Raw genomic sequence first — 54399 nt, 5'->3', positions numbered from 1 at the left:
GGTCGACCTCTCGCGCGGGCGGGCGGCGATCACCCCGCACCGCTTCGACCCCGCCCTCCCCGAGAACGCGGCGAAGCTCGACGCGGTCGAGGAACTGGCCCTGCTCGCCGAGGACATCGGCTGCTCGCTGCCCGAGCTGGCGGTCGCCTTCGCCGCCGCGCACCCGGCCGTGACCTCGGTGATCCTCGGGCCGCGGACGGGGGAGCAGCTGGACGGGCTGCTGAAGGGCGCCTCGCTCGTCCTGGACGACGAGGCGCTGGACCGGATCGACGCGATCGTGCCGCCCGGGACCGACCTCTACCGGGCCGACGGCGTCTGGCGGCCGGCCTCCCTCACCGAACCGGCGCTGCGGCGGCGGCCGTTGGGCGAGCGGGCCGCCGCCGGCTCCTGAGCCCCGGACCCGTTCCGGATCTTGGGACCGCAACCCTTCGCGTCCCCGGCCCCCGGGGTCGCTCCCTAGTGACGGTCCAGGCCGGGGACGCCGAGTTCCGAGAGGCCGTCGAGGAAGAGGTCCACCCCGACCGCGGCGAGCAGCAGGCCGAGGAGCCGGCCGAAGAGCTCGATGGTGCCGTGGTGGGTGCGGCGCAGCAGCCGGGCGAGGAGGAGGACGCAGACGAGGTCGAGGGCGATGACCGTCACGTACGCGCCGACGGCGGTGGCCCGCCAGCCCACCCCCTCGCGGGCGGCGGCCTCGATGAGCACCGCGGTCATGGCGAGCGGGCTGACCACGTACGGCATGAGGAGTTCGCGCAGGCCGCTGACGGTGTCGGGGGTGTCCTGGTGGGTGCCGTCGGAGCCGAGGTGCACGCCGAGGACGAGGCCGACGGCGTAGATGAAGAAGATGACGCCGCCGGCGAGCTGGAGCGCGGGGGTGCTGATGTGGAAGAGGTCGAGCAGCCACGGGGCCGTGATGCCCGCGACGAGTCCGACGAGGACCGCCGCCCCGGAGGAGAGGAGGGCGATCGTGCGGAGCTGGCGGATCGGGTGCACCTGGGCGAGGCCGGCGAAGGAGAGGAGGACCTTCGGCGGTCCGACGACCGAGAAGAACGTGATGAAGGCGGCGGAGAAGGTGAAGGGGTTCACAGCCGACATCATGGGGCGGTCGGGTGATTCGGGACGGATTTGGTGATTCCGTCCGCGCGGTGTCGAGATCCGCGCGCCGGTTCCGACTCTCCTTCGGAAGGGCCACGAAGAGGGCCCGGGAAGAGACGGGAGGACGTCATGAAGTACCTGGTGATGGTGGAGGGCTCGCACGCCGACTACGAGGCGATGTCCGGGCGCGGCTCGGCGCAGAGCCCGGCCTGGGACAAGGAGTCCCTGACCGCGATGTTCGACTTCATGAACACGCTCAACAAGGAGCTGCTCGCGAGCGGCGAGATGCTCGACGGGCAGGGTCTGGCCGACCCGGGCGAGACCCGGCTGGTGTCGGTGGACGGGGAGGGCCGCCCGGTGGTGACGGACGGCCCGTACGCGGAGACCAAGGAGGTGCTGGCCGGCTACTGGGTGCTGGAGTGCGCGAGCCTGGAGCGCGTGACGGAGATCGCCGCCCGGGTGGCGCGCTGTCCGCAGCCGGCGGGGGCGCCGGAGTATCCGGTGGTGATCCGCCGGATCGACGAGACGGGGCCGGTGCAGGACTGAGCGCGGCGGGCCGTACGGGCACTACCCCCTGGGCCCGCCGAGGCGGGCCAGGGTGGTGTCGAGGTCCGGGGTGTGCGCCCGCGCGCGGTTGTACGGGAGCCGGCCGAGCATCAGGGCCATGCCGCAGGTGTTGGTGAGCGCGGAGTAGACCAGGCCGCCGGCGATGCCCGCGGAGAGCAGCTGGAAGGCCGGGTGGACGAGCAGGCCGAGGGCGAGGCCGAGCAGGACGAGGGTGCCGGCGACCAGCCTGACCTGGCGGTCCATGGCCCAGACGGCCGTGGCGGGGGCGCCGGCCGGGCGGTCCAGGGCGTGTCCGGCGGCGGCCCAGCCGCTGGTGCCGCCGGCGAGGTCGAGGGCGGTGACGCCCTGGGCGGCGAGGCGGTCGCGGGCGGCGGCGGAGCGGTTGCCGGACTGGCAGACGACGAGGAGGTCGCCGCGGGTGGCGGCGTCCTTCAGGGCGGGCAGGGCGCGGCCGAGCGCGTCGAGGGGGATGTTGAGGGCGCCGGGCAGGTGGCCGGAGGCGTACTCGGCGGGGGTGCGGACGTCGACGACGGTGAGGTCGGCGAGGCGGTCGCGGGCCTCGGCGGGATCGAGGATCTGGGGCACGGTCATGGCAGGTGTCATCCTTGGTTGTCGAAGGCCCCCCGTCCCTGGGGAGTAAATTACCCCGTGGGGTATCTGCTGGAGGAGTGGTTGTGGAACTCGATCTCGCGGGCGCGGAGCTCAAGGCCGTGCTGAACCGGCTGCGCCGGGCGCAGGGCCAGATCTCCGGCGTGATCCGGATGATCGAGGAGGGGCGCGACTGCGAGGAGGTCGTGACCCAGCTGGCCGCGGCCTCGCGGGCGCTGGACCGGGCCGGGTTCGCGATCATCGCGACCGGGCTCCAGCAGTGCCTGACGGAGATGGAGAACGGGAAGCGGGACGGCGAGGACCCGGACAAGATGCGGGCCCGGCTGGAGAAGCTGTTCCTGTCCCTGGCCTGAGCGGGCCCCCGCACGCACGCGGGACCTGACTGACCCGCACACGCACACGGGACCCGAGTGGCCCGCACACGCACCCGGGGCCCGAGCGGCCCGCACCCACACGGGGCCCGAGCGGCCCGCACCCACACGGGGCCTGAGCGGCCCCCGCACGCACGCGCGCACCCCCGGCGGAGACACCTTCCGCCGGGGGTGCGCGCGTCCGCGGGGCCGGGTCAGTCGACCGCGAGGCCCTTCAGGCGCTTGGCGATCGTGGTGAGGCGGGCGCCCTGGTAGCGGGCGGCGGCCAGCACGTTCTCGGCGGGGGCGCCGTTGGCGGCGGGGTGGGCGGTGCCGTACGGGTTGCCGCCGGCCGCGTAGACGGCGGGGTCGGTGAAGCCGGGCGAGACGATGATCGAGCCCCAGTGGTGGAAGGTGTTGTAGAGGGCGAGCAGCGTGGACTCGTTGCCGCCGTGGAGGTTGTGGGCGCTGGTGAAGGCGGTGGCGGGCTTGTCCGCCATGACGCCGCGCTGCCACAGGCCGCCGGTGGTGTCGACGAACTGCTTGAGCTGGGCCGCCACGTTGCCGAAGCGGGTCGGCGAGCCGAACGCGTAGGCGTCCGCCCACTCCAGGTCGTCGAGGGTGGCGAGCTCGACGTCGGCGGTGGCGTCGACATGGGCGCGCCAGGCCGGGTTGGCGTCGATGGCGGCGTCGGGGGCGAGCTCGGGCACGCGGCGCAGGCGCACCTCGGCGCCGGCCTTCTCGGCGCCCTCGGCGACGGCCTGGGCGAGCTGGTGCACGGCACCGGTGGACGAGTAGTGGACGACGGCGACCTTCACGGACATGACGGGCTCCTCGCAGCGGGCGACACTCAAACGGATTGTTTTCCGGTTAGCTGTTCCGAGACTAAGCGGATAGCAATCCGGATCGCAAGCGGGCCAGGTATGCTCGGAGGACGGGGACACCGACGACGGGGGCGCGACGAAGGGCAGGAACGGGCCGATGAGCACGAGAACACCGGGGACCGACGACGGCTCCGCGCCGCTGCTCACCGTGCTCCCGACCGCGCCCGGCACCGGCCCCGGCCCGGCCCCCGAGCGCGCCGACGCCGCCCGCAACCGGCGCCGGATCCTCGACGCCGCCGCCCGGATCGTCGCCGAGAAGGGCCCCGACGCGGTCACCATGAACCAGGTCGCCCACGCCAGCGGCATCGGCGTCGGCACCGTCTACCGCCGCTTCGGCGACGTCTCGCAGCTGCTCTGGGCGCTCCTCGACGACCGCGAGCGCGTCTTCCAGGAGGCGTACATGAGCGGCCCGCCGCCGCTCGGCCCCGGCGCCCCCGCCGACGAGCGGCTGGACGCCTTCCTGGACGCCCTCGTCGACCGCGTCGCCGAGCAGCGCGCCATCCTGCTCGCCGCGCACTCCGCCGCACCCCGCGCCCGCTACCACAGCGGCGCCTACCAGGTCATGCACACCCATGTGGCGATGCTGCTCTCCCGGCTCCGTCCCGGCGCCGACGCCGCGCTCCTCGCCCACCTCCTGCTCGCGCCGTTCTCCCCGGACCTGATGCACCACCTCTCGGTGGAGCAGGCGCTCCCCGCCGAGCGGGTCAAGGCGGGCGTACGGGAACTGCTCGCGCTCCGGGCGTGAGACCGCCCGTCCGCTCCTCGGAACGCGGTGGACCCCGGGCCGGTCCGCGCCCCACGATCGGGCCATGACCGCACCGAAGACCTTCCTCGTCCTCCACGGCTTCGAGAACCACCGGCCCGCCGGCCACTGGCAGCACTGGCTCGCCGGCGAGCTGCGCGCCCGCGGCCACGAGGTCCGCTACCCGCAGCTGCCCGAGCCGGACGCGCCCGTCCTCGACGACTGGCTGGCGGCGCTGGAGGAGCACGGGAAGCGGCCGGCCGAGGGCGAGTTCGTCGTCCTCGCGCACAGCCTCTCCGTCCTGCTCTGGCTGCGGGCGGGCGCGCGCCGGCCGGAGGCCGACCGGGTGCTGCTCGTCGCCCCGCCCTCCCCCGGCGTCACCGCCGCCATCCCGGCGATCGCCGCCTTCGCCGACGGCCTCGACCTCGCCGAGGAAGGCGTGCGGGCCCGCCTCGTGTACGGCGACGGGGACCCGTACTGCCCCGAGGGCGCCGGCCGGCACTACGGCGCCCCGCTCGGCCTCGACACCGACCTCGTCCCGGGCGGCGCCCACCTCAACCCCGACAGCGGGCTCGGGCCGTGGCCGGCCGTGCTGCGCTGGTGCGAAAACCCGGAGACCCGGATCACCGGCACCGAGTAGCGTCGGCCGGATGCGATCCGAGACCCCTCCCCCGGCCCCGCACGCGACCGGCCTGCTCGACGTCGGGGACGGCAACCGCGTCCACTACGAGGTCCACGGGAACCCGGAGGGCAAGCCCGCGCTCGTCGTGCACGGCGGGCCCGGCTCCGGGTCCTCCCCGACCGCGCCCCGGCTCTTCGACCCGGAGAGGTACCGGATCGTCCAGTTCGACCAGCGGGGCTGCGGGCGCTCCCTCCCGCACGCGAGCGACCCCGCCGCGGACCTCTCCGTGAACACCACCGCCCACCTCGTGGCCGACATGGAACGGCTCCGCGTCCACCTGGGGATCGACCGCTGGCTGCTGTACGGCGGCTCCTGGGGCTCCACGCTGATCCTGGCGTACGCGGAGGCGCACCCGGAGCGGGTGAGCGAGATCGTCATCGCCGCCGTCACCACCACCCGGCGCTCCGAGACGGCCTGGCTGTACGAGGGCGCCGGCCGCTTCTTCCCCGAGGCGCACGAGCGGTTCCGGGCGGGCGCGGACCACGCGGAGGACCTGGTGGGGGCCTACGCGGCCCGGATGAACGACCCCGACCGGGCCGTCCGGGAGCGGGCGGCGGCCGACTGGTGCGCCTGGGAGGACGCCGTCCTGTCGATGGAGGGCATGGGCACCCCGTACACCGACCGGGTCGACGACACCCGGCTCGGCTTCGTCCGGATCTGCTCCCACTACTTCGCGCACGGCGCCTTCCTGGAGGAGGGCGCCCTGATCAGGGACGCGCACCGGCTCGCCGGCATCCCCGGGGTGCTGGTCCACGGGCGGCTCGACATGGGCGGGCCGCTCACCACCGCCTGGGAGCTGACCCGGGCCTGGCCGGACGCCGAGCTCCACGTGGTCGAGAAGGCCGGCCACCTGGGCGGCGACGAGACCCGGCGGCTGATCGTCGCGGCCCTGGAGCGCTTCGCGGACGCCTGAGCCCGGGGCCGGGGCGCGGGGCCGGGGCGCGGACGCGGGGCCGGGGCGCGGACGCGGACGCCTGAGCACACGGGACGGGCCGTCTCGCCGCACCGGGCGCACGCGCGCCCGCGCCCTCACGGGAACGGCGGGCTCCGCCGGGCGGCCCGGCCCGCCCGGCGGGATCATCGGAACATGAGTCCCGAGATCCACCTCGCCCAGCAGCCCGACGCCGACGCGCTCCTCGGGCGGTCCCCGCTCGCCGCGCTCGTCGGCATGCTGCTCGACCAGCAGGTCCCGATGGAGTGGGCCTTCTCGGGCCCGCACACCATCGCCGTCCGCATGGGGCGGGACGACCTGGACGCGCACGAGATCGCCGAGCGGGACCCCGAGGCGTTCGCCGCGCTCCTCTCGGAGAAACCGGCCGTGCACCGCTACCCGGGGTCGATGGCCCAGCGGATCCAGCAGCTGTGCCAGTACCTGGTCGAGGAGTACGACGGCGACGCCGAGGCGGTCTGGCGGACCGCCGCCACCGGCAAGGAGCTGCTCGCCCGCCTCCAGGCCCTGCCCGGTTTCGGGAAGCAGAAGGCACAGATCTTCCTCGCCCTCCTGGGCAAGCAGTACGGCGTCCGGCCCGAGGGCTGGCGGGAGGCGGCCGGCCCGTACGGCGAGCAGGGCGCCCACCGCTCGGCCGCCGACATCACCGGGCCGGAATCGCTCGCCAGGGTCCGCGCCCACAAGCAGGAGATGAAAGCGGCGGCAAAAGCGGCGAAAGCCGCCAAGGACAGCAAACCCTCAGGGAATTGAGAATTCCAGATGTCAATCCTGTTCAAGGTGACATGAATTGCGCCGAACGTGTTCACAGAATGCCCTCGCGATGGCTAACTTCCCCTCAACCTCGTCCCCATCGGGAAGGACTTCTGTGAACGCATCGCAGCGTCGCGCCGCGGCCATCCTCGCCGCGGCAGCCCTCGCCACCCCCCTGGTCCTCGCGTCTCCGGCCACCGCCGTCAAGGACCCCGCCGCCGCGCCCGCCCGGGACGCCGCGAAGCTGGCGAAGAAGCTGGTCCGGGAGACCACCGGCCAGGACGCCTTCAAGCACCTGCAGAAGTTCCAGGCGATAGCCGAGTCGGCCGGCGGCCACCGCGCGGCCGGCTCGCTCGGCCACGACGCCTCCGCCGCGTACGTGTACACGCAGCTCAAGAAGGCCGGCTACAACGTCTCGTACGAGAAGTTCGACTTCGTCTACACCGAGACCCTCGCCGAGAAGGCGTCCGTCCTCGGCTCCGCGCCCCGCGCGCTGGACATCCGGGCGATGACCTACACCAAGTCCACCCCGGTCGGCGGCATCACGGCCGCCCTGACCGCCGCCCCGGTCGACGCCGACGGCACCAGCGGCTGCGAGCCGGCCGACTTCGCCTCCGGCACCTTCACCGGCAAGATCGCCCTGATCAAGCGCGGCGGCTGCGCCTTCGCGGTCAAGCAGGAGAACGCCGCCGCGGCCGGTGCCGTGGGCGCGATCGTCTACAACAACACCGCGGGTCTGCTCTCCGGCACCCTGGGCGCCGCCGACGCCGGCAAGATCCCGACCGCCGGCCTCTCCCAGGCCGAGGGCGAGCAGCTCGCCGCCGACCTCGCCAAGGGCGCGGTGAACCTCTCCTTCGAGGTCCGCCAGCTCAACGAGAAGCGCTCCACCAACAACGTCATCGCCGAGACCAAGGGCGGCAACGCGGCCAACACCGTGATGCTCGGCTCGCACCTCGACTCCGTCACCGCCGGCCCCGGCATCAACGACAACGGCTCCGGCTCCGCCGGCCTCCTCCAGGCCGCCCTGGAGCTCGCGCAGTCGAAGGACAAGGTCCGCAACAAGGTCCGCTTCGCCTGGTGGTCCGCGGAGGAGAACGGCCTCCTCGGCTCCGAGCACTACGTCGCCAACCTGACGGAGCTCGACAAGAAGGAGATCAAGCTCTACCTGAACTTCGACATGATCGCCTCGCCGAACTACGGCCTGTTCGTGTACGACGGCGACAACTCGGACGGCGTCGGCGCGGGCGCGGGCCCCGAGGGCTCCGCCCAGCTGGAGCGCGACATCACCGACTTCATGGACAAGCAGGGCCTCCCGCACGAGGGCACCGACTTCACCGGCCGCTCCGACTACGGCCCGTTCATCGAGGTCGGCATCCCCTCCGGCGGCACCTTCACCGGCGCCGAGGGCATCAAGACCCCCGAGCAGGCCGCCAAGTTCGGCGGTGAGGCGGGCGTCGCCTACGACGTGAACTACCACGCCAAGGGCGACGACATCACCAACGTCAACCGCGAGGCGTTCGACGCCAACATCGACGTCATCGCCAACGCCGTCGGCACCTACGCCCACGACATCTCCTCGCTGCGCAAGCCGGTCGTCACCGTGCCCACCACGGGCGACGCGGGCAGCGGCGGCGGCCTGCACGACGACCACCACGAGGTCACCGAGTAGCCAGCGGGCGGTCAGCGCCTGCGGCGGGCCGTCCCGAAGACCGAGCGGCTGATCTCCCGGCCCAGCTGGGTGCCGATCGACCGGGCGAGGGACCTGAACACCCCGCTGCCGACGACCTGCTCGACGAGCGAGGGCTCCTCCTTGGGGGCCCTCGCTCCCGTCTTCGCCTCCGCCTTCGCGGCCTTCTCCGCCGCCTTCTCCGCCGCCTTCTCCGCCTCCGCGCGGGCCGCCCCCGCCGCGCGGGCCTCCTCGTCCGCCGACAGGCGCTCGTACGCCGACGGGCGGTCCACCGCCTCGGCGTACCGCCCGTACAGCGGCGAGCCCGTCACCGCCGCCTCCAGCGCGGCCGCGCCGATCGGCCCCATCAGCGACTCCGGGGCCCGCAGCCGGGTCGCCGCCACCGGCGTCGGCGCGCCCCGCTCGCTCAGTACGGTGACCGCCGCCTCGCCCGTGCCGAGCGAGGTCAGCACCTCCTCCAGGTCGTACGCCGACTCCGGGAAGGTCCGCACCGTGGCCTTCAGGGCCTTGGCGTCGTCCGGGGTGAAGGCGCGCAGCGCGTGCTGCACCCGGTTGCCGAGCTGGGCGAGGACGTCCGCAGGCACGTCCTTCGGGGTCTGGGTGACGAAGAAGACGCCCACCCCCTTGGAGCGGATCAGCCGGACCGTCTGCGTGATCGACTCCAGGAACGGCTTCGACGCCCCCGTGAAGAGGAGGTGGGCCTCGTCGAAGAAGAAGACCAGCTTCGGCTTCTCCAGGTCGCCGACCTCCGGCAGGTCGTGGAAGAGGTCCGCGAGCAGCCACATCAGAAAGGTCGAGAAGAGCTGAGGCCGCTCCCGCACGGCCGGCAGCTCCAGGACCGAGACGGTCCCCCGCCCGTCCCCGGCGGTCCGCAGGAACTCCGAGGTGTCGAACTCCGGCTCGCCGAAGAAGCTCCCCGCGCCCTGCTGCTCGAAGGCGGTCAGGGCCCGCAGGATCACCCCGGCGGTCACCGTCGACAGACCGCCGATCCCCTTCAGCTCGGGCCTGCCGACGTCCGAGACGAGGAAGGCGACCACCGCCCGCAGGTCCTTCAGGTCCACCAGCTCCAGGCCCTTGGCGTCGGCGTAGTGGAAGATCAGGCCGAGGGACTGCTCCTGGGTCCGGTTCAGCTGGAGCACCTTGGAGAGCAGCACCGGGCCGAAGCTGGTGACCGTGGCGCGGACGGGGATGCCGGGGCCGGTGCCGCCGAGGCCGTAGAACGCGCAGGGGAAGCCGGTGGGCGTCCACTCCTGGCCGACCTGCGCGGCCCGTTCCCGCACCTTCTCCCCGTCCTCGCCGGGGGCACCGACGCCGGAGACGTCGCCCTTGACGTCGGCGAGGAAGACCGGGACGCCCTGGGCGGAGAGCTGTTCGGCGATCAGCTGGAGGGTCTTGGTCTTGCCGGTGCCGGTGGCGCCGGCGACCAGACCGTGCCGGTTGAGGACGGGGAGCGGGATCCGGACCGGCGCGCCCGGGTGGCAGACGCCGTCCCAGAGGACGGCTCCCAGGTCGAGCGCGGGGCCCTCGAAGGCGTACCCGGCGGCGATCTCCGCGACCGGGGCGGGGAGTCCGGCGGACGGTGCCGGCGCGGGCGCGCCGGCGGTGCCGGCCGGCCCCGGGGTCGTCGGCGGCTGCTCCGTCTCGCTCATGGCGGCACCCCAATGTCGGCTATGTCATGGTCTGCACCAGCATCCCATCGGTTCCGCGTGGCTGCGCCGGGAGCCGCTCGCCCGGTAGGCTTTCCGTGTGATCTTCAAGCGCATCGGAAACGGCCGGCCGTATCCCGACCACGGCCGGGAAAGCACCCGGCAGTGGGCGGACGTCGCCCCGCGCCCGGTCCGCCTCGACCAGCTCGTCACCACCAAGGGCCAGCTGGACCTGGAGACCCTGCTCGCCGAGGACTCCACCTTCTACGGCGACCTCTTCGCGCACGTCGTGAAGTGGCAGGGCGACCTCTACCTCGAGGACGGACTCCACCGCGCCGTCCGCGCGGCCCTCCAGCAGCGTCAGGTGCTCCACGCCCGCGTGCTGGAACTGGACTGACCCACCGGACGGCGCCGTGCGCTGATCCTTTCGGGGGCAGTTCACGCCCATCCGGCCGCGATCACATGATCATCAAGTAGGCATCGCGCACGGGCGGCATTACGCTGCGCCCATGAGCATGCTCACTCCCCCCGGCATGGGCGGAAAGTACCGCATCACGGGGGATGTCTACCCGCGCATGCGGCGACCCCATCGCCGGCGCAGGATCGTCCTCGCCTCCGCCGCCGCCGCGGTCGTGCTCGGCGCGGCCGGCTGGGGCACGCTCCAGCTCGTCGACGTCTTCTCCGGCGACGACGGCACGAAGACCGCCGCCGGCAAGCAGACCGACTGCAAGCCCGCGCCCACCCCCACCGCCGCGGCCGCCGCCAAGCTGCCCAAGCCCGGCCAGGTCACGGTGAACGTCTACAACGCGACCCCGCGCAGCGGACTCGCCAAGACGACCGCCGACGAGCTGAAGAAGCGCGGCTTCGCCATCGGCAAGATCGGGAACGCGCCCGCCGCCTACGACAAGAAGGTCAAGGGTTCCGGGCTGCTGCTCGGCGCCCCGGCCGCCTCCAAGGGCGCCTTCGCGGTCCTCGGCACCCAGCTCGCGGGCACCACGACGAAGGTCGACGCCCGCAGCACGGCGGACATCGACCTGATCATCGGTACGGCCTTCAAGGCCCTGTCGCCCAAGGCGACGGCGGACGCGGCGCTGGTGGCCCTCAACAAGCCCAAGCCCGCGCCGACCCGCTGCTGAGCGCCGCTACTCGGCGGCGCCGTACATCCGGTCACCGGCGTCGCCCAGGCCCGGGACGATGTAGCCGGCCTCGTTGAGCCGCTCGTCGACCGAGGCCGTCACGACGGTGACCGGCGTGCCCGCGAGCTCGCGCTCCATGACCTCGACGCCCTCCGGGGCGGCCAGCAGCACCACGGCCGTCACGTCGTCCGCGCCGCGCCGGATCAGCTCCTGGATCGCCGCGACCAGCGTGCCGCCGGTCGCCAGCATCGGGTCGAGGACGTACACCTGGCGGCCCGAGAGGTCCTCCGGCATCCGCGTGGCGTAGGTCGACGCCTCCAGCGTCTCCTCGTTGCGGATCATGCCCAGGAAGCCGACCTCGGCCGTCGGGAGCAACCGCACCATGCCGTCCAGCATGCCGAGTCCGGCGCGCAGGATCGGGACGACCAGCGGACGCGGGTACGACAGCTTCACGCCGGCCGTCGGCGTGACGGGGGTCTCGATGTCGACCAGCTCGGTCCGCACGTCCCGGGTCGCCTCGTAGGCGAGCAGGGTGACCAGCTCGTCGGCGAGCCGGCGGAAGGTCGGGGAGTCCGTGCGCTTGTCGCGCAGGGTGGTGAGCTTGTGGGCGACCAGCGGGTGATCGACGACGTGGAGACGCATGACTCAACAGTAGCCCGCCGCGCACTGGCACCGACCCACGCCGCTGCGGCAAGGTGGGAGCACAGGGACCCAGCGATGGGGTGGTGTGGCCGATGCCCGACCCGAAGAACACATCCGGCCAGGTCCGGGGCGACACGGAGCCCCGGGGGCCGGACACACAGCCGGAGACCGACGCGGAGCGCCGCAGGCGCCGCGCCCAGTTCCTCCGTGAGCTCGGCGAGGCCAAGGCGCTGCGCGACCGCGTGCAGCCGCGGCGCGCCCGGGCGGCCCGGATGAGACAGGCCATGCGCATGCGCACCTTCCGCTGGTGACGTCCGGGGACGCGCCCCCTTTGTGCGCCGGGGTCGTACGCCCACCCGAACGCGGTGTGGTTCAGACTGATGCACGACGCAAGAGCCGAAGACCTCTCCTGAGGCCGTCGTTTCTGTCACGATGCCGATTGGGCGGGGCTCAGGAGCGCGCCGCCGGATCATCACACCTCTGATCAGTGGGAGAGTCAGGTGTACTTCGCCGCACTGCTCGCGCGCACCGAAGACGGGTGGGAAGCGAGCGATACGGAGCTCGACGACGTGGAGACGCTGGCGGACCTGGCCGATCTGGCCCGTGAGGCGGCGGCCGACGAGGGGGAGACCGTCCTCGTCTTCATCGAGCAGGAGGACGCGTGGTTCGGCATCGTCCGCGTGGACGGGGAGGACGACCCCCGGGTCTACGTCTCCAACGCGGCGGCCGCGGCCCGCTCCTCGTACGGGGAGATCCTCACCTCGGAACTGCTCGGCGACGACGACCCGGACAGCGAGCTCGACGAGCTCGAAAGGCTCACCGCCCTGGACGGCACCGAGGACGGTGAGCCGGAGCACGCGTCCGGCGAGGACGAGGACGACGCCTCCGCGGGCAGTGCCGGCATCGCGCCGGCCGGTCCGCTCGGCGAGGGCCGGATCCTCGCCGACCTCGGCCTGTCCGAGCGGGAGCTGCTCGCCGTGACCGAGGACGCCCTCGGGGAGATCGCCGACGCCATCGGCGCCTCCGACATCCTGGAGGCCGTCCGCTAGTGCCGCCCGCAGTGCCCGGCCCCGTGCCGGAACCCTGGCGGGACGCCATGCGCCTCGCCCTCGCCGAGGCCGCAGCGGCCGTGCCGGCCGGTGACGTACCGGTCGGCGCGGTCGTGCTCTCCCCCGCCGGAGAGGTCCTCTCCCTCGGCCGCAACGAGCGGGAGGCGACCGGCGATCCGACCGCCCACGCGGAGGTCCTGGCGCTGCGCAGGGCCGCCGCCACCACCGGCGAGTGGCGGCTGACCGGCTGCACCCTCGTGGTGACCCTGGAGCCCTGTGTGATGTGCGCGGGCGCGCTGGTCCAGTCCCGGGTCGAGCGGGTCGTCTACGGCGCCGACGACGAGAAGGCCGGGGCCGCCGGCTCCCTCTGGGACCTGGTCCGCGACCGTCGGCTCAACCACCGTCCGGAGGTCGTCCGGGGCGTCCTCGGCGAGGAGTGCGCCGAGCAGCTGACCGCCTTCTTCCGGGCCCGCTGACCCCCGCCGTGACCTGCGCGGGGGCACGGATTTCTTCGCTGGGCCGGTTTGGGCTAAGCTCTCTCTCGGTAGCGTGTCCGAGCGGCCGAAGGAGCTCGCCTCGAAAGCGAGTGTGGGGAAACTCACCGAGGGTTCAAATCCCTCCGCTACCGCTGATGACGCCCCTCCGACCAGGCAACTGGCCGGAGGGGCGTTCTGCGTTCCGGCACGCCGTCAGGGGGTGTCGAGCAGGCCCAGTTCGGCGATGCGCAGGGCCGCCTGGAAGCGGGTCTGGACGCTCAGCCGGTCGAGCAGACCGGAGATGAGCCGGCTCAGGGTCCGGGAGGACATGCCCAGGTGACGGGCGATCGTCTCGTCCTTCACGCCGTCGGCCAGCAGCCGGACGACGATCAGCTCCTGGCTGTCCAGGACCGGCGGGGACGCCGGACGCTTCTGCGAGGCGTGCGGCAGGGCCGCGTGGTGCCAGTGGTGGTCGTAGAAGGCGTGCAGCGAGCGCATCAGGGCGTCGCCGTGGACGGCGAGGGCTCCGGCGCTGCTGTCGGCCGGATTGATGGGCAGGACCGCGAGGTTGTCGTCGAAGAGGATCATGCGGACGGGCAGCGACTCGGCCGTACGGGCCTCCCGGCCGGGGCGGGCGGCGTCGCGCAGATAGGCGGCGACGTACGGGATCTCCGCCGTGCGCCGCTGGTAGAGGACCTCGACCTCGATGCCCCGGTCCTCCATCTCCTTGTCCCGCAGCAGCATCTCGTCGATGACCTCCTCCGGCGGCGGGCCGCCGGGGTGCATCGAGCGCATGCGGGCGCGCACCATGCTGCCCGCGCCGTCGAGGAAGGAGTTCACCTGGGCCGGGGTGGTGAGGACCTCGATCTCGACCGGCTCGCGCCGCTCGTCGCGCAGGTGCGAGAAGTTCATGGTGAGCGAGGCGATGGCGGACCGGATGCCGGCCAGCCGCTCGACGTGGGCGGTCGCCTGGCGCTCCTCGGAGGAGAAGAGGCGGGCGAGCGCGGCCTCCGGCTCCACGGTGCCGAAGCCGCGTGCCGTGCCCGGCGCGGGGCTCAGCAGGCCCAGGCCGAACAGCCGGTCGAAGGCGTCCTCCGCCTCGGCGGGCGCGCAGCCCGCGGCGGCGGCGACCTCCTCGAGGCTCCATCCGGGATTGCGGTAGATCAGTCCGTATACCTTGCGGTCCAGCTGATTTCGGTCGTTGTCGGCGTGCACGTGGATCCCCCTGTCCCGGCCCTTCGAGGGTCGCCCAGGGGCCAGAGCCCGTATCCTACGCAGCCGGATTTCCCCTGCGCAGTGACGTTTCCGCGCGTGCGGGGAGCCGCGGGCGGCGGCGGAGTCGGGGAGCCGTGACCGGGGGCGGGGGCAGGGGGTGCCGGTCGCGGCCGGGGCCGCCGTGGCAGGCGGCGGCACCCGGCCTCGCCGGGGGTCAGTAGTACTGGCGCATGATCTCGGTGGCCCAGTCGGGCTGGGTGGTCGTGCCGCGCGGACCGAACTCGGTCATGTAGGGCTTGATGTCGAGCACGGGGGTGCCGTCGACCGCGTCCAGGCCCTGCACATATACGTCACGTCCGTCGACGCGCAGCAGCCGGCAGCGGGAGACGCCGAGCCGGTTGGGGCGGTTCTTGCCGCGCTGGGCGAAGATGCCGACGAGGGGCCAGTCGGTGTTGCCGCGCGGATGCCGGGCACCGCTCTCCACCTTCTCCACGGGCACCCGGTCGAAGTGGTAGACGATCTCGACGTGCGAGAAGGAGTCCAGGCCGGCGAGGGCCTCGGGCTCGAAGCGGTCGTCCAGTCGGATCACCGCCGACACGTCGCCCCACTCGTCGTCCCGGACCTCGGCCCGGCCGCCGACGACCCGGCCGACCGGATCCGAGACGATCTCCACGGGGGTGCTGCTCTCTGACATGCGCTGCGCCTTTCGCGAGACGGGAAGGATCACGGAACACCGTACGACGGGAGGGACGTGACGGTGCGTCACATCGATGCGGGGGCGGAGACGGAGGACGTGTGCCAGAACGCGTCCAGCCGCGCGCGGACCTCGCGCAGGACGTCCCACAGCTCCGCGTGGTCCGCCGCCGACCCGTAGACGACCCCGACGGCGCCGGCCGTGCCCGCGCGCCAGCCGGCGGTCCGCTCGCCGGCCGCCCCGGCGGCCGGCGAGACGTCGACCAGGTCCACCCCCGGCAGCTCCGCCAGCAGCGCGGCGAGCGGGCCGAGGTCCGGCCGCTCCCGGTCCTGAGGGGCGACCAGCTTGCAGTGGAACGCCACCCCGTCCCGCACCGGCACCCCGGCCTCCGCCGGGTCGGGGGCGGGCAGGCCCAGGGCCAGCCGCAGGGCCGCCGCGACCAGGTCGTACCCCAGGGAACGCTGGACGATCTCGGCGATGTGGCCGCCGAGCCGTCCGTTGACCTCGATGACCCTCGGCCCGTCCGGGGTCAGCTTGATCTCGGTGTGCGTCACACCGTGCCGGACGCCGAGCGCGCGCAGCGCCCGCCGCTCCAGCCGTACTGCCTCGGTCACGAGACCGGGAGCCAGCGGAGCGGGCAGGAGGTGCCCGGTCTCCCGGAAGGGCGGGGCGAGCGGCAGCTTCCCGGTCACCGCGACGGTGCGCGGCTCGCCGCCGGCGACCACGGACTCCACCGAGACGTAGTCGCCCGCCCCGGGGCCCGCCCCCGCGGGGTCACCGGGCAGATACTCCTCCAGGACGAAGTCCCCGGCGCCGTCGGCCGTGAACTCCGCCAGCCGGGACAGGAGTTCGTCCGGCGACCGGACCAGGCAGGTGTCCACACCGCCCGCCCCCGACCTCGGCTTGAGCACGGCCGGCAGGCCCGTCGCGGCGAGCGCCGCGTCCGCGTCCGCGGGGCCGCGCACCAGGGCGCACCGGGTGTCCTGGACCCCGCCGGCGGCGAGGGCCCGGCGCTGCCGGTACTTGTCGGTGAGGACGGCCGCGGTCTCCGGGGAGTGGAAGGGGAGCCCGCACGCCTCGGCCACCCGGGCGGTGAGCCGCAGCCGCCGCTCGCTGAAGGTGACCACGCCCGCCGGCGCGAGGCCGGCGGCCAGCCGGCACACGGCGTCCTCGCCGAGGCCGGTGATGTCCACGACCTCGGCGTGCCGCCCGGCGGCGCGCAGCTCCTCCCCCGTCCGCGGGTCGCCCGGCTCGCAGAGCAGGACGACCCGGCACAGCCCCCGGGCCGCCGCCAGGACGCGCAGGACGGTGGCGGAACCCCGGTCGTGGACGACCAGCAGCAGGGGCGGCGACGGCGCCGCGGACCGGGCGGACACGCCTACGCCCTGCGGGCGGTGATGTTGAGCCGTACGTAGTCCACCACCGGCTCCGGGAGGCGGGCGGCGACGGCGCGGACGAAGTCCTCGTGGTCGGACTCGGGCAGCCGGTCCAGGTGCGAGCCGAGGACGACCGTGGCGAGGTAGCTGCACAGCTGGTCGCCGGCGTCGAGCCGGGCCGGGTCGGGCAGCAGCGACACCTCGACGTCGGTGAAGCCGGCCGCGCGCAGCCGTGCGGCGGTCTCCTCGACGCCGGCGAAGTACCAGACCTTCTCCCCCTCGTCGGGTGCCGAGCCCAGCACCTCCTCGACGGCCGCGTTGATCCGCGCGACGTTGCCCGCGCCGCCGCACTCGGCGACGAACTGGCCGCCCGTGCGGAGTGAGGCGGCGAGGTTGGCGAAGAGCGCGGCGTGGTCGGTGATCCAGTGGAAGGTGGCGACGCTGCTGATCGCGTCGACCGGTCCGCCCAGCTCCAGCGGCTTCGTGAGGTCGGCCTCGATCACGTCGAGCCGGTCGAGCCGGTCGGCCAGCTTCGTCCGCAGCTGCTCCAGCATCCTGCGGGAACCGTCCACGCCGATCACCCGGCCGCCGGGCACCAGGTCGAGGAGCGCGGCCGTGTCGCGTCCCGTGCCGCAGCCCGCGTCGAGGACGGTCTCGGTGCCCGTCAGGCTCAGGCGGCCGAGGGTCCGCTTGCCCCACTGCTGGTGCGGCAGGGGGAGCGAGTCGTAGGTCTTGGCGTCCCATTCACGGGGCATGGTGGTGCTCCTCGGTGTCGTTCTCTCCGGCGGGCGCGGTGCCACCGGGGTCGGCGGGTGCCGCAGGTTCGGGGGCGAGCGGGGTCCCGTTCAGGACCACGTCGACCCGGATCGGGTGGGCGTCCCTGAGCAGCCGCAGGGAGTCCCCCTCGGCGAGCCAGGCGCGCATCGCCCCGGCCGGGCCCTCGTCGCCGGCGGTCGGGTCGGCGGGCAGCAGCTGGACGAGGACGTTGCGCAGGCCGGCCGGGGCGTCCTGGGCGGAGTACGGCCCGCGCAGGTCGATCCGGGCGGAGGCGTGGACGGTGTCCCGGGCCGCGGAGGCGGGGGGGCCGTCCGGGGCGGCGGAGGCGGGGGGGCCGTCCGGGGCGGCGAACCGCAGCGCCTCGGCCGCCAGCGCGGCGAGGAAGTACTCCTGGGCGCTGGGCGCCAGGTCGGCGCCGAACAGCTGCTTCGGCTGGTCGGAGTCGGCGCGCACCCCGTCGACCTCGGCGATCACATGGGCGCCCACCTCCCAGGACACCCGGGCCTCGCGCCGCTCGGCCGGGGCGAAGGGCCCCTGGCCGGCCGGCTCCGGCCGGGCGGTGAGGTGGACGTCGCGCTCGGTCTGCACCACGACCCGCAGCTCGTTCGGCTCCGCCAGGGTGCGGTGCCCGCTGCTCCGCTCCCGGGCCGCGCGGACCGCGCCGCGGGCCTGATCGGCGGTGACGTCCCCCTCGACGCGGACCGTGTACGACAGCCCGGCGGCCCCTCCGCCGCCCGCGCGGGCGAACTCGGCGACGGGCAGCACCTCCAGGAGGGTGAGGTGGCACCCCTCGCCGGTCAGCCGGGTGACGACGCTGTCGGCGACGGACGCGCCGAGCGCGACCAGCACCGACCCGACCGGGTCGAGGCAGTCGCCGGCGCCGGCCGCGGTACCGGGGCCGGAGCCGCTCTGCCGGAGGCTGAAGGAGCGGGCGACCCGGATGGACCCCATGCGCATCGGCTCGGTGTCCACCCGGCACCGTCCGCCGGGCTCGGGGTGCGCCTGCACGCCCATGCTCAGCTGGGCCTCCCAGGAGTCCTCCCGGATCTGCTCGGCGAGGGCCTGGCGGGCCCGCAGGTCGACGCCGTTCAGCATGGCTCTCCTTCGGTCCGGGGGCGCGGCGCGACGGCCGCGTCCAGGGCCCGGCGCAGGGCGTGGATCAGGGGGCCGGGGTCCCGTGTGCCCACGGAGGCGCGGACGAGCCGGCGCGAGACGCCGGCCTCGCGGCGGAGCCGTTCGCTCAGCCGGGCGTGGGTGGTGAGGGCGGGCAGGCTCAGGGTGCCGCCCGTCGCGGTGAGCGCGTCGGCGCACGCGTCGAGGACCGGGCGGAGGTCGCCGGCCTCGGGGACGGTCTCGAAGGAGAGCAGTCCGCCGAAGCCCTGGTGGGTCTCCAGGGCCCACGGCGCCTCGTCGAACGACGGCCGGTGCACGGTGCGGACGGCGGGGTGCCGGCGCAGCGCGTCGGCGACCCGCTCGGCGTTCCGGGCCCGGGCCTCCAGCCGCAGCTCCACGGTGGACAGGGACCGTTCGAGCAGGTGGGCCGCCCAGGGGTCGGCCTGGCCGCCGAAGCGCGCGGCCTGCTCCCGTACGGGCGCCAGGTGGCGGTCGGCGCCGGCCACCAGGGCCGCGCCGATGTCCCCCCACTCGTCCAGGCAGGGCGAGGCGTCCTCGACGACGACCGCGGCTCCCGTCTCCAGGGGCCGCAGCTGGGCCGGCGACAGGGCGGTGTTGTCCACGACCAGCAGGAGGTCGTTCATCTGGGCGTAGGTGGCGAGGTCGTTGAGGGGCGCGAGCCGCATCAGCGGGTCGCTGAGGGCCGGGGTGTGCACCACCTGGGTCTCGGGGCGCACCGCCGCGACGACCTCGTCCACGTCCGTGCAGTCGACGAAGGCGACCGTGCGCCGGGCTCCGGTGAGTTCCGCAAGGAGGACCGCGCGCAGCGGGTCGGGGGTCTGGTCGGAGGCGACGACGTGCCCGCCCGGGTTGGTGAGGGCGAGCAGGACGGCGGTGGTGGCGGCCACCGCGCTGGGCAGGAGGAGGGCGGTGTCGGCGCCGTGCAGGGCGGCGAACGCCTCCTCGGCCCGGCGCGCGGCCGCGCCGGAGGGCGCGGCCGGGCCGGTCAGGGTCGTGTCGCGCACGCTCACCGCCGGCAGACGGGGGCGTCGGACAGGCCGATGCGCTGGTGGAAGTAGTGGAAGATGATCTCCTCGTGGAGGGCCTCGCCGTCGAGGGTCGGCTTGAGCGCCCTGCCCTCGTCGACGCTCTCGACGAGGCCGCGCTCCAGGAGTTCCGCGAAGGCGGAGGCGAAGGGCTCCATCTCCAGCAGGTCGGCGCCGAAGCGCTCGCGGTAGCGGTCGAGGACGATCGGCTGGTTGGCCTTGAAGTTGAAGCCGAGGGCGGTGCCGATGGCCTTGTGGCCGGAGAGCCGGCGGCCGAAGTTGAGCGGCAGGCCGTCGTTCTTCTGCATGAAGGAGACGTACTTGCTGATGTCGGTGATGTTGTGCGTCTGGAGGAACTCCTCCTGGTCGCCGGTGAGCCAGCCGTAGGCTCCGGGACCGTACGCGATCATCGTGTTGTAGTGCTCCCACTTGTTCTTCGAGGTCTGCGGGATGTTGCCGCCCTCGTAGGTGCCGGGCCGGCTCCACCAGCCGCAGGGGCTCGGGTAGTAGCCCTTCTCCAGCAGGACCTCGACGGCCTCCTGCCGCATCGCGTAGGTCGACTCCAGGTCGGGGAAGCGGCCCTCGCTGATGAGGCGTTCGCGGACGGCCGGGTTGTTCCAGACCGCGCGGTTGCCGATGCCCATCTCCTCGCGGTCCGCGTTGCGGAGCCGGTAGATGGTGATGGTGGGGACGCCGAGGTCGGTGAGGATCGTCATGTCGCGGCGGACCGACTCGGGGGTCTGGTACGGCAGGCCGAACATCATGTCCACGTTGAACGGGTGGCCGGTGGCCAGCAGGTTCTGGATGGCCTCGATGGACTGGGCCGAGGAGTGGCGGCGCTTGGTGAAGTCGTTCACCTCGTCCTGGAGCGACTGGACGCCGAGGCTGAACCGGTTGAAGCCGAGCTCCTGGGCGGTCTCCAGGTGGTGGCGCTGGAAGTTCTCGGGGTTGCCCTCGATGTTGAACTCGATGTTCTCCGCCAGGTCGTAGTTCTCCCGGGCGTGGCGGACCAGCGGCTCGATGTACTCGGGGCTGTTGAGCAGCAGCGCCGCGGTGCCGCCGCCGATGTAGAAGGACTCGATGCGGGCCTGGGGTATCCAGTCGAAGCGGTCCAGGTAGCGGCGCGACTCCTCGATGAGGAGGTCGGACCAGAGCCGCAGCGAGGGGTCTTCCTTGCCGCGCGGGACGAGCCGCTTCACGTAGTTGCAGAAGTGGCAGATGTAGTTGCAGAGCGGCAGGTGGAAGTAGAGGTGCGCCGGGTGGCCGGCGCCGGGGAAGGAGCCGTACTCGCGGGCCAGTTCCTCGCTGTCGAGCCGGTCGCCCTCGTTGGAGGTGACGTTGATGTTGTACTCGTCGCGCGGGATCTGGAGCTGGGGGTTGCGGTCGAGCAGGCGGCCGAGGTTCAGCTCGAGGTCGAGCGTGCCGTTGCCGCCGGTGGTGTGGCCGGACAAGGGGATCTCCTTGCTGTGGACGTCCGCGGGACCGGCTCGTGGCCGGGCGGGCGGAGGCGGTCAGAAGTAGCGGAGACGGTCAGAAGTAATAGGCGGACATCGCCGCCCGCAGCCAGGTCGGCTCGCGCACTGCTTCTGGTGGGGGCTGGAAGATCTGCTGGTAGGGCTTCACGTCGAGGACCGGGGTGCCGTCCAGGGCGTCGAGTCCCCGCACGTACAGCGTGAGTCCGTCGACGCCGACCAGCTCGCAGCGGGACACCCCGAGCCGGTTGGGGCGCTCCTTGAGCCGCTGGGCGAGGATGCCCAGGCGCGGGAGGTCCTCCCGGCCGCGCGGGTGGACGGAGCCGGTGACGGTGTCGGACTCGGGGACGAGATGGAAGTGGAAGATCACTTCGAGGTGGGAGAACAGGTCGAGGCCGGCCACCGCGTCGGGCTGGAGCCGGTCCGCGTCCAGTTCGAGGACGGCGCTGACCGATCCCCAGTGGTCGTGGACGGGTACGGTGCGGGGCGAGCGGACGACTCCGATCGGGTGGACCCGGTACGAGTCCGTCGTCGCGCCGCCGCTCAGGTCCTGGGTCATGCCGCGGGCGTTCCCTTCTGCGCGGCGGCGAGGTCGAGCCGCTCCCTGAGGCGCCGCCCCAGGATCTCGACCTGGCCGGGCTCGACCATCGTGAAGTGGTCGCCGGGCACGTCGCACACCACGGCCCGGGCGGCGACCGCGCCCCAGCCGAGGTCCTCGGGGAGCGTGCCGCTCTCCTTGGAGCGGTCCATCACCCGGAAGACGGTGACCGTGCCGTCGTACGGCCGGACCTCGTAGGCGGCGAGGGCGTCCAGGTTGAACTGGTACATGTCGATCATGCGGCGCAGCCGGTCCGCGTCGAAGTCGGCCGGCATCGTGCCGGCGGCGACGGCCCGCTCCACCAGCTCCCGCGCCCGCTCCTCCGGGGCGAGGCCGCGCAGCCAGTCGACGTCCAGCTTCAGCTTGAGGCCGCGCCAGAGCAGGGCCCGCAGCGCGAAGTCGGGGTCGCCGCTGCGCTCGACGGTGATGCGGGTGTCGAGCAGTCCGACGAGGCCGACGGGCTCCCCGCGCTCCTTGAGCCGGCGGGCGGTCTCGTAGGCGAGGAGGCCGCCCATCGAGTAGCCGATCAGGTTCCACTCGGCGCCGCGCGGGTGGACGGCCCACATCTGCTCGATGAACGCCTCCGCGATCTCCTCGATGGAGGCGAGCGGGGTCTCCCCGGGCAGCAGGCCGACCGACTGCACGGCCCAGAACGGCTGGTCGGAGCCCATGGCGCGGGCGATCGGCGGGTACAGCAGCACCGTGCCGGAGACCGGCGGCAGGGCGTAGATGGGGCTGTCGCCGGACCCGGCCTGGATCCGGACCAGCTGGCCCTGGTGGCCCGCCGTCCCGCGGCGGACGATCTCGGCGAGCTCCGCGACGGTGGCCGCGGAGAGCAGGTCCGCGGCGGTGAGGTCGACCTGGAAGAGCCGGCGCACCTCCACGGTCAGCCGGATCGCGAGCAGCGAGTGGCCGCCCAGCGAGAAGAAGTCGTCGTGGATCCCGACGTCGGGACGGCCGAGCAGCTTGCGCCAGACGTCGGCCAGCTGGAGCTCCACGCCGTCCCGGCCGGTGCCCTCGGGCACGGCCGCCGTGGCGGTGGCCCGCGGGCCGGCCGTGCTGTGCACGGTTTCCATGTTTCCCCCATCCTCCGCGCCGGCCCGACGGCCGCGCGGATGTCGTGGTCAGGGCCGCTCGGCCGCTCAGGCGGTGGTGAGCGGTGTGGTGCCGGCCGCGGCGGCGTCCGGGCGGCGGCTCTCCGCCCACCGGACGGCCGGGCCCATGAGCAGTCCGCCGGCCAGGAACACGGCGCCGAGCACCAGCCAGCCGGGGGTGCCCCAGTCGACGACGAGCAGCGTCAGCGAGACCGGGCCGAACATCTGGACCGCGGCGACCCCGGTGTTGAACAGGCCCTGGTACTGGCCCTGCTTGTCCGCGGGGGCCAGCTCGTAGCCGATCAGCCAGGAGCCCGCCGACTGCACCATCTCGCCGTACACGTGCAGTCCCGCGGCGACGACCAGGGCGACGGTCGCCGTCACCGCGCCCCGCCCGGCGGACAGGGCGAAGGCCGCGCAGGAGGCGAGGAGGACGACGCCGGCCACCCGGAAGGCGCGGACGGCGGGCTCCAGCGCGTCGATCTCCTTGGTGACGCGGACCTGGAAGGCCACGACGGCGAGGGTGTTGACGAGGAGGAGCACGGCGGTGAGCCAGGGGGGCGCGCCGGTGTGCAGGGCGATCCAGAGCGGGATGACCACCCGCAGGATCGGCACGTGCAGCAGCATCACCATGTTGATGAGGGCGAGCACCGCGTACGGCCGGTCGCGCAGCACCGCGAGGCGCGGCTCGCCGGGCGCCCGGTCCGGGGCGGCGGGCACGGCGGGCAGCCGGAGGAACAGCAGGCCGCACGCCACGAAGGTCAGCGCGTCGAGGAGGAAGGTGAGGTGGTACGCGGTCGGCGTGTCCCACAGCAGGGCGAGGCCGCCGAGTCCGGCGCCGGCCGAGGTGCCGATGTTGGTGACCACGCGGATCTTGGCGCGGACCCGCACCAGGCTCTCGCCGCCCAGGACCGCCGGGATCAGCGCCTGCCGGGCGGCGTGCGCGCCACGCTCGAACACCGCGTAGAAGAAGGCGATCAGGACGAAGAGCGGGAAGGAGTCGGTCGTCAGGTAGGCGGCCGTGCAGACGCCCGCGAGGAGCAGCAGCACGGTGGTGGTGCCGCGGGCGCCCCTGCGGTCCGCGAGATGGCCGAGCGGAACTCCCGCGAAGAGCCCGGCGATTCCCGCGATGCTCAGTCCGAGCCCCAGCTGGGCCGGGGAGAATCCCGCGATCCGGGTGAAATAGAGCGCGGAAACGGTGAGCATCACACCGCTGCCGACGGAATTGACGAGCGCCCCCATCAGCAGGGTGCGGCCCGGCCCCTTCTCGATGATTCCGGCATTCATGCGGCGTTTTCCTCTTCGCCGGTTCCGTCGAAATGCCGCCGGTAGAACGCGCGCATCGCCGAGGTGATGGCGTCGGTATTGCGGTGGCAGTCGGCGTGCGTGCCCTCGATGAACTCCAGCGACAGGTGCGCGCCGTCGCGGGCGGCAAGCCGCGCCCGCTCCTCCGCCGAGATGTTGGGGCTCTTCTCGGCGGCCAGGACCAGGACGGGGACGCCGAGCCGTTCGAGCAGGTCCGGCAGGTGGCCGAAGTCGTAGTGCCAGCGCAGCAGGCTTCCCTCGGCCCACTCGTCCGCCACGTGCTTCTCCGGCCGGGCCTCGAAGGACTGGTCGACGACGACCAGACTGCGCACCCGGGGCGCGCCCCAGGTGACGGCGGAGACCGCCGCCACGAGACCGCCGTAGGAGTAGCCCACCAGGTGGAGGTCGTCGGGGAGCGCGTCGGCGAGGCGGTGCAGGTCGGCGGAGAAGTCGAGGACCGAGTAGCCCCAGGCCGGCGCCGGGCTGTCGCCGTGGGCGCGCAGCGACGGGTAGACGGCCAGGGAGCCCGCGGGGCAGAGGGCGTCGCCGACCGGCCGCAGCTGGCCCTTGTCGCCGCCGAAGCCGTGCAGCAGGAGCAGGTCCCCGGGGGCCCCGCCGGCGCCCGGGCCGCCGGGCACCACGTCGTGGTCGAGCAGCTCGACGCCCGCGGCCTGCCCTGCGAGGGCCGGAGTGCGGAGAAGGCGCGCGTTCGGATCGCGAGCGCTCATCGGAAAGGCCCCCTCGGGAGGAATCGGTCGCGGGCGGGCGGCGGAATGCCGGCCGGTGGCGGTTCCCCGCGGACATTCCTCGCGGGGCCCCTCAACATTTCCCGCCGGGCGGGTTCACCGTCAACGCGCCCCGGTGTCCCCAGAACCGGGGACGCGGCGACGGGTGCGCCGTACCCGGCGGTCTGCCTAGGGTTTGTAGTCCGCCAGATCCGGAGGGATTCCGTGGGAATCGATCTCATTCACCGGGCCGTCGCCCGCCAGGCCCGCCTGACGCCCGGCGCGCTCGCGGTGGTGGACGGTGACACCCGTCTCGGCTACGGCGCCCTCGACGCCACCGCCGACGCCTGGGCCGCGCGGCTGGCCCGCTCCGGGGTCGGCCCGGGCACCCTCGTCCCCGTCCTGCTGCCGCGTTCCGCCCGGCTGTACGTGGCGCTGCTCGCGGTCCTCAAGTGCGGTGCCGCGTACGCCGCCCTGGACCCGAGGTGGCCGGCCGAGCGGATCGAGGGCGTGCTCCGGCAGCTGGACGCCCCCGTGCTCGTGACCGACGCCGCGGAACCGTACGGCCCGGTGCCGGTCTGGCGCCCGCCGGCCGCGGACGCGGGGGATTCGGCTCCGCGCGAGAGGGACGTCGCGGAACACGGCGGGGATTCGGCTCCGCGCGAGAGGGACTTCGCGGAGTTCGCGGAACACGACGGGGAGTTCGTGGCGTACGAGACGGACGTCGCCGGACACGGCGGGGAGTTCGTGCCGTACGACGGGCCCGTCGACACGCCCGCCGCCGTCTTCTTCACCTCCGGGACCAGCGGCGCCCCGAAGGGGGTCGTCTCCCCGCACGCGGCCACCACCCGGCTCTTCACGGCGGACGGCCCGCTGGCCTTCGGTCCGGGGACCGTGATGACACAGGCGGCACCCGCGCCCTGGGACGCGTTCTCCATGGAGCTGTGGGGGATGCTGACCACCGGCGGCACGTGCGTGACCGCCGCCGAGGACTACCTCCTCCCCGACACCCTCGCCCGGCTCGTCGCCGACCGCGGGGCGAACACCTCCTGGCTGACGGCCTCCCTCTTCAACCTGTTCACCGAGATCGACGTGGACTGCTTCGAGGGCCTGGAGCGGCTGTACATCGGCGGAGAGCGGCTGTCGCCCGCCCACGTCTCCCGCTTCCTCGCCCGGCACCCCGGCATCCGTCTCCTCAACGGCTACGGCCCAGTGGAGAGTTGCGTCTTCGCCACCGTCCACCCGATCGTCCCGGACGACTGCGCGCGGGAGCACGGCATCCCCATCGGACGCGAGGTCCCCGGCACCGTGATCCACGTACGGGACGACGAGGGCGGGCTCTGCGGCCCGGGCGCCGTCGGCGAACTCTGCGTCAGCGGAGCCGGGCTGGCGCGCGAGTACCTCGGCGACCCGGCGCTGACCGCCCGCCGCTTCCCGGACGACCTCGTCGACGGCGCGCCGCTGCGCGCGTACCGCACCGGCGACCGGGGGTACCGGGACGCCGGCGGAGTCCTCCACTTCACCGGACGCACCGACCGCCAGGTCAAGATCCGCGGTCACCGCATCGAACCCGAGGAGATCGAGTTCCACGCGGCCGGACTGCCCGGCGTCGGCGCCTGCGTGGCCGTCCCCGTCCCCGGCGAGCTGGGGAACCACGACCGGCTCGCGCTCTTCTACACGGCGGACGGCGACGGCACGGGGCCCGCCGAGCCGCTGCGCCGGTCGCTCGGGCGCCGGCTGCCTCCGCACGCGGTGCCCGACGTCGTCCGGCAGGTGGACCGGCTGCCGGTCACCGCCAACGGCAAGATCGACCGCTCGCGCCTCCTCGCCGGCCTCGACGGCTGACCGCTCCGCCCCGGCGCGCCCGCGCCCCCGTCCACCGGAGGTCCCCACCCCATGCCCGTCATCACGCTCATGGCGCCCGACCCCAGCCCGGGCCGCGAGGCCCTCGCCGGGATCGCCAAGGCGGTCACCGGTCTGCTCGGCATCCCGGCGGAACACTGCTGGGTGCTCTGGCAGGAGCTCGACCCGGACGCGGCGCACCGGCCGGAGTGGTACGCCGGCTCCCCCGGGCGCCACGCCCCCGTCGGCTTCGTCACCTGCAAGGAGTCGTACCCCCGGGAGAGCGTGGAGCGGCTGCTGCGGCTGCTGCGCGACGAGCTGAGCACGCTGCTCGCCGTCCCGGCCGCCGAGGTCTACCTCGTCGTGCGGCGGGCCGTCCCGGGGGAGCTGCTGGTCCGCGGCGACGTGTGGCAGGGAGACCCGCCGGCCGCCGGCCGGACGGCTCCCTGAGCGAGGGCGCTCCGCCACGCGAGGGCGCTCCGCCACGCGGGGACGCGCCCGGACCGCACGTCCAGGCGCTTCGCCGCACGGGAGCGCGCCCGGACCGCACGTCCACCGATCCACCCATCCTCAGAGGAGCACCGTGTCCCGACGCCTGTTCACTTCGGAGTCCGTCACCGAAGGCCACCCCGACAAGATCGCCGACCAGATCAGCGACACCGTCCTCGACGCGCTGCTCAAGGAGGACCCGACGTCCCGGGTCGCCGTGGAGACCCTGATCACCACGGGCCTGGTGCACGTCGTCGGCGAGGTGACCACCTCCGCGTTCGCCCCCATCCCCTCGCTGGTGCGGGACCGGATCCTGGAGATCGGGTACGACGCCTCCGCGAAGGGCTTCGACGGCGCCTCGTGCGGCGTGTCCGTCTCCATCGGCGCCCAGTCGCCCGACATCGCGCAGGGCGTCGACACCGCCTACGAGTCGCGGGTCCAGGGCGGCGGCGACGAGCTCGACCGGCAGGGCGCGGGCGACCAGGGGATCATGTTCGGCTACGCCTGCGACGAGACGCCGGAGCTGATGCCGCTGCCGATCATGCTGGCGCACCGGCTGGCCCGGCGGCTGACGGCGGTGCGCAAGGACGGGACGCTGCCCTATCTGCGGCCCGACGGGAAGACGCAGGTCACCGTCGAGTACGACGGCGACCGGCCGGTCCGCCTGGACACGGTCGTGGTCTCCGCGCAGCACGCGTCGGACCTGGACCTGGACTCGCTGCTCCACCCGGACATCCGCGAGCACGTGGTGGAGGCCGAACTGGCCTCGCTCGACCTGGACGTGAGCGGCTACCGCCTTCTGGTGAACCCGACCGGGCGTTTCGAGGTCGGCGGTCCGATGGGCGACGCGGGCCTGACCGGCCGGAAGATCATCATCGACACCTACGGCGGGATGGCCCGGCACGGGGGCGGCGCGTTCTCCGGCAAGGACCCGTCGAAGGTGGACCGCAGCGCGGCGTACGCGATGCGCTGGGTCGCCAAGAACATCGTCGCCGCGGGGCTGGCGCGCCGGTGCGAGGTGCAGGTCGCGTACGCGATCGGCAAGGCGGAGCCGGTCGGCCTCTTCGTCGAGACCTTCGGCACCGAGACCGTCCCCGTCGAGCGGATCCAGACCGCCGTCGCGGAGGTCTTCGACCTGCGGCCGGCGGCGATCATCCGCGACCTCGACCTGCTCCGCCCGATCTACGCGCAGACCGCCGCGTACGGCCACTTCGGCCGCGAGCTGCCCGACTTCACCTGGGAGCGCACCGACCGCGCGGACCGCCTCCGGCGGGCGGCCGGCACGGGCTGAACGGCGCCCGCCGCGGGCTGAGGCGACCGGCACGGTGAGCAACGCCCGCACGGGCTGAGCGGCCGGCACGGGCTGAGCGGCGCCCGTGCCGGGGCACCGGTCAGGCGCCCCGGCGCGGGTCCCGGCCGTACGCCATCGCCGCGCGGACGAGTTCCGCCTTGTTGCCGAGGCCGAGCTTGCCCCGCACCCGTTTGACGTAGGTGTCCACGGTGTGGCGGCTGATGCCGAGCCGGCGCGCGGTCTGGTCGTGGGTGAGGCCCTGCGCCAGCATGTGGAGGACCTGCTCCTCCCGGGCCGACAGGGGCGGGCCGTCGGCCAGCGGCTCCCTGGGCTGCGGCACCCCGCGCGAGCGGCTGGCCGCGGCGCGGACCGCGGCGGCCAGCGCCACCGGGTCGGACCGCTCCGGGAGCCGGTCGGCGGAGGAGGGGCCCGCGCCCCCGGGGTCCGACGGGTCCATGAGGAGCACGCAGGACGCCCGGGTCGCCGCCGCCTCGGTCAGCGGCGACCGGCCCGGCGGCCCGTCCATGACGAGGACGTCGAGCCGGTCCGGCAGGCCGCCCTGCGCGGAGGGCGCGGCGCGGTCCGCGCGCAGCAGGTGGACCCGCATGTCCGGGGCCTCGGCGAGGGCCTGGCTCACGGCCCATTCGATGAGCGGATGGTCGTGGATCAGTCCGATCTCGAACAACGGAACCTCACTGGGGTGTCGTGGGGGGTGCCGGGCGGAGCGGATACGGGGCTCAGGCGTGGAGCGCCTGGAGGATCCGGGTCACGGGGCGCGCGCTCGCCAGGTGGCTGCGGCAGGGCTGCCGTCCGGCCCGCATGGCCTCGGCCATGTCCTGGTAGACGAGCCGCCGCAGCGCGGCGCCCCACAGGGTGGGCCAGACGCGCTCGGCGTCGCCGATGAGCGAGCTGACCCGTCCGTTGTCGACGGAGAGGGCGCGGTCGGGGCCGAAGACCCGGAGCCGCTCGGAGGAGGCCGCCGCCTCGGTGGTCGCGGTGAAGGAGAGGGTGGCGCCGCTGTCGAACTCGACGACGCCGGTGGCGCGCGCGCCGGCGCCCCGGGACCGCTCCCCGCGGGGGGCGACGCAGAGTCCGGAGGGGTTGCCGAGCAGCTGGCAGGCGAGATCCAGGTAGTGGACCGCCAGGTGCGCGGCCGTGCCGCCCTGGGCCGCCGTTGGCTCCGACCGCCATCCCGTACGGCGGAAGGGGGCGGGCGGCTGGAAGCGGGACACCTCGAGCGTGCCCGCGAGCGCGGGGTCGGACCAGTCGGCGGAGGCGACGGCGTCCGCGAGCCGGTGCCGGTGCTGGAGCATGACGCCGATGGGGGTGCCGACCGCCTCGGCCGTCGCCACCATCAGGTCCACCTCCCGCTCGCAGAGGGCGGGGGGTGTCTCCAGGAGGACGGCCTTGCCCGCCCGCAGCGCCTCCAGGGCCATGTCCGACCGGCCGCCGGGCGGGAGGCAGAGCCCCACCAGGTCGACCGCCGGGTCGGCGAGCAGCCGCTCCCAGGAGGGCAGGCGCCGCAGCGAACCGGTGGTCAGGGACGGGTCCGCCTCGACCACGGCGGTCACCCGGAAGCCGGTCGCCCCGGCCAGGGCGGCGGCGTGCTGGCGTCCCGCCACTCCGAAGCCGACGAGGCCGACGTTCACGTCCACGGCCGGTCCCCCGCTCCGGCGCGGGTCCCGGACCAGGACCCGCGGCGTCCGGGCCGGCCGGCTACCACCATCCGTTGTCGTCGCCCGGCGAGGCCAGGACCGTGTCGGCGGGCCGGTCGGCCGTGGCCTGGTGGGAGGCCGCCACCGGCAGCAGTCCGGCGACCGCGACGGCGACGGCGACGAAGAGGCGTGTACAGAGCGCTTTACCCATGGGGTCCCTCCCGAGGCGATGATCACGTGCGTCCATCGTCTCCGCGTGAGGTGTACCGATCAACGCTTCGCGCTGGCGGTCAGGGGTCATGACGCGTCGCTGCCACCCCCTCGCCCCGTCTCACATATTGAGATTTCCCCTTGGCTTTGCGTGGATTCCAGTCGATGTGTACCGGTACGCATACCCTCCTGGCCCACCCCGCTCGTCCGCACAGCGCGCGGCCGCCGGAGGCCCGCCGGAGGTCCGCCGAGGGCCGCACGGGGGGGGCGCCGAGGGCCGCACGGAGGGCCGCGTGACGCGGAGGGCCCGCGAGCGGAAGGGGGGGGAAGGGGGGAGGGCGGGAGAAGGAAGAGGAGGACGGGGGGAGCGGCATCGGGGGGACAAGCCGCTCCCCCCGACGAGAACCGGTCCGGCAAGTCCTGCGCCGCAGTCAGGGGGAAGCTCGCGGCGCGGACCCCGCAGTGCGGGCCGGTTCCATGGGCCCCGCGGATTCCTGCCAGATCCGCCGGGCTCGACATCCATCCTGCTCTCCCCGCACCCTTCCGGGGGACGGCGAAAGACCCCGAAGCCCGGGCCCTTGGTCCATAAAGGCTCGGTTAGAGTGGGCCACCGCCGAGGCGGGGTCCCGGCACCGGGAGGGGGAGGACGGATGTCCCAGGCGAGGAAAGTCGCGGTCTACGCGTTCGGGGTCTTCGTGCTGTACGCGATCATCACGTCCCCGGACCGTTCCGCCGACCTGGTCCAGATAGGCTTCGAGGGCCTTTCCAGCGCCGCCAAGGGTGTCGGAGAGTTCATGACCGAACTCATCAACTAGGAGCCCTCCGTGATCCGCCATCTGGTCCTCTTCAAGCTCGCCGAGGGCGTCGAGCGCGACGACCCGCGCGTCGTCGCCGGCGTCGAGGCGTTCCGCGCGCTGGGCGGCCAGATCCCCGAGCTGCGGTTCTGGGAGTGCGACTGGAACGTGTCGGACCGGCCGATCGCCTACGACTTCGCGATCAACTCCGCCGTCGAGGACCTGGACGCGCTCCAGCGGTACCTCGACCACCCGGCGCACCAGGCCGGTGTCGCGCTCTGGCGCGAGTTCTCCACCTGGGTGATCGCGGACTACCCCTTCTAGGTCCTCCCTTCCGGATCTCGCCTCCGAGACCCCCCGCCGTCCGGGCGGGGGGTCTCGCGCGTTGCCGCCCGACACGCCTCTGGCCTCCGGTTTTTCGTCCACCATGCCTTCAACACGTGGTTATGCGGTGCTTGCACACAGTGGACATGTCTTGTGATGCTATGACCGCTTTTGACGGATGAGTTGACCGTAGTTGACCCAGTCGACCAGCTACACCAGCCAAAGGGGTGGCGTGAACGTGCCGGCCAGTACAGCGCCTCAGGTCCCGCCCCAGCACGAGGCGGCCGGGGCCGCGGACACCCCGCGCCCGCGGCCCCAGAGCAGCCGCGGCGCCGACACCCGGGCGCTCACCCAGGTGCTCTTCGGGCAGCTCAAGAACCTGGAGCCGGGCACCCCCGAGCACGACCGGGTGCGCGGGGCGCTCATCGAGGCCAACCTGCCGCTCGTGCGGTACGCGGCGGCCCGCTTCCGCTCGCGCAACGAGCCGATGGAGGACGTCGTCCAGGTCGGCACGATCGGGCTGATCAACGCGATCGACCGCTTCGACCCCGACCGGGGCGTGCAGTTCCCCACCTTCGCGATGCCCACCGTGGTCGGCGAGATCAAGCGGTACTTCCGCGACAACGTCCGCACCGTGCACGTGCCGCGCCGGCTCCACGAACTGTGGGTGCAGGTGAACGGCGCCACCGAGGACCTGACGACCGCCCACGGGCGCTCCCCCACGACCGCCGAGATCGCCGAGCGGCTGCGGATCGGCGAGGACGAGGTGCTCGCCTGCATCGAGGCCGGACGGTCGTACCACGCCACCTCCCTGGAGGCGGCGCAGGAGGGCGACGGACTGCCCGGACTGCTCGACCGGCTCGGCTACGAGGACCCGGCGCTGGCCGGCGTCGAGCACCGCGACCTGGTCCGGCACCTGCTCGTCCAGCTGCCCGAGCGGGAGCAGCGGATCCTGATGCTGCGCTACTACAGCAACTTGACGCAATCTCAGATCAGCCAGGAGCTCGGGGTCTCGCAGATGCACGTGTCAAGGCTCCTCGCCCGCAGCTTCGCCCGCCTGAGATCCGCAAACAGAATCGAGGCATGACCGGAACGGGTAGACCGGTTCGGAGCGGTTCCGCGGCGCCCCAATTGCCGTACACCCCTTGTTTCCTGCGGATATGCGGCCTCTCCTTGTCGACAAGTCACTACAGCGTGTTGCCGACATGTGACATTCTGCTGGGGACGCGTTTGCCGCAGCCCCACGGCCGGTATTCAGGTGGAAGCTGCGTTCCTCCGATGGTCGCGGCCCACCGCGACCGTCCGCGACCTCTAGGGGGTGGCATGTCCGCAGATCAGGGCAGCTCGAAGGTGCTCACGCTCACGCCCGTTCCGGTCCTCGTGCCCGAGCCCGTACCCACGCAGACGACGGCTCCGACCGCGGCCGAGAGCGGGGCCCTCCCGGCCCCGGCCCCGGCCGTCGCCCCGGAAGCCCTCGACACCCGCACCCTCTCCCGCTCCCTGTTCCTGCGGCTGCGCGCCCTCGACGCGGCGGGCACCGCGGCGGACAGCCCGGAGCGGACCTACGTCCGCGACACCCTCATCGAGCTGAACCTCCCGCTCGTGCGGTACGCGGCGGCCCGCTTCCGCTCGCGCAACGAGCCGATGGAGGACATCGTCCAGGTCGGCACCATCGGCCTGATCAAGGCGATCGACCGCTTCGACTGCGAACGGGGCGTGGAGTTCCCGACGTTCGCGATGCCGACGGTCGTCGGCGAGATCAAGCGCTTCTTCCGCGACACCTCGTGGTCGGTGCGGGTGCCGCGCCGGCTCCAGGAGCTGCGGCTCGCCCTCACCAAGGCCAGCGACGAGCTCGCGCAGAAGCTCGACCGCTCGCCGACCGTGCCCGAACTCGCCGCGGTTCTCGGGGTGTCGGAGGAGGACGTCGTCGACGGCCTCGCGGTGGGCAACGCGTACACGGCCTCCTCGCTCGACTCGCCCTCCCCGGAGGACGACGGCGGCGAGGGCTCCCTCGCGGACCGCCTCGGCTACGAGGACACGGCCCTGGAGGGCGTCGAGTACCGCGAGTCGCTGAAGCCGCTGCTCGCCAAACTCCCGCCCCGGGAGCGGCAGATCATCATGCTCCGCTTCTTCGCGAACATGACCCAGTCGCAGATCGGCGAGGAGGTCGGCATCTCGCAGATGCACGTCTCGCGCCTGCTCACCCGCACGCTCGCCCAGCTCCGCGAGGGCCTGATCTCGGACTGACTTCCGCAAAGCGGCCTCTTGTTGACGCCTCGTCAGCCACACTGGAACGTATGAGGCGCAGGAAGCAGCCGGTACTCGTGGCGGTGGCGCTCTGCCTCGGCGGAGCGCTCACCGCGTGCGGCAGCGGAGGAGACGGCGAGGGATTCGCGGCGGTCGGCGCCGGCCCCTCGCCCGGCGGCGCGGTCGGCCCCTCGGGCGCGGTCACGCTGGTCCCGCTGGACAGCCCCACGGCGAGCGGCACCACCTCCAGCACCTCCTCCCCGCCCCCGGCCCCGGAGTCCCCGCCGGGCGCGTCGCCCTCGCCCGCCCCCGGCACGGGCACGGGCCCCAGCAGCGACGGCGGCCCGGTCCCGGGATCCGACGACGGCACGGGCTCCGGTTCCGGCACAGGCTCCGGCACAGGCACAGGCTCCGGTACGGGTCGACCCGGCGGTTCCGGGGGGCGTACGGAGTCGGCGGCGCCGCCCGGCGGCTCCTCCGGCGGCGCGTCCCCCGGTGCGACGACCTCCCCTCCCCGCACCCCCCGCCCGACACCGACGCCGGCGCCGACCACGTCCGCCCCGCGGCCGACCACCGAGGCGCCGCCGCCCGGACCCGCCGTGCTCACCGTCTCCGCGCCGGTCACCGCCGACGCCGACCAGCGCTGGTGCGAGCGGGTCACGGTGACCTTCAGGAACACCGGCGGTTCCCCCGCCGCCTCCGGCACCGCCACCTTCGCCACCCACGTCATCGGCGCGCTCGGCATCGACTGGGGCACGGTCACCACCACCCAGCCGCTGCCGGCCCCGATCGCCGCCGGGGCGGCGCGGACGCGGACCTACACGGTCTGCGTGGAGTCCTGGCGGGTGCCGCTCGGCATGCGCGTCGACACCCGCGCGGTGACCGCTACCTGGAAGTGAACCCGTACCGGACCCCGGTCAGCTCCTCGGAGAGGTCCCAGAGGCGGCGGCCCGTCTCCGGGTCGGCCGCCGTGGCCGAGGGCTTCACGCGGGACGGGAAGCCGCGGAGTTCGCCGGGGCCGTCCGGTCCGATGAAGTCGCCGCCGGCCGCGTCCGGCGCGGTCGCCGCGTACAGCTGGGGCAGGACTCCGCGCTCCGGGCGCTGGGCGAGGAGCGGGTTGCCGATCCGGCCGTAGAAGAAGCGGGCGAGGCCGGTGGCGTCCCGGGTCTGCAGGCTGGTGGCGGTGTAGCCGGGATGGGCCAGCACGCTGCGGACCAGGCTGCCGGCGGCCGTGAGACGGCGGTGCAGCTCCTGCCCGAAGAGCGCGTTGGCGAGCTTCGAGCGGTTGTAGAAGGCCATCGGGGCGTAGCCGCGCTCGCCCGCGAGGGCGGCGGGGTCGTCGAGGGGCAGGCGGCCCTGCCGGTGCACCAGCGAGCTGACCGTGACCACCCGGCCGCCGGCCGGCAGGCGGTCGAGGAGCAGGCCGGTGAGGGCGAAGTGGCCGAGGTGGTTGGCGGCGAACTGGAGCTCGTGGCCCTGGGCGCTGAGCGTGCGGGGCGGGCCCATCACGCCCGCGTTGTTGACGAGCACGTCCAGCCGCGGGTGGTCGGCGCGCAGGCCCTCGGCGAAGGCGCGCACCGAGTCGAGGTCGGCGAGGTCGATCCGGCGGACGGTCAGGAGGTCCGGGGCGATCCCTTCGGCGGCGAGGCCGGCCGCGGTCCGGTGGCCCTTCTCCTCGTCCCGTACGGCGAGGACCACCCGGCCGCCCCGGAGGGCGAGGGCGCGGGTGGTCGCGAGGCCGAGGCCGCTGGTGGCCCCGGTGACGACGTGGACCCGGCCGGTGAGGTCGGGGACGGCGTCGGCGGTCCAGTGCTGCGTACGCGTACGACTCATGCGGCACACACTGCCGCTTGTGTCACTCGGTGTCAAACATGACGGGTGATGTCATCGACGGCACGATGTCCGCACCGCCGCGTTAGCATCGGCGGGTGAGCACCGCACCCGGCCCCCGCGCCACGACCCTCGCCCAGCGCAAGCGGCAGCTCGTCGCGACCGAGCTGACCGAGACCGCGCTCCAGCTCTTCGCGCACAAGGGCTTCGAGGCCGTCACCGTCGACGAGATCGCGACCGCCGCCGGCGTCTCCAAGCGGACCTTCTTCCGCTACTTCGCCTCCAAGGAGGACGTGGTCGTCCAGTTCCTGGCGGGGATGGGCGCCGACATGCGGGCGGAGCTCGCCGCCCGGCCGGCCGCCGAACCGCCCTCGGCCGCGCTGCTGCACGCCGTCTCCGTACCGCTCGCCGCCTGCGGCGACCACGCCGAGCGCACCCTGCCCGTGGTCCGGCTGATCCTGCGGACGCCCGCGCTGCTGGCCCGCTTCCTGGAGCACCAGGCCGGCTGGCGCGAGGAGCTGGCCGGGGAGCTGGCGGCCCGGCGCGGCCCCGCGGCCGACCCGGCGGGGCTGTATCCGCCGCTCGCCGCGGGCATGGCGCTCACCGCCTTCGACACGGTGCTCCGCCGGTGGAGCGAGGACGCCGGGGCACCCGATCCGCTCGCCCTCATCGCGCGGGCCTTCGCCCTGCTGGCCCCGGCGCTGGACGCCGCCGGGGAGTAGGGGAGGGAACGACGAGGAGGGGCCGGTTCCGTACGGACGCGGAACCGGCCCCTCCTCGTTCGGTGCGGGTCAGGAGAGGGCGAGCCAGACGACCCCCGCCACGATCACGATCGCGGCGATCACGCCGGCGATCACGCCGACGCGCGGGCCGCCCGAGGCGGCCGCGGCCTGCTGCGGCTGGTGCTGCGGGGTGCCCTCGTCGACGAAGGCGCGGAACATCTGGGTGTTGCCGGCGGGGTCGTAGCCCTCAGGGCCCTGGGCGCCCTGGCCGTACGGTGCTTGCGGGTTGTGTGCCATGGGCCAGGACCCTAGCGAAAGCGGGGTGAGGGGCCCAAGCCCTGGTCCCCGGCCTCCCCCGGGCCTCCCCCACGCCTCCCCTTTGCCGATTCTTTAGCGCCGTTTGACCGATTTAGTTTGCCTGGAGCAACCATCCATCTCTATGGTTGCCCTAAGCAACAAGTTGGACGGGGGCGACCCCCACGATCGACACCGGCAGGGGGCGCGCCATGGAGACGCGGAACCGCTACGAGGACCTCGCCCGCGCCATCAGCGCGTTCGGGGCCGTGAAGCGCGGCCTCGCCCGCGTCCTGCCCGGGGACTGCCAGGGCGGCGCCGCCGCCGTGCTCGCCCTGCTCAAGCACCACGGATCCATGCGGATGAGCCGGCTGGCCGAGCTCATGGCCGTGGACATGTCGGTGTGCAGCCGTCACGTGGCGCACACCGCGTCCCGCGGCTGGGTCGAGCGCCTGCCCGACCCCGACGACGGCCGCTCCCGCATCCTGCGGCTGACCCCCGAGGGCTTCGCGATGCTCACCGAGCTCGACCGCCGCGTGACCGAAGCCTTCGCCCGCCACCTCGCGGAGTGGTCCGACGACGACGTCGTACTGCTCACCACCCTGCTCGCCCGCCTCCGCGACTCCTTCGGGGACTGCCGGGCCACCCACGCCTGACCACGCCGACCGCGCGTGAACACGCTTGAAACCAGAGGAACTTCATGGCTACGACCACACCCGAAACCGGTGTGCGGGGCGCCCCGGCCGAAACCGGAGACACCGCCGCTCCGATGACGCACCGTCAGATCATGGAGGCGCTCTCCGGGCTGCTGCTCGGCATGTTCGTCGCCATCCTGTCCTCGACGATCGTCTCCAACGCCCTCCCCCAGATCATCACCGACCTGGAAGGCGGCCAGTCCGCCTACACCTGGGTCGTCACCGCGACCCTGCTCGCGATGACCGCCACCACCCCGCTCTGGGGCAAGCTGGCCGACCTCTTCTCCAAGAAGCTGCTCATCCAGATAGCCCTGACCATCTACGTGGCCGGCTCGATCGTCGCCGGCCTCTCCCAGTCCACCGGCATGCTCATCGCCTGCCGCGTGGTCCAGGGCATCGGCGTCGGCGGTCTCACCGCCCTCTCCCAGATCATCCTCGCCGCGATGATCGCCCCCCGCGAGCGCGGCCGCTACAGCGGCTACCTCGGCGCGGTCTTCGCCGTCGCCACCGTCGGCGGCCCGCTGCTCGGCGGCGTCATCACCGACACCGAGTGGCTCGGCTGGCGCTGGTGCTTCTACGTCGGCGTTCCGTTCGCGATCATCGCCCTGATCGTCCTCCAGAAGACCCTCAAGCTCCCGGTCGTGAAGCGCCAGGTCAAGGTCGACTGGGCCGGCGCCTTCTTCATCAGCGCCGCCGTCTCCCTGCTCCTCATCTGGGTCACCTTCGCCGGCGACAAGTACGACTGGATCTCCTGGCAGACCGCCGCCATGGTGGGCGGTTCGGTGCTGCTCGGCGCGATCTTCGTGCTCGTCGAGTCCAGGGCGTCCGAGCCGATCATCCCGCTGCGCCTCTTCCGCAACCGGACCATCACCCTGGCCTCGCTCGCCTCGCTCTTCGTCGGCGTCGCGATGTTCGCCGGCACCGTCTTCTTCAGCCAGTACTTCCAGCTGGCCCGCAACGAGTCGCCGACCATGTCCGGCGTCCTCACCATCCCGATGATCGCCGGCCTCTTCGTCTCCTCGACGGCCTCCGGCATGATCATCACCAAGACCGGCCGCTGGAAGGCGTGGCTGGTCAGCGGCGGCGCGCTCGCCACCGCGGGCCTCGGCCTCCTCGGCACCCTCCGGTACGACACCGCGTACTGGCACATCGCGATCTTCATGGCGGTCCTCGGCCTCGGCCTCGGCATGATGATGCAGAACCTGGTGCTCTGCACCCAGAACCAGGTGGCCCCCGCCGACCTCGGCGCCGCCTCCTCGGTCGTCACCTTCTTCCGCTCGCTCGGCGGCGCGATGGGCGTCTCGGCGCTCGGCGCGGTCATGGCCCACCGGGTCACCGACTACGTCAAGGAGGGCATGACCGAGCTCGGCCCGAAGGCCGCGCAGGCGATGCAGAACGCCACCGGCGGCGGCATCCCCGACATGGACAAGCTGCCCGCCCCGATCCGCACGGTGATGGAGGGCGCGTACGGGCACGCCGTCGGCGACGTCTTCCTCTACTCGGCGCCGTTCGCGCTGCTCGCCTTCCTGGTGACGCTCTTCATCAAGGAGGTCGCGCTGAAGAGCAGCACGACCACGGCGGACGAGAAGTAGGGACGCGCGGAAAAAGCTCCCGGCCGCGCTTCGAGCGGAGGCGCGGCCGGGGAAACAGGGAGCGGCGGGCAGGGGACGGCCCGCCGCTCCGTCATGTCCCGGGGGCCTCCCGGGCCACCATCGCCTCGATGCCGGCGACCAGGATGTCCAGGGCGTAGGCGAAGTCCCGCTCCCAGATGGCGCTGACGCTGCCGTGCGAGGCCCGCTCGTCGAGGATGTCCGTCATCGGCTCCAGCGCCTCGCGGAACTGCGGGTCGTCGCGGAAGGCGGCGACGGAGCCGGTGTAGAAGTCGTCCTGCGACATGCCCGCCTCGGCGGCCCGCCGCTCGAACTGCGACTCGATCGTCCCGTAGCCGTACACGAACTGGAAGACCGCCGACATCGCGCCCGGCTGACCGCCCAGCGGCAGCCCGGTGTCCCGGATCGCCTCCTGGATCCTGGATCCGACGGCGATCGCGTGCGGGCCGATGTTCAGGTACTGGCCCGCGCACGGCGACATCCACGGGTGGCGGACCAGCATCCTGCGGTAGTGCAGGGCGAGCGTCCGGATCCGCTCCCGCCAGTCCGCCCCGGCGGCCACCGCGTCCAGGTCGATCTCCGCGTACACGGTGTCGATCGCGTACTCGATGATGTCGTCCTTGGTGTCCACGTACCAGTACAGGGACATCGCGGTGACCCCGAGCTCGGCCGCGAGCCGCCGCATCGACAGCTTGCCCAGCCCGTCCCGGTCGAGCATCCGGACGGAGGCGGCCACGATGCGGTCCCGGTCGAGCCCGGCGGGGCCGCCTCCGCTGCGGGGGGCCCGCTGCTCCAGCCAGACGCTGGAGCCGGTCGGGTTCTTTGCCCGGTCCGCAGCCTTGACCATGCGGTTTCTCCGTCCGTCAGCGCTCGTGGTCATGCGTGGTGACCATGCGTCGGGACCATGCTAGGCAGCGGCGACCGGCTCGGCCGCCACGGGCTGCTCCACCCGCTCCGCGCGCTTCAGCAGGAAGGCGGCGAGCAGACCGCCGACGAGGACCGCGACCGCGCCCACCAGCTGGCTGGTCTGGAGCCCGGAGGCGAAGGCGTCGGAGATCCGGGCCCGCTCGGCGTCGTCGCCGGCCGCCGCCAGGGCGGCGGGGAGCGAGGCCGCGGTGACGGTGACGAGCGCGGCGAAGCGGGCGTTGAGGACGGCGCCCAGGACCGCGACGCCCAGGCCGTTGCCGAACTCGGCGAGGGTGCCGTTGACGCCCGCGCCGACGCCCGCCTTCTCCGGCGGGATCGCGCTCATGATCGCGTTGGCCATCGCCGGGTTGGAGACCGCGAGACCGGTGCCCATGAGGACCAGGCCGAGCAGCATGCCCCAGTAGGTGCCGTCCGAGCCGCCGCCGACCAGGGCGATCGAGGCGAGACCGGCCGCGACCAGCGTCATGCCGACGGTCACGGTGAGCGGGGTTCCGAGCTTCATCACGATCCGCGGGCCGATACCGCTGAGGTTGAGGACGACCACGGTCAGCGCCAGCGGCGCCATCCGCAGGCCGGCCTCCAGCGGCTCGTACCCGAGCACGAACTGGAGGTGCTGGGTGAGCAGGAACATCGAGCCGCCCATCCCGAACATCACCAGGATCGCGCCGGCGACCGCGCCCACGAACTTCTGGTTGCGGAAGAAGTGCATGTCGAGCATCGGGTACGGGGTCCGCAGCTCCCACAGCGCGAACGCGGCCAGCACCACGACGCCGATCGCGGCCGGGACCAGCACCTCGGCGGAGGTCCAGCCGTGCTCCGGGCCGGTGATGATCGCGTACACGGCGGCGGTCATGCCGATGGTGGAGAGCAGCGCGCCCATCAGGTCGGGGCGCTCGCCCTGCGGGTTCTTCGACTCGGGGACGAGCTTGAGGACGGCGACCAGGCCGATCACGGCCACCGGGATGTTGATGAGGAAGATCATCCCCCACCAGAAGTGGTCGAGGATCACGCCGCCGATCAGCGGTCCGGCGGCGAAGCCGAGCGAGCTGACGGTGGCCCACAGCGCGATGGCCTTGACGCGCTCGGAGTCGTCGAAGATCTGCATGACGACGGCGAGCGTGGTCGTCATCAGGAGCGCCCCGCCGACGCCCATGCCCGCGCGGGCGGCGATCAGCTGGGCGGTGGAACCGGCCAGACCGGCGGCGAGCGAGCCGAGGCCGAAGAGCGCGAGGCCGACGGCGAGCAGCTTCTTGCGGCCGTAGCGGTCGGCCGCGTTGCCGGCCGTGAGCAGCAGGCCGGACTGGACGAGCGAGTAGGCGTTGATCATCCACTGGATGTCGCTGGTGGAGGCGTGCAGCTCCGTGGTCAGCGAGGGGATGGCGACGCTGAGGACGGTGTTGTCGAGCAGCACGGTCAGCTGGGCGAGGCAGATGACGCCGAGGATCAGCCAGCGCTGAGGGTGTCCGCCGGTGGCCGTGGGCGTGGCCGGGGGCGTGGCCGAGGCCGTCATGGAAACTCCTTATACGGTGTACGAGGCGAAGGCTCGTACACCGTACAAGAGGTCTCGTACGCTGTATAGCGGTTATTGCTCCGGGGCCGTCAGGTCGTAGAAGGTGGCGCTTCCGACGGTCGTGGCGGTGAAGTTCTCCTGCACCCAGGTGCTGATCTCGGAGCTGCCTCCGCCGCCGGGACCGCCCATGCCGCCACCGCCGCCGCTTCCGCTTCCGCTTCCGCTTCCGCTTCCGCTTCCGATGAAGTAGTGGATCCTTCCTTCGGCGACGTACCGCTTGAACTGGGCGAGGGTCGGGGCCGGGTCGCTGCCGTTGAAGCCGCCGATCGCCATCACCGGCTTCTCGGTGGCGAGCTGGTAGCCGGCCGCGTTCTGCGCGCCGACGGTCGCGGCGGCCCAGGTGTACGCGTCGGCGTCCTGGAGCAGCTTCGCCTTGGCCTCGGCGCCGACGACGGCACCGTTGAGAAGGCCGCCCATGCCACCGCCGCCGCCCCCCATGCCACCGCGCTCACCGAAGGCGGGCGTCCGGCCGGTGGAGGGCTGACCGGTGGAGGGCTGGCCGTTCGGGGCCTGGCCGTTCGGGGCCTGACCGCCGGGAGCCTGGCCGTCGGGGAAGCCGTTCGGGGGCTGCATACCGCCGGGGGGCTGCATGCCGCCGTCGCGGCCGCCGTCCGTCCCGCCGTCCGTCCCGTCCGTACGCTGCCCGCCGCCGTCCGCCCGGCCCCCGCCGGGGAACGCGCCGCCGCCCGGGAAGCCGCCGCCGCCCGGTCCCCGGCCGCCGAAGCCGGCGCCCGACGGGCCCGCGGTGACGATGGAGCCCTGGTGCCCGGTGGAGAGCGTCTCCAGGGTGTACGCGAACGGTCCCGCGAGTCCCGCCGCCAGGCCGAGGCCCGCCGCGGCGAGGCCCAGGCGCCGGTCGACCCGGCCCGCGGCGAGCAGCCCGAGCGCGGCCACCGCGCCCGCGCCGAGCACGGTCCAGCGCAGCCACGGCAGGTAGTCCGGCGTACGGCCCAGCAGCACCCAGCCCCACCAGGCCGTCACGCCCACCGCGACCGCCAGCCCCGCCGAGGCGGGGAGCCGGGTCCGCTCCTCCCACAGCACCGCCGCGCCCATGCCGATCAGGGCGGCGAGGTACGGGGCCAGGGCCACCGTGTAGTACTCGTGGAAGATGCCGGCCATGAAGCTGAAGACGCCCAGCGTCATCAGCAGCGCCCCGCCCCACACCAGGAACGCGGCCCGGGCCGTGTCCGTGCGCGGCGCCTTCCAGGTGACGACGAGTCCGGCGGCCAGCAGCACCAGCGCGGCCGGCAGCAGCCAGGAGATCTGGCCGCCGACGGAGTCGTTGAACATGCGCAGCAGGCCGGTCTCGCCCCAGCCGCCGCCCTGACCGCCGCCGCGTCCGCCGCCGCCGACGCTGCCGACCTCGTTGCCGTTGATCCGGCCGAGGCCGTTGTAGCCGAAGGTCAGCTCCAGGAAGCTGTCGTTCTGCGAGCCGCCGATGTACGGGCGCGAGGCCGCCGGCCAGAGCTCGACGAGCGCCACCCACCAGCCGCCGGAGACGATCAGCGCGAGCCCGGCGAGGCCCAGCTGGCCGCACCGCTTCAGCGGCCGGGCCGGGGCGCACACCGCGTACACGAGCGCGAGCGGCGGCAGGATCAGGAACGCCTGGAGCGTCTTCGTCAGGAACGCGAAGCCGAACGCGACCCCCGCCGCGACCAGCCACTTCGTGGAGCCCTCGGCCCGCTCCAGCGCCCGCAGCACGCCGTACACGGCCACCGTCATGAGCAGCGCGAGCAGCGCGTCCGGGTTGTTGAAGCGGAACATCAGCGCGGCGACCGGGGTCAGCGCGAGCACCGCGCCCGCGATCAGCCCGGCGCCCGCGCCGAAGCGGCGGCGGACGGCCGCGTACAGCACGGCGACCGTGCCGGCGCCCATCAGCACCTCGGGCAGCAGGATCTGCCAGGAGCCGAGCCCGAAGAGGCGGACGGAGAGCGCCATCGGCCAGAGCGCGGCCGGCGGCTTGTCGACGGTGATGGCGTTGGCCGCGTCGAGCGAGCCGAAGAAGAACGCCTTCCAGCTCTCGCTGCCCGCCTGGACGGCCGCCGAGTAGAAGGAGTTGGCGTACCCGGAGGCGCTCAGGTTCCACAGGTAGAGCGCCGTGGTGACGGCGAGGAGCCCGAGGAAGGCGGGGCGCGCCCAGGGGGCGTCCTCGGGCCGGCCCCGCCACAGCCGGCCGAGCCGGCCGGGGGCCGCGGCCGGGACGGCCGGGGTCGCGTGGGGAGTCGTCGCGGTCATCGGTCGGCCCCCGTGGGGTGTCGGCGGTCCGGGAAGACCCAGAGCCGGAGGAGCAGGAAGCGGAGCACGGTCGCGGCGAGGTTGGCGACGACGAGCACGGCGAGTTCGGTGGAGTGCGCCGGGTCGCCGGTGGCCGCGCCGAGCGCGGCGAGCGAGCCGCTGGTCAGGGCGAGGCCGATGGCGAAGACCACGAGCCCCTGCGCCTGGTGGCGGACGGCCCGGTCGCGGCCGCGGACGCCGAAGGTGAGCCGCCGGTTGGCGGCCGTGTTGGCGACGGCGGAGACGAGGAGCGCGGCGGCGTTGGCGGTCTGGGCGCCGGCGCCGAGCCGGAAGAGGGAGTAGAGCGCGAGGTAGAAGAGCGTGGAGAGCACGCCGACCACGCAGAAGCCGACGAGCTGGCGGGCGAGCCCGCCGGGGACCCCGGACAGGTCGCGGTCGCGCGGGTCGTCCCCGAAGGGCCGGGCGAGCCGGTCCAGCGGCAGCGAGCCGGTCGCGAGCGCCCGCCCGACCCGCCACACGCCCTTCAGGTCGTCGGTGGCGGTCCGCACGATGTGCACGGTCGAGTCGGGGTCGTCGACCCAGTCGACCGGCACCTCGTGGATCCGCAGCCCGGCCCGTTCGGCGAGCACCAGCATCTCGGTGTCGAAGAACCAGCCGGTGTCCTCGACCATCGGCAGCAGCCGCTCGGCGACATCGCGCCGGATCGCCTTGAAGCCGCACTGGGCGTCGGAGAAGCGGGCGGCGAGCGAGCCGCGCAGGATCAGGTTGTAGGCCCGGGAGACGAACTCCCGCTTGGGCCCGCGCACCACCCGCGAGGAGCGGGCCAGCCGTGAGCCTATGGCCAGGTCGGAGTGGCCGGAGATGAGCGGCGCGACGAGCGGGAGGAGCGCGTTGAGGTCGGTGGACAGGTCCACGTCCATGTAGGCGAGGACGGGAGCGTCGGAGGCCGACCACACGGTCCGCAGCGCCCGGCCCCGCCCCTTCTGTTCGAGCCGTACGGACCGCACCTCGGGCAGCTCGGCGGCGAGGGCGGCGGCGAGGGCGGGGGTGGCGTCGGTGGAGGCGTTGTCGGCGACGGTGACGCGGAAGCCGTACGGGAAGGTGCGCTTCAGGTGCGCGTGGAGCCGGCGGACGCACGGCTCCAGGTCCTTCTCCTCGTTGTAGACGGGGATCACCACGTCCAGAACGGGCCGTCCCGCTTCGCTCACCGGCAGGTGCTCCCGCGCGGGGAGGGTGCCGGGGGCCTGCGTCGCGGGCCCCGCGAGGGTGTGGGTTCGCATGTCCACGACCCTCGCCGGGCCCGCTGTCACGCCTGTGTGACGAGCCTGTGGTGCGCCTGTGAGTCCGTCGCGGGGGTGGCCGGCGCGGCCGGTCCGGCGACTGGGAAGCGCACCCGGAAGACGGTCCTGCCGGGCGCGGAGTCGACGGTCACCTCGCCGCCGTGGGCGGCGACGACGGCCCGCACGATGGCGAGGCCCAGCCCGGTGGAACCGGCCTGCCGGGAGCGGGAGGCGTCACCGCGCGCGAACCGCTCGAAGACCGCCGGCAGCAGCTCGGGCGGGATGCCGGGCCCGTCGTCCTCGACCTCGACGGCGACCGCCGCGCCCTCGCCCCGTACGCGGGCGGTGACGGTGGTGCCGGGCGGGGTGTGGGTCCGGGCGTTGGCGAGCAGGTTGAGCAGCACCTGCTGGAGCCGGGCGGGGTCGGCGCGCACGGCCGGCGGCCCGTCCTCGCCGGGCAGTTCGAGGCGCCAGTGGTGGCCGGGCCCGGCGGCGCGGGCGTCCCCGACGGCGTCCACGACCAGCGGGACGAGGTCGGTGGTCTCGTACGAGAGGGGGCGTCCGGCGTCGAGCCGGGCGAGCAGCAGCAGGTCCTCGACCAGCCCCGTCATCCGGGTGGCCTCGGACTCGATGCGGCCGAGGGCGTGCCGGGTGTCGGGCCCGCACTCCTCCCGTCCGCGCCGGGTGAGTTCGGCGTAGCCGCGGATGGAGGCGAGCGGGGTGCGGAGCTCGTGGCTGGCGTCGGCGACGAACTGCCGGACCCGGGTCTCGCTCCGCTGGCGGGCGTCGAGGGCCTCGTGGACGTGGTCGAGCATCCGGTTGAGGGCGGCGCCGACCTGGCCGACCTCGGTCCGGGGATCGGCCTCGGCCTCCGGGACCCGCTGGTGGAGCGCCACCTCGCCGCTGTGCAGCGGCAGCCGGGCGACCTGTCCGGCGGTGGTGGCCACCCGGCGCAGCGGCCGCAGCGCGATCCGGACCAGTACCGTCCCGGCGAGCGAGGCGGCGGCGAGGGAGGCGCCGGTGAGGCTGAGCTCGACGAGGACGAGGGTGGAGAGGGCGTTCTCGACCTCGGCGAGCGGGATGCCGGTGAGGAGGGCGCCGTCGATGCCCTCGGCGTAGGCGACCCGGTACGAGCCGAGACCTCCGGGCAGGTCGACGGTGTGCGCCCGGCCGTCGCGGGGCACGGCGGCGAGCGCCGCCTCCTGGGCCGCGTCCAGCTCCTCGAACGCGAAGCGGGGCCGCTCGGTCGTGGCGGTGCCGGGCACCTCCGTCGAGTACTTCGCCCGGGTGACCTCCCCGTCCTCGACGACGGCGGCGAGGGTCCCTATCGGGGAGCCCTGCATGCCGAGGAAGCCGAACGGGTCGCGCTTCCGGAGCGGATCGCCGGGTCCGGGCATCGCGACCGGAGGCCCGGCGGCCCGCTGGGCGAGCCCGGTCAGCTGCTCGTCGGCCCGGTCGTACAGGTAGGAGCGGTACGCGATGGTGGTGACCGCGCCGATGACGGTGGCGACGACCGCGATCAGCGCCACGGCGGAGACCACGAGCCGCGTCCGCAGCGACCACGGCCGCCGGGCGCGGCCCCGGAGGCGGGGGCGCACGGTGGCTACTCCCCCGGCTTGATGAGGTAACCGGCCCCCCGCCGGGTGTGGATCATCGGCGGGCGTCCGGCGTCGATCTTCCGCCGCAGGTAGGAGATGTAGAGCTCGACCACGTTGGCCTGGCCGCCGAAGTCGTACGACCACACGCGGTCGAGGATCTGTGCCTTGCTGAGCACCCGGCGCGGGTTGCGCATGAGGTACCGCAGCAGCTCGAACTCGGTCGCGGTGAGGTGGATCGAGTCGCCGCCCCGGGTGACCTCGTGGCTGTCCTCGTCGAGGGTGAGGTCGCCGACCGCGAGCATCGACTCGCTGCGGGCCTGCGCGGCCCCGGAGCGCCGGATGAGGCCGCGCAGCCGGGCGACGACCTCCTCCAGGCTGAACGGCTTGGTGACGTAGTCGTCGCCGCCGGCCGTGAGCCCGGCGATCCGGTCCTCGACCGCGTCCTTCGCGGTCAGGAAGAGGACCGGCACCTCGGGCAGTTCGCGCCGGATCGAACCGAGCAGGCTGAGCCCGTCGACGTCCGGGAGCATGATGTCCAGGATGACGACGTCGGGCCGGAACTCGCGCACCGCCCGCAGGGCACCGGCCCCGTCGCCCGCGCTGCGGACCTGCCAGCCCTCGTAGCGCAGGGCCATGGAGAGCAGTTCGGAGAGGGACGCCTCGTCGTCCACGACGAGGACGCGGACGGCGGTGCCGTCGGCACGGAGCAGATCGGCGCGGGTGCCGCGGCGGGCTGAAGTGCTGCGAGTGGTGACGGTCATGGCCCCACGCTCGCCGCCGCCGCTGAGATCCCTCTTGCGCTTTCCTGTGAATTCCCTGAGAAAGCCACGGCCTCCCGGTCAGGGTTTCACGTGAAACAACGCCGCGCCGTTGTCGTGGAGGACCGCCCGCAGCCAGTCGTCGCCGAGCCCGAGCCGTTCGAGGGCCTGGAGCTGGTGGAGGTAGGCGTACGGGATGTTCGGGAAGTCGGAGCCGAGCAGGACCCGGTCCCGGAGGCCGGCCAGCCGCCCCAGCGCCCCGCGCGGGAAGGGCGCGAGGCGCTCGCTGAAGTCCGTGAACGCCATGGTGGTGTCCAGGTGCACGCCCTCGTACCGCTCCGCGAGCCCGAGGAAGTCCTCGTACTCCGGCATCCCCATGTGCGCCACGACCAGCCGCAGCCTCGGATGGCGGGCGAGTAGCCCCCCGACCGGCCCCGGCCCGGTGAAGGCGCCGGGGGCGGGCCCGGAGCCGCAGTGGATGACGATCGGCGTCCCGCTCTCGGCGAGCAGCGCCCACACCTCGTCGAGCAGCGGATCGTTCGGGTCGAAGCCGCCGACCTGGAGGTGCACCTTGAAGACCCGGGCGCCGTCGTCGAGGGCCTGCCGCACGTACCCGGCGGCCCCGGGCTCGGGGAAGAAGGTCGCGGTGTGCAGACAGTCCGGGGTCCGTGCCGCGAAGTCCGCCGCCCAGGCGTTGAGCCAGGCCGCCATCCCCGCCTTGTGCGGATAGAGCATCGAGGTGAAGGCGAGCACGCCGAAGCCGCGCAGCAGCTCGACCCGCCGGCTCTCCTCCTCGCGGTAGGTGATGGGCCAGGGCTGCCCGGTCAGCGGCCCGACGGCGTCGAAGTACGCCCAGACCTTGTCGAGGACGTTCTGCGGCATGAAGTGGGTGTGCACGTCGACGAGTCCGGGCAGTCCGAGCCGCGCGGTCAGCTCCCGGACGGCCGCGGCCTCCTGGGCGCCGGCGTCACTCCCGCTCAAAGCCGTAGCTCCGCTCGACCTTCCCGATGTGGACGCTGTACGCCTCGTACCAGTGCTCCCGCCCGTGCTTCTTCGCCGCCGCGTGCACGGAGTCGAGGCGCCAGGCGTCGAGGGCCTCCAGGTCGCGGAAGTAGGCCACGGTGATGCCGATGCCGCCGGGCGTGCGGGCGGCCTCGTAGCCGAGGAAGCCGGGGACGGAGGCGACCCGGTCGCGCAGTTCGGCGGCGGTGTCGGCGTACCCCTCGGGGGCGTCGGGACGGAGGGAGGTGAACACGGCGGTGTAGTAGGGCGGTTCGAGCCCGGAGATCAGCTTCTGGGTCATGTGATCACCCTCGCCGGGCCGGGCGGCCGGTGTCCACGGGCACCGGCCAAAGGGATCCAAGACTTTACGAACGGCGGTCCGGCCGGTCAGAACAGCCCTTCCTGCCGCTCGCCCCCGCTCTCCGGCGCCGCGCCGACCGGCACGCTCCAGGCGTCGTCCTCCCCGCCCCGCTCCAGCCCCCAGCCGCCGAGCAGCCTCCCGTCGAGCACCAGGTGGCGCCCGTCCGGGGCGAGCAGGTGCAGGTCGGGCCCGGCGGCGGCGCGCACCCGCCCGGTGACGACGCCGCCGTCGACGAGTTCGGTGACGCTCCCGTCGAGCGGCGGCAGCGCGCCGAGTCCGAAGAGCCCGCCGTGGTCGTGCGCGGTGAACGGCAGCACGCCGAGCGTCTCCCCCCATCCGCCGACCCTCAGGGCCCGCCCGTACAGCTCCTCGATCTCGGCGGCCCGCTCCCCCGCGCCGGGCAGCCCGACCCGCAGCGCCCGCTTCCGCTCGTACGACACCCGGTCGGGCACGCCGAGCGCCTGCCGCAGCACTTCCTCGGTCCGCCGGGCGGCCATCAGCGGCCCGCGTCCGAGCCAGCAGAAGGCGACGGCCCCCTGCTCCCGCAGCCGCGTGTCCCCCCGGTGCTCCCCGGTGATGCCGACCTTGACGACGCCGGTGCCGAACCAGGCGAGGTAGACCCGGTAGGGCCGGGGGTCGTCGGCGAAGGTGTCGGCGGCGACGGAGTGGGCCCGGTCGAGCCGCGCGCACGCGGGGCACAGCCCGCCGGTCGACCGCCCGGGCACGGCGGCGCCCGCCGGGCAGGCGTTCCCCCGCGCCCCGGCGCAGACCCGGCCTCCCACGGCCCGGAAGGCGAGCGCCTGTCCGTACACCACCGGGCTCACCCGCCCGCCCCACCAGCGCAGCCCGGCCGAGCCTCCGCTCCACCCGAGCCCGCCACTTCGCCACACGGCCCCGGCCACCTCCCTGTCCCGCGCTCTCCTCCCAGTCTCCGCCACCGCGCCTCCGCTCACGGCAGCACGTAGATCCGGGTGCCGTCCGGGCAGGGGTCCCCGACCTCGCGCATGCAGCCGCGCTCGATGAGCAGCCGGACGCAGTCGCGGACGCGCTCGCCGGAGATTCCGGTGCGGCGGGTGACGTCCTGGGGCCGGCAGCGGACGCCGCCGCGGACGAGGGCGGGGGCGAGGAAGCTGGCGACGGCCCGCATGTCGCCGCTGATCTCCCAGGACTCGACGAGCTCCTGCGCGCTGAGCCGGGGCGGGCCCTCGGCGCCCCGCTGGCGGGGGACGGCGAAGGAACGCTCAAGGGAGTCGGCGACCCTTGAGAGGCTGAGCCGTGTCTCGCGCAGCAGCTCCGCGTATCCGGCGTGCCCGGTGAGGTCGGCGGAGCCCTCGTCGAGCCGCCCCTCCAGCCGGACGAGGACGTCGACGAGCTCGGGCGGCAGCACGAACCCGCTGTGCGCCGGGGCCGGTTCGAGTCCGTAGCCGCCGTGCCGCTGCACCTCGGCCACCAGCTCGCCCACCCAGGCGCGGAACGGTCCGGCCTCGGGCGTGCGGCAGGCGGTGACGAGCTGCACGAGCCCGGGGAGGCTCACCATGCGGGCGGTGCCGCGGATGCCGCTGCGCGCGAGTATGTCCGGGCTGGGGGCCAGCTCGCGGGCCGGCGCCAGGCACCAGGCGGGCAGCACCACGCTCCGCAGCGCCTCGCGCGGCCCCGCGTACCCGAGCCGCCGGGCCACGTCCACGACGGGGAACCAGTGCGCCCCGTCGACGGCGGTGAGCCGCCTCAACCGGCCCCCGGCAGCGGCCCGTACGAAGTCATCGATGTCGATCGCGTCCAACGATCATCACCTCCACCCGCACGTTAGGCCGAAGGCATATTCAACTGACATGCAAATCAGATGGGTTCACCCAAAAGGGGAAGGCCCCGGGCAAACCCGGGGCCTCCACATGTGTCCGAATCCCGACGGATCCGTCCGGATCGCTCCTAGCGGGCGACGAACTGCGTGAGGATCGCCTGCACCTCGTAGATGTCCACGCCCTTGGTGAACGTCTTGGTGACGGGCAGCTGCTGACCCGAGATCCAGATCTTCAGCTCGGCGTCCAGGTCGAAGGTGCCGGCCGTCTCGACGGCGAAGTGGGTGATGCTCCGGTACGGGATCGAGTGGTACTCGACCTTCTTGCCGGTGATGCCCTGCTTGTCGACGAGCACGAGCCGCCGGTCGGTGAAGAAGATGACGTCGCGGATCAGCAGGTACGCGGCGTGCACCTGCTCCCCCTGGCCGAGCAGCCGCGCGTAGTCCTGCTGCGCCTGCGCCGGATCGATCGCGTGCGCGTTCCCGAAGAGCGCCATGGCTCTACCCCCCACTTTTCAGTCAAAAATACGATCACCTGAACCTAACCCCACACCCCCCGCTCCTGGCAACGGCCACTGACGCCAGAAACCCCCCGGGATGATCCCGGGGGGTTTCTGGACTCTGTGCACTCGGCAGGATTCGAACCTGCAACCTTCTGATCCGTAGTCAGATGCTCTATCCGTTAAGCTACGAGTGCTTGTTCTTTAGTTCTCGTCTCCGCTTCCCGGCCCTTTCGGCCCGCTGTCCCGGCGACAGGAAGAACATTACATGAGTCCCGCCGTCATGTGAAATCCGATTAGCCCACCCCTTCTGACCTGCGAAAACGTCAACTGGGAGCGCTCAGGGCGACGGGGCGGAGCGGCGGGTTCCGGCGGGGAGGACGGGGCCGGAGGGGGAGAAGGAGACCGGGGTCACACGCGGTACGTCCCCGCGGCGCCGGCCGGCAAGAGGGCGGGGGAAAACGGTCCCGGAACGGCGGAAGCCCCGGCCGTGGGGCCGGGGCTTCCTTGAGGGCGGAGGCGGAGGGATTTGAACCCTCGATGGGCGATAAAGCCCAAACCGCATTAGCAGTGCGGCGCCATAGACCGGACTAGGCGACGCCTCCTCGCACCCCCGCGCATGCGCGGACGGTGCGTGCAGATGATGACACAGGCGAGCCTCGTGTCACCAATCGCTTTCACCGTACTAGGCGGGCGGGGCCCAGGGCAAAGCCTCCGGCGCGTCCCGGCCCCCTTCCCTTCCGCCCTCCCCGGTCGGCCCCCGCCCCCTCCGCCCTCCCCGCCCGCGCACCCCTTTCCGCGCCTCCCGTTCCGCGCGGCCCTCCGCCCTCCCCGCCCGGCGCACCCCGGTTGCGCAACGCCCCGGGAGCCGGAGCGTTAAAGGGGGCGGGGCGTGTCGGTCGTGCCCGGCGTCCCCCGCCCGGTCCCGGCCCCACCCCCTCACCGCCCCCTCTTCTCCACCTCCCCGCCCCCTCGCCTCCGGAGTCGCTCCATGCCGCTGCGCCGCCTCGCCTTCTCCACCGTGCTCGCCGCCGCCGTCACCACGGCCCTCGCCGGCGCCTCCGCCGGCGCCGCCCCGGCCGTACCCCTTCCGCCGCTTCCGCTGCTCTCGCCGCCCGACGCGCTGACGGTGACCGTCTCCGGGAGCGGGAACCGGGCCGCGAACGGGAGCTGGAGGCTGACGTGCGACGACCGGCCCGGGGGCGGTCACCCGGCGGCGGAGCGGGCCTGCGAGCGCCTGGAGGGCTTCGCCCGCGCCGGGGAGGACCCCTTCGCGCCGGTACCGGCCGACCGGATGTGTACGCAGGTGTTCGGCGGGCAGGTGACCGCCCAGGTGACCGGCACGTGGCAGGGGCGCCGGATCGACGCCCGCTTCTCCCGGGCGAACGGCTGCGAGATCGACCGCTGGGAGAACGTGGAACCGCTCCTTCCGAGCGTCCGGAGCTGACGGCCGGGGGTGTCGTTAGACTCCCTCAGTGACAGGGCCGCCGCCCGAGGGGCAAGATGGGGCGGCCCGCCGTCATGGCACATGCCGGACGGCACACACCGCGGGCACGGCTCGCGGGCCATTGCAGGCGTCAGGGAGGAAGCGTCGTCGTGAGCAGCAGGCCATCCCGAGGCGCTGCTCGCCTCGCAGCCATACTCGACGCCCTCCCCGACGGTCTCGTGCTCGTCAATTGCAACGGCACGGTCGTCAACGCCAACACCATCGCCCTCGGCATGTTCGAGACCCCCGGCACCGCGCTCGTCGGGCGCGGGCTGCTCGATCTGCTGCCCTCCTTCGACTCGCGCCTGATCCCCGGCTCGATGCGCCGCCCGGATCCGGCGGACGAGCGCGGCCGCACCAAGCCGATGCGGATGATCGCCCGCCGCACCGACGGCAGCGAGTTCCCCGTCGAGGTGACGAGCGCCAGCCTGGAGGACGGGCGCGAGGCGTACGACTCGTACGCCTCCTACACCGGCGACGAGCTGCTGATGCTGGTCGTCCGCGATCTGACGGGCACCCTCGACACCGAGGCCGAGCTGGCCCGCTCGCAGCGGCAGACCGAGATGATCCTGCGGGCCGCCTCCGAGGGCGTCGTCGGCACGGACACCGACGGCCGGGTCGTCCTCGTGAACCCCGCCTTCGCGCAGATCCTCGGCTACCGGGCCGGCGAGCTCGGCGGCGCCGAGCTGCACCCGCTGATCCTCGCCAAGCGCGCCGACGGCACCCCGTTCCCGTACGAGGATTCCCCGCTCGCCGACACGCTCAAGTCCGGCCGCAAGCACCGGGTGCGCGGGCAGGTCCTGTGGTCGAAGGGCGGCGACCGCGTGCCGGTCGACCTGACGACCGCTCCGGTGCGCGACGGGGACCAGCTCGTCGGCGCCGTGATGACGTTCACCGACCGCAGGCCGCACGAGGAGCTGGTCGAGAAGCACGCCGCCGAGCTCGCCGACCGGGCCGAGCGGCACGCGGCGGAGCGCGAGGAGCAGGCGGAGAAGTACGCCGCCCTCGCCTCCCGGCACGCCCAGCTGACCGCCGTGCTGGCCGAGTCCCTGCGCGGCCCTCTCGACGAGCTGCGCGCCGAGCTGGGGTCGCTGGCCGCCGACGACGGCGTGCAGCTGTGGCCCGAGGCCAACCAGGTGCTGCACCATCTCGTCGCCGGGTACGCGCGGATGACCGCCCTCGTCGACAACGTCCTCGGCTACCAGCGCCTGGACGCCGGCGAGGAGGAGCTGGACCGGAAGGTCGCGCTGCTCGACGAGATCGTGACCGGCGGCATCGACGCGGCCGTGGAGCTGATCGGCCCGGGCCGCGCGCAGTTCGCGGTGCACGCGCCGCCGATCGAGGCCGAGGTCGACGCCGGCCGGCTGACGACCGCGCTCGCCCATCTCGTCGCCGACGTGGCCGGGGTGGACGCCACCGGCAAGACCCGCGCCTCGGCGCAGGGCGCCCCCGCCGACTCGACGATCGTGGTCGCGGCGGCACAGCGCGGCGAGGTCGTCCGCATCGAGGTCCGCGGCCCGTACGCGGGCGGCGACCCGGTCCACGGGCCCATCGTGCGCGGGATCGTGGCGGCGCACGGCGGTGTCGTGCAGACCCACGAGGTGCCGGGCACGAGCGGCGGCGCGTACGTCCTGGAGGTGCCGATCGGCGCGGGGCGGGGAACCGTTCCCGCGTCCGGGCCGAAGCCCGCGGCGGACCGGCCGGGGGACGCGAAGGAGCTGGAGTCCCCCAAGGAGCCGGAGGCGTCCCGGGACGAGCGGGGCGGTGTGCCCGCGCTGCCCGCGCAGGCGTCCGGCCCCTCGGACGACGCGACCTCGGGCGGTTCGGGACGGCGCCGGGCCCGGCGCGGGTCCACCGACGCCTTCCTGGAGAGCCCGACCGCGCCGGAGAGCGGTGCCGGGGCGCCGGCCGTGCCGGCCGCCGGTGGCGGACGCCGCCGCGCCCGTACGGAAGAGGCGTCCGGGTCCGCCGAGCTGATCCCCGCCCAGCAGTCCGCCGGCGTCGAGCCGACCGGTCGCCGCCGGGGCCGCCCGGCGGAGGGCGCCGTGGTGACCGCCGCCGAGGGTGCCCAGGAGCGGCCCGCGCTCGGTGCCGCGGTGCCGCCGCAGGGCGTCGCCGTCGAGCCGGCGGGCGCGCCCGCGCTCGCCCCGGCCCTGCCGGCCGCGTCGGCGGGGACGGTCGCCGTGCCCGGCGAGGCCGCCGGGGGCG

Annotated in this window: 58 protein-coding genes and 3 tRNA genes (1 of these 61 only partly in view); 27 read left to right on the top strand and 34 right to left on the bottom strand. The window is 73.7% G+C overall.

Annotation, left to right across the window (positions count from 1 at the left end; translation table 11 throughout):
• Positions 1-391, top strand: the final stretch of a protein-coding gene (locus tag ACFVU3_RS27530) for an aldo/keto reductase (protein ID WP_390070298.1). Its footprint begins 674 nt before the window's first position; the window shows 391 of its 1065 coding nt (coding positions 675-1065); its start codon lies beyond the left edge, outside the window; its stop codon occupies positions 389-391.
• A 65-nt stretch (positions 392-456) separates the two neighbouring features.
• Here ACFVU3_RS27530 and ACFVU3_RS27525 read toward each other — a convergent pair whose 3' ends face one another.
• A complete protein-coding gene (locus ACFVU3_RS27525; RefSeq protein WP_390070406.1) occupies positions 457-1092 on the bottom strand; it encodes a MarC family protein in 636 nt (211 codons plus the stop codon).
• Between the two features lie 129 nt (positions 1093-1221).
• Between ACFVU3_RS27525 and ACFVU3_RS27520 the strand changes: the two genes are divergently transcribed.
• Positions 1222-1638, top strand: coding sequence for a YciI family protein (locus tag ACFVU3_RS27520; RefSeq protein WP_390070296.1), 417 nt, complete (start codon positions 1222-1224; stop codon positions 1636-1638).
• Positions 1639-1659: 21 nt separating this feature from the next.
• On the opposite strand, the gene ACFVU3_RS27515 is transcribed toward ACFVU3_RS27520, so the two are convergent.
• Positions 1660-2250: a rhodanese-like domain-containing protein gene (locus tag ACFVU3_RS27515; protein WP_390070294.1), complete on the bottom strand. Its 591-nt coding sequence runs from the start codon at positions 2248-2250 to the stop codon at positions 1660-1662.
• An 83-nt stretch (positions 2251-2333) separates the two neighbouring features.
• Between ACFVU3_RS27515 and ACFVU3_RS27510 the strand changes: the two genes are divergently transcribed.
• Complete coding sequence (locus ACFVU3_RS27510; protein ID WP_043224790.1) at positions 2334-2621, top strand: metal-sensitive transcriptional regulator; 288 nt, start codon at positions 2334-2336, stop codon at positions 2619-2621.
• Between the two features lie 212 nt (positions 2622-2833).
• Here ACFVU3_RS27510 and wrbA read toward each other — a convergent pair whose 3' ends face one another.
• Complete coding sequence (gene wrbA, locus ACFVU3_RS27505) at positions 2834-3442, bottom strand: NAD(P)H:quinone oxidoreductase (protein ID WP_390070292.1); 609 nt, start codon at positions 3440-3442, stop codon at positions 2834-2836.
• Between the two features lie 157 nt (positions 3443-3599).
• On the opposite strand from wrbA, the gene ACFVU3_RS27500 reads away from it, so the two are divergent.
• The 5 genes from ACFVU3_RS27500 (at position 3600) to ACFVU3_RS27480 (ending at position 8294) form a co-directional block, all read left to right on the top strand.
• The gene (locus ACFVU3_RS27500) at positions 3600-4247 is read left to right on the top strand and encodes a TetR/AcrR family transcriptional regulator (RefSeq protein ID WP_390070290.1); all 648 of its coding nucleotides are present in this window, start codon (positions 3600-3602) and stop codon (positions 4245-4247) included.
• A 64-nt stretch (positions 4248-4311) separates the two neighbouring features.
• Positions 4312-4884: an RBBP9/YdeN family alpha/beta hydrolase gene (locus tag ACFVU3_RS27495; RefSeq protein WP_390070288.1), complete on the top strand. Its 573-nt coding sequence runs from the start codon at positions 4312-4314 to the stop codon at positions 4882-4884.
• 10 nt (positions 4885-4894) lie between these two features.
• Positions 4895-5839 (top strand): prolyl aminopeptidase, encoded by a 945-nt coding sequence (pip, locus tag ACFVU3_RS27490; RefSeq protein ID WP_390070287.1) that lies wholly within the window; start codon positions 4895-4897, stop codon positions 5837-5839.
• 174 nt (positions 5840-6013) lie between these two features.
• Positions 6014-6625, top strand: coding sequence for an HhH-GPD-type base excision DNA repair protein (locus ACFVU3_RS27485; protein ID WP_390070285.1), 612 nt, complete (start codon positions 6014-6016; stop codon positions 6623-6625).
• A gap of 115 nt (positions 6626-6740) precedes the next feature.
• Entirely contained in the window at positions 6741-8294 is a 1554-nt protein-coding gene (locus ACFVU3_RS27480) for a M28 family metallopeptidase (RefSeq protein ID WP_390070283.1), read from the top strand.
• 11 nt (positions 8295-8305) lie between these two features.
• Here the strand turns inward: ACFVU3_RS27480 and ACFVU3_RS27475 are convergent, their stop codons facing one another.
• Positions 8306-9961 carry a helicase HerA-like domain-containing protein gene (locus ACFVU3_RS27475; RefSeq protein WP_390070281.1) on the bottom strand — a complete coding sequence of 552 codons (1656 nt, stop codon included), beginning with the start codon at positions 9959-9961 and terminating at the stop codon, positions 8306-8308.
• Between the two features lie 97 nt (positions 9962-10058).
• Here ACFVU3_RS27475 and ACFVU3_RS27470 point away from each other — a divergent pair, with 97 nt between their 5' ends.
• On the top strand, positions 10059-10355 hold the full coding sequence (locus ACFVU3_RS27470; RefSeq protein WP_003999914.1) for a type II toxin-antitoxin system VapB family antitoxin: 297 nt from the start codon (positions 10059-10061) through the stop codon (positions 10353-10355).
• A gap of 112 nt (positions 10356-10467) precedes the next feature.
• The gene (locus tag ACFVU3_RS27465) at positions 10468-11094 is read left to right on the top strand and encodes a LytR C-terminal domain-containing protein (protein ID WP_390070279.1); all 627 of its coding nucleotides are present in this window, start codon (positions 10468-10470) and stop codon (positions 11092-11094) included.
• 6 nt (positions 11095-11100) lie between these two features.
• Here the strand turns inward: ACFVU3_RS27465 and upp are convergent, their stop codons facing one another.
• The gene (upp, locus tag ACFVU3_RS27460; RefSeq protein ID WP_390070277.1) at positions 11101-11736 is read right to left on the bottom strand and encodes a uracil phosphoribosyltransferase; all 636 of its coding nucleotides are present in this window, start codon (positions 11734-11736) and stop codon (positions 11101-11103) included.
• Between the two features lie 92 nt (positions 11737-11828).
• On the opposite strand from upp, the gene ACFVU3_RS27455 reads away from it, so the two are divergent.
• From ACFVU3_RS27455 to ACFVU3_RS27440, 4 genes are all read left to right on the top strand, one after another.
• Entirely contained in the window at positions 11829-12047 is a 219-nt protein-coding gene (locus tag ACFVU3_RS27455; protein WP_390070275.1) for a hypothetical protein, read from the top strand.
• Positions 12048-12236: 189 nt separating this feature from the next.
• Positions 12237-12785: a hypothetical protein gene (locus tag ACFVU3_RS27450; RefSeq protein ID WP_390070273.1), complete on the top strand. Its 549-nt coding sequence runs from the start codon at positions 12237-12239 to the stop codon at positions 12783-12785.
• 47 nt (positions 12786-12832) lie between these two features.
• Positions 12833-13261, top strand: a complete 429-nt coding sequence (tadA, locus tag ACFVU3_RS27445; protein WP_390070404.1) for a tRNA adenosine(34) deaminase TadA — start codon at positions 12833-12835, stop codon at positions 13259-13261.
• Between the two features lie 67 nt (positions 13262-13328).
• Positions 13329-13413, top strand: a tRNA-Ser gene (locus tag ACFVU3_RS27440).
• A gap of 61 nt (positions 13414-13474) precedes the next feature.
• Here the strand turns inward: ACFVU3_RS27440 and ACFVU3_RS27435 are convergent.
• The 11 genes from ACFVU3_RS27435 to ACFVU3_RS27385 all read right to left on the bottom strand — a co-directional run bounded on the left by ACFVU3_RS27435 (position 13475) and on the right by ACFVU3_RS27385 (position 24679).
• Positions 13475-14476: a hypothetical protein gene (locus ACFVU3_RS27435; RefSeq protein WP_390070271.1), complete on the bottom strand. Its 1002-nt coding sequence runs from the start codon at positions 14474-14476 to the stop codon at positions 13475-13477.
• A 214-nt stretch (positions 14477-14690) separates the two neighbouring features.
• Positions 14691-15170 carry an SAM-dependent methyltransferase gene (locus ACFVU3_RS27430; RefSeq protein WP_390070269.1) on the bottom strand — a complete coding sequence of 160 codons (480 nt, stop codon included), beginning with the start codon at positions 15168-15170 and terminating at the stop codon, positions 14691-14693.
• A 68-nt stretch (positions 15171-15238) separates the two neighbouring features.
• A complete protein-coding gene (locus ACFVU3_RS27425; RefSeq protein WP_390070267.1) occupies positions 15239-16546 on the bottom strand; it encodes an acetyl-CoA carboxylase biotin carboxylase subunit family protein in 1308 nt (435 codons plus the stop codon).
• Between the two features lie 2 nt (positions 16547-16548).
• A complete protein-coding gene (locus ACFVU3_RS27420; RefSeq protein WP_390070265.1) occupies positions 16549-17301 on the bottom strand; it encodes a class I SAM-dependent methyltransferase in 753 nt (250 codons plus the stop codon).
• Positions 17291-18418: a hypothetical protein gene (locus ACFVU3_RS27415; protein ID WP_390070264.1), complete on the bottom strand. Its 1128-nt coding sequence runs from the start codon at positions 18416-18418 to the stop codon at positions 17291-17293. Before ACFVU3_RS27415 ends, ACFVU3_RS27420 begins: the two co-directional genes overlap by 11 nt.
• Positions 18412-19461 (bottom strand): PLP-dependent transferase, encoded by a 1050-nt coding sequence (locus ACFVU3_RS27410; RefSeq protein ID WP_390070263.1) that lies wholly within the window; start codon positions 19459-19461, stop codon positions 18412-18414. The genes ACFVU3_RS27415 and ACFVU3_RS27410 overlap by 7 nt, the downstream gene beginning before the upstream one ends.
• Before the next feature lie 2 nt (positions 19462-19463).
• On the bottom strand, positions 19464-20933 hold the full coding sequence (locus ACFVU3_RS27405) for a radical SAM protein (RefSeq protein WP_390070261.1): 1470 nt from the start codon (positions 20931-20933) through the stop codon (positions 19464-19466).
• A gap of 79 nt (positions 20934-21012) precedes the next feature.
• Positions 21013-21513 carry an SAM-dependent methyltransferase gene (locus ACFVU3_RS27400; RefSeq protein ID WP_390070259.1) on the bottom strand — a complete coding sequence of 167 codons (501 nt, stop codon included), beginning with the start codon at positions 21511-21513 and terminating at the stop codon, positions 21013-21015.
• Positions 21510-22628: a thioesterase domain-containing protein gene (locus ACFVU3_RS27395; RefSeq protein WP_390070257.1), complete on the bottom strand. Its 1119-nt coding sequence runs from the start codon at positions 22626-22628 to the stop codon at positions 21510-21512. The genes ACFVU3_RS27400 and ACFVU3_RS27395 overlap by 4 nt, the downstream gene beginning before the upstream one ends.
• 66 nt (positions 22629-22694) lie before the next feature.
• Positions 22695-23933, bottom strand: a complete 1239-nt coding sequence (locus ACFVU3_RS27390; RefSeq protein ID WP_390070256.1) for an MFS transporter — start codon at positions 23931-23933, stop codon at positions 22695-22697.
• On the bottom strand, positions 23930-24679 hold the full coding sequence (locus tag ACFVU3_RS27385) for an alpha/beta fold hydrolase (RefSeq protein ID WP_390070254.1): 750 nt from the start codon (positions 24677-24679) through the stop codon (positions 23930-23932). Before ACFVU3_RS27385 ends, ACFVU3_RS27390 begins: the two co-directional genes overlap by 4 nt.
• A 222-nt stretch (positions 24680-24901) precedes the next feature.
• Here ACFVU3_RS27385 and ACFVU3_RS27380 point away from each other — a divergent pair, with 222 nt between their 5' ends.
• The 3 genes from ACFVU3_RS27380 (at position 24902) to metK (ending at position 28298) form a co-directional block, all read left to right on the top strand.
• Positions 24902-26521 carry an amino acid adenylation domain-containing protein gene (locus ACFVU3_RS27380; RefSeq protein WP_390070252.1) on the top strand — a complete coding sequence of 540 codons (1620 nt, stop codon included), beginning with the start codon at positions 24902-24904 and terminating at the stop codon, positions 26519-26521.
• A gap of 51 nt (positions 26522-26572) precedes the next feature.
• The gene (locus ACFVU3_RS27375) at positions 26573-26968 is read left to right on the top strand and encodes a hypothetical protein (RefSeq protein WP_390070250.1); all 396 of its coding nucleotides are present in this window, start codon (positions 26573-26575) and stop codon (positions 26966-26968) included.
• A 133-nt stretch (positions 26969-27101) separates the two neighbouring features.
• Positions 27102-28298 (top strand): methionine adenosyltransferase, encoded by a 1197-nt coding sequence (gene metK, locus ACFVU3_RS27370; RefSeq protein ID WP_390070248.1) that lies wholly within the window; start codon positions 27102-27104, stop codon positions 28296-28298.
• A gap of 100 nt (positions 28299-28398) precedes the next feature.
• On the opposite strand, the gene ACFVU3_RS27365 is transcribed toward metK, so the two are convergent.
• From ACFVU3_RS27365 to ACFVU3_RS27355, 3 genes are all read right to left on the bottom strand, one after another.
• Positions 28399-28983, bottom strand: a complete 585-nt coding sequence (locus ACFVU3_RS27365; protein ID WP_390070246.1) for a response regulator transcription factor — start codon at positions 28981-28983, stop codon at positions 28399-28401.
• A gap of 52 nt (positions 28984-29035) precedes the next feature.
• A complete protein-coding gene (locus tag ACFVU3_RS27360; RefSeq protein WP_390070244.1) occupies positions 29036-29953 on the bottom strand; it encodes a Gfo/Idh/MocA family protein in 918 nt (305 codons plus the stop codon).
• 61 nt (positions 29954-30014) lie between these two features.
• Positions 30015-30164: a hypothetical protein gene (locus ACFVU3_RS27355; protein WP_390070243.1), complete on the bottom strand. Its 150-nt coding sequence runs from the start codon at positions 30162-30164 to the stop codon at positions 30015-30017.
• 649 nt (positions 30165-30813) lie between these two features.
• Here ACFVU3_RS27355 and ACFVU3_RS27350 point away from each other — a divergent pair.
• The 5 genes from ACFVU3_RS27350 to ACFVU3_RS27330 all read left to right on the top strand — a co-directional run bounded on the left by ACFVU3_RS27350 (position 30814) and on the right by ACFVU3_RS27330 (position 34427).
• The gene (locus ACFVU3_RS27350) at positions 30814-30978 is read left to right on the top strand and encodes a hypothetical protein (protein ID WP_199806607.1); all 165 of its coding nucleotides are present in this window, start codon (positions 30814-30816) and stop codon (positions 30976-30978) included.
• A gap of 9 nt (positions 30979-30987) precedes the next feature.
• Positions 30988-31281 (top strand): Dabb family protein, encoded by a 294-nt coding sequence (locus ACFVU3_RS27345; protein ID WP_390070242.1) that lies wholly within the window; start codon positions 30988-30990, stop codon positions 31279-31281.
• 238 nt (positions 31282-31519) lie between these two features.
• On the top strand, positions 31520-32368 hold the full coding sequence (locus ACFVU3_RS27340; protein ID WP_390070241.1) for an RNA polymerase sigma factor SigF: 849 nt from the start codon (positions 31520-31522) through the stop codon (positions 32366-32368).
• A 236-nt stretch (positions 32369-32604) separates the two neighbouring features.
• Complete coding sequence (locus ACFVU3_RS27335; protein ID WP_390070240.1) at positions 32605-33528, top strand: RNA polymerase sigma factor SigF; 924 nt, start codon at positions 32605-32607, stop codon at positions 33526-33528.
• A gap of 50 nt (positions 33529-33578) precedes the next feature.
• Entirely contained in the window at positions 33579-34427 is an 849-nt protein-coding gene (locus ACFVU3_RS27330) for a hypothetical protein (protein WP_390070239.1), read from the top strand.
• Here ACFVU3_RS27330 and ACFVU3_RS27325 read toward each other — a convergent pair.
• Positions 34414-35361 (bottom strand): oxidoreductase, encoded by a 948-nt coding sequence (locus ACFVU3_RS27325; RefSeq protein WP_390070238.1) that lies wholly within the window; start codon positions 35359-35361, stop codon positions 34414-34416. The two genes, ACFVU3_RS27330 and ACFVU3_RS27325, sit on opposite strands and share 14 nt — an antisense overlap.
• A gap of 95 nt (positions 35362-35456) precedes the next feature.
• On the opposite strand from ACFVU3_RS27325, the gene ACFVU3_RS27320 reads away from it, so the two are divergent.
• Positions 35457-36080: a TetR family transcriptional regulator gene (locus ACFVU3_RS27320; RefSeq protein ID WP_390070237.1), complete on the top strand. Its 624-nt coding sequence runs from the start codon at positions 35457-35459 to the stop codon at positions 36078-36080.
• A 69-nt stretch (positions 36081-36149) separates the two neighbouring features.
• On the opposite strand, the gene ACFVU3_RS27315 is transcribed toward ACFVU3_RS27320, so the two are convergent.
• A complete protein-coding gene (locus ACFVU3_RS27315; protein ID WP_390070236.1) occupies positions 36150-36377 on the bottom strand; it encodes a hypothetical protein in 228 nt (75 codons plus the stop codon).
• A 209-nt stretch (positions 36378-36586) separates the two neighbouring features.
• Here ACFVU3_RS27315 and ACFVU3_RS27310 point away from each other — a divergent pair, with 209 nt between their 5' ends.
• Both ACFVU3_RS27310 and ACFVU3_RS27305 read left to right on the top strand, forming a co-directional pair.
• Positions 36587-37030 carry a MarR family winged helix-turn-helix transcriptional regulator gene (locus ACFVU3_RS27310; RefSeq protein ID WP_390070235.1) on the top strand — a complete coding sequence of 148 codons (444 nt, stop codon included), beginning with the start codon at positions 36587-36589 and terminating at the stop codon, positions 37028-37030.
• 44 nt (positions 37031-37074) lie between these two features.
• A complete protein-coding gene (locus tag ACFVU3_RS27305) occupies positions 37075-38661 on the top strand; it encodes an MDR family MFS transporter (protein WP_390070234.1) in 1587 nt (528 codons plus the stop codon).
• Between the two features lie 91 nt (positions 38662-38752).
• Here the strand turns inward: ACFVU3_RS27305 and ACFVU3_RS27300 are convergent, their stop codons facing one another.
• The 13 genes from ACFVU3_RS27300 to ACFVU3_RS27240 all read right to left on the bottom strand — a co-directional run bounded on the left by ACFVU3_RS27300 (position 38753) and on the right by ACFVU3_RS27240 (position 51310).
• Positions 38753-39526, bottom strand: a complete 774-nt coding sequence (locus tag ACFVU3_RS27300; protein WP_390070402.1) for a TetR/AcrR family transcriptional regulator — start codon at positions 39524-39526, stop codon at positions 38753-38755.
• Positions 39527-39586: 60 nt separating this feature from the next.
• Positions 39587-41116 carry an MFS transporter gene (locus ACFVU3_RS27295; protein WP_390070232.1) on the bottom strand — a complete coding sequence of 510 codons (1530 nt, stop codon included), beginning with the start codon at positions 41114-41116 and terminating at the stop codon, positions 39587-39589.
• A 72-nt stretch (positions 41117-41188) separates the two neighbouring features.
• Entirely contained in the window at positions 41189-43411 is a 2223-nt protein-coding gene (locus ACFVU3_RS27290; RefSeq protein WP_390070230.1) for an ArnT family glycosyltransferase, read from the bottom strand.
• Complete coding sequence (locus tag ACFVU3_RS27285; protein ID WP_390070228.1) at positions 43408-44691, bottom strand: glycosyltransferase; 1284 nt, start codon at positions 44689-44691, stop codon at positions 43408-43410. Before ACFVU3_RS27285 ends, ACFVU3_RS27290 begins: the two co-directional genes overlap by 4 nt.
• A 26-nt stretch (positions 44692-44717) precedes the next feature.
• Positions 44718-46289, bottom strand: coding sequence for a sensor histidine kinase (locus ACFVU3_RS27280; RefSeq protein WP_390070226.1), 1572 nt, complete (start codon positions 46287-46289; stop codon positions 44718-44720).
• A 5-nt stretch (positions 46290-46294) separates the two neighbouring features.
• Positions 46295-47050 (bottom strand): response regulator transcription factor, encoded by a 756-nt coding sequence (locus ACFVU3_RS27275; protein WP_390070224.1) that lies wholly within the window; start codon positions 47048-47050, stop codon positions 46295-46297.
• A 78-nt stretch (positions 47051-47128) separates the two neighbouring features.
• A complete protein-coding gene (locus ACFVU3_RS27270) occupies positions 47129-48028 on the bottom strand; it encodes an amidohydrolase family protein (RefSeq protein WP_390070222.1) in 900 nt (299 codons plus the stop codon).
• Positions 48015-48350: an antibiotic biosynthesis monooxygenase family protein gene (locus tag ACFVU3_RS27265; protein WP_390070220.1), complete on the bottom strand. Its 336-nt coding sequence runs from the start codon at positions 48348-48350 to the stop codon at positions 48015-48017. The genes ACFVU3_RS27270 and ACFVU3_RS27265 overlap by 14 nt, the downstream gene beginning before the upstream one ends.
• Before the next feature lie 86 nt (positions 48351-48436).
• Positions 48437-49300, bottom strand: coding sequence for a DUF2797 domain-containing protein (locus tag ACFVU3_RS27260; RefSeq protein ID WP_390070218.1), 864 nt, complete (start codon positions 49298-49300; stop codon positions 48437-48439).
• A 59-nt stretch (positions 49301-49359) separates the two neighbouring features.
• Positions 49360-50190, bottom strand: a complete 831-nt coding sequence (locus ACFVU3_RS27255; protein WP_390070216.1) for a BRO family protein — start codon at positions 50188-50190, stop codon at positions 49360-49362.
• A 146-nt stretch (positions 50191-50336) separates the two neighbouring features.
• The gene (locus ACFVU3_RS27250; protein ID WP_043224835.1) at positions 50337-50702 is read right to left on the bottom strand and encodes a PH domain-containing protein; all 366 of its coding nucleotides are present in this window, start codon (positions 50700-50702) and stop codon (positions 50337-50339) included.
• Between the two features lie 127 nt (positions 50703-50829).
• Positions 50830-50902: transfer RNA gene (locus tag ACFVU3_RS27245), tRNA-Arg, on the bottom strand.
• 317 nt (positions 50903-51219) lie between these two features.
• Positions 51220-51310: transfer RNA gene (locus ACFVU3_RS27240), tRNA-Ser, on the bottom strand.
• A 386-nt stretch (positions 51311-51696) separates the two neighbouring features.
• Here ACFVU3_RS27240 and ACFVU3_RS27235 point away from each other — a divergent pair.
• Together ACFVU3_RS27235 and ACFVU3_RS27230 are read left to right on the top strand one after the other, a co-directional pair.
• Positions 51697-52152 carry an SSI family serine proteinase inhibitor gene (locus ACFVU3_RS27235; protein ID WP_390070214.1) on the top strand — a complete coding sequence of 152 codons (456 nt, stop codon included), beginning with the start codon at positions 51697-51699 and terminating at the stop codon, positions 52150-52152.
• A 149-nt stretch (positions 52153-52301) separates the two neighbouring features.
• A partial coding sequence (locus ACFVU3_RS27230) for a PAS domain-containing protein (RefSeq protein WP_390070212.1) occupies positions 52302-54399 on the top strand: 2098 nt, incomplete at its 3' end.

It is taken from the genome of Streptomyces sp. NPDC058052, from assembly GCF_042885515.1.
Lineage (GTDB): Bacteria > Actinomycetota > Actinomycetes > Streptomycetales > Streptomycetaceae > Streptomyces.
The sequence above is the reverse complement of the archived record's forward strand: the minus strand, read 5'-3'. Positions and strand labels throughout refer to the sequence as shown.

Excerpts from the sequence above, each read along its gene's own strand:
- ACFVU3_RS27290 (WP_390070230.1), bottom strand. The coding sequence starts at position 43,411 with ATGACCGCGACGACTCCCCACGCGACCCCGGCCGTCCCGGCCGCGGCC.
- ACFVU3_RS27385 (WP_390070254.1), bottom strand. The coding sequence starts at position 24,679 with ATGAGCGCTCGCGATCCGAACGCGCGCCTTCTCCGCACTCCGGCCCTC.
- ACFVU3_RS27520 (WP_390070296.1), top strand. The coding sequence starts at position 1,222 with ATGAAGTACCTGGTGATGGTGGAGGGCTCGCACGCCGACTACGAGGCG.
- pip (WP_390070287.1), top strand. The coding sequence starts at position 4,895 with ATGCGATCCGAGACCCCTCCCCCGGCCCCGCACGCGACCGGCCTGCTC.
- ACFVU3_RS27295 (WP_390070232.1), bottom strand. The coding sequence starts at position 41,116 with ATGACGGCCTCGGCCACGCCCCCGGCCACGCCCACGGCCACCGGCGGA.
- ACFVU3_RS27335 (WP_390070240.1), top strand. The coding sequence starts at position 32,605 with ATGTCCGCAGATCAGGGCAGCTCGAAGGTGCTCACGCTCACGCCCGTT.
- ACFVU3_RS27235 (WP_390070214.1), top strand. The coding sequence starts at position 51,697 with ATGCCGCTGCGCCGCCTCGCCTTCTCCACCGTGCTCGCCGCCGCCGTC.
- ACFVU3_RS27390 (WP_390070256.1), bottom strand. The coding sequence starts at position 23,933 with ATGAATGCCGGAATCATCGAGAAGGGGCCGGGCCGCACCCTGCTGATG.
- ACFVU3_RS27500 (WP_390070290.1), top strand. The coding sequence starts at position 3,600 with ATGAGCACGAGAACACCGGGGACCGACGACGGCTCCGCGCCGCTGCTC.
- ACFVU3_RS27250 (WP_043224835.1), bottom strand. The coding sequence starts at position 50,702 with ATGGCGCTCTTCGGGAACGCGCACGCGATCGATCCGGCGCAGGCGCAG.
- ACFVU3_RS27275 (WP_390070224.1), bottom strand. The coding sequence starts at position 47,050 with ATGACCGTCACCACTCGCAGCACTTCAGCCCGCCGCGGCACCCGCGCC.
- ACFVU3_RS27465 (WP_390070279.1), top strand. The coding sequence starts at position 10,468 with ATGAGCATGCTCACTCCCCCCGGCATGGGCGGAAAGTACCGCATCACG.
- ACFVU3_RS27305 (WP_390070234.1), top strand. The coding sequence starts at position 37,075 with ATGGCTACGACCACACCCGAAACCGGTGTGCGGGGCGCCCCGGCCGAA.
- ACFVU3_RS27375 (WP_390070250.1), top strand. The coding sequence starts at position 26,573 with ATGCCCGTCATCACGCTCATGGCGCCCGACCCCAGCCCGGGCCGCGAG.
- ACFVU3_RS27495 (WP_390070288.1), top strand. The coding sequence starts at position 4,312 with ATGACCGCACCGAAGACCTTCCTCGTCCTCCACGGCTTCGAGAACCAC.
- ACFVU3_RS27475 (WP_390070281.1), bottom strand. The coding sequence starts at position 9,961 with ATGAGCGAGACGGAGCAGCCGCCGACGACCCCGGGGCCGGCCGGCACC.
- ACFVU3_RS27400 (WP_390070259.1), bottom strand. The coding sequence starts at position 21,513 with ATGACCCAGGACCTGAGCGGCGGCGCGACGACGGACTCGTACCGGGTC.
- ACFVU3_RS27515 (WP_390070294.1), bottom strand. The coding sequence starts at position 2,250 with ATGACCGTGCCCCAGATCCTCGATCCCGCCGAGGCCCGCGACCGCCTC.
- ACFVU3_RS27430 (WP_390070269.1), bottom strand. The coding sequence starts at position 15,170 with ATGTCAGAGAGCAGCACCCCCGTGGAGATCGTCTCGGATCCGGTCGGC.
- ACFVU3_RS27395 (WP_390070257.1), bottom strand. The coding sequence starts at position 22,628 with ATGGAAACCGTGCACAGCACGGCCGGCCCGCGGGCCACCGCCACGGCG.
- ACFVU3_RS27300 (WP_390070402.1), bottom strand. The coding sequence starts at position 39,526 with ATGGTCAAGGCTGCGGACCGGGCAAAGAACCCGACCGGCTCCAGCGTC.
- ACFVU3_RS27455 (WP_390070275.1), top strand. The coding sequence starts at position 11,829 with ATGCCCGACCCGAAGAACACATCCGGCCAGGTCCGGGGCGACACGGAG.
- ACFVU3_RS27415 (WP_390070264.1), bottom strand. The coding sequence starts at position 18,418 with ATGCTGAACGGCGTCGACCTGCGGGCCCGCCAGGCCCTCGCCGAGCAG.
- ACFVU3_RS27285 (WP_390070228.1), bottom strand. The coding sequence starts at position 44,691 with ATGCGAACCCACACCCTCGCGGGGCCCGCGACGCAGGCCCCCGGCACC.
- ACFVU3_RS27350 (WP_199806607.1), top strand. The coding sequence starts at position 30,814 with ATGTCCCAGGCGAGGAAAGTCGCGGTCTACGCGTTCGGGGTCTTCGTG.
- ACFVU3_RS27315 (WP_390070236.1), bottom strand. The coding sequence starts at position 36,377 with ATGGCACACAACCCGCAAGCACCGTACGGCCAGGGCGCCCAGGGCCCT.
- ACFVU3_RS27485 (WP_390070285.1), top strand. The coding sequence starts at position 6,014 with ATGAGTCCCGAGATCCACCTCGCCCAGCAGCCCGACGCCGACGCGCTC.
- tadA (WP_390070404.1), top strand. The coding sequence starts at position 12,833 with ATGCGCCTCGCCCTCGCCGAGGCCGCAGCGGCCGTGCCGGCCGGTGAC.
- ACFVU3_RS27420 (WP_390070265.1), bottom strand. The coding sequence starts at position 17,301 with ATGCCCCGTGAATGGGACGCCAAGACCTACGACTCGCTCCCCCTGCCG.
- ACFVU3_RS27330 (WP_390070239.1), top strand. The coding sequence starts at position 33,579 with ATGAGGCGCAGGAAGCAGCCGGTACTCGTGGCGGTGGCGCTCTGCCTC.
- ACFVU3_RS27325 (WP_390070238.1), bottom strand. The coding sequence starts at position 35,361 with ATGAGTCGTACGCGTACGCAGCACTGGACCGCCGACGCCGTCCCCGAC.
- ACFVU3_RS27265 (WP_390070220.1), bottom strand. The coding sequence starts at position 48,350 with ATGACCCAGAAGCTGATCTCCGGGCTCGAACCGCCCTACTACACCGCC.
- ACFVU3_RS27525 (WP_390070406.1), bottom strand. The coding sequence starts at position 1,092 with ATGTCGGCTGTGAACCCCTTCACCTTCTCCGCCGCCTTCATCACGTTC.
- wrbA (WP_390070292.1), bottom strand. The coding sequence starts at position 3,442 with ATGTCCGTGAAGGTCGCCGTCGTCCACTACTCGTCCACCGGTGCCGTG.
- upp (WP_390070277.1), bottom strand. The coding sequence starts at position 11,736 with ATGCGTCTCCACGTCGTCGATCACCCGCTGGTCGCCCACAAGCTCACC.
- ACFVU3_RS27310 (WP_390070235.1), top strand. The coding sequence starts at position 36,587 with ATGGAGACGCGGAACCGCTACGAGGACCTCGCCCGCGCCATCAGCGCG.
- ACFVU3_RS27355 (WP_390070243.1), bottom strand. The coding sequence starts at position 30,164 with ATGGGTAAAGCGCTCTGTACACGCCTCTTCGTCGCCGTCGCCGTCGCG.